This is a genomic window from Streptomyces sp. NPDC039424 (assembly GCF_055639495.1).
The window spans coordinates 1-48,812 of the sequence record NZ_JBVKAI010000035.1 but is presented as its reverse complement, the minus strand read 5'-3'; the positions used below and the strand labels follow the sequence as shown (position 1 = coordinate 48,812).

Here is a 48,812-nt window from a genome sequence, read left to right as displayed (position 1 = left end):
ACAACTCCCACAGGTCTTCCGGCACCATCCGCTCGACAAGCACAGCAGCCATCACCCCAGACTGCCGCAAGATCACGCCAACTGAAATGACGTCTTAGGTGATGTCCCGCATCCGCGTGCCCCCGCGCTGGCTCGGGCAGGCCCCGGACCCGGCCCCGGGCGGTTTTGGCCGACCGCGCGTATTCCTCACGTGCCATCCGCAGCCACCTGCGGCGCCGGGGCATCCGTGCGGTCATCCCGCAGCCATCCGACCAAGTCGGCCACCGTCTGCGGCGAGGCCGGTTCGGTGGCCGTCCGCCCAGTTTCGACAGCGAGGCGTACAAGCAGCGGAATACCGTCGAGCGGTGTATCAACCGCCTCAAGCAGTGGCGCGGCCTGGCCACACGAACCGACAAGCTCGCAATCGCCTACCAGGCCGCACTCCACCTCGCGGGCATCCTCATCTGGACCCGCCGCTGACCAAAGAGACAGAACCTAGGGTCCATTTGGCACCCGGTCAGGACGTGGACGCATGCAGGCTGCCGAATGGGTCGTGAGAGCCGTTGTCGCGCATTGGCAGGGTGGCTGGGCCTGTACTTCGCTGCTGTACCGCGTCACAGCTGCACTTGGGGTTCGTCTCGCGGCGGAAATTGAGGAAAATCGACGTCTACGTACTCCGTGTGCGACTGCCGGATGGTATGAGGCTCTCCGACGTCGTACCACGCCGCCTCCACGCGCATATGGTAGACGTAAGCTGAAGGGGAAACGAGTTTGACGATGAAGGCCATCGTCTCTCCCTTTTCAAAGTTGAGCGGTTTGACATGCGTACTGAATGACCTCCCCCGGATGTCGAAACTTGATTTGTCCACCGAGAGTTCAACCCTGTGCTGATAAACTTCGACCGGGGCGGCCGTTCTCGTTCGGTGGATCGTCTGGCTAGGCGTGGATGACTCCACATGCAGATGCAGAGACACAAGGACGGCCTGACGGTTGCCAGCGTTGGACAGTGCGAACCGCATCTCACGTGCTGTGCTCCACTCGGCGAGATCGCTTACGTGTAGTGCAGTGATCTCCAGACGCCCAACGTCCTCCGAGTCTTTCCTCCGTGATTCGAAGTAGGGTCGCACGAGAGCGATAATCGCACCAAGGAGGCCGACAGCTGCGACGGCCGCCGCGAAGATGCCAGACTCGGCGGTGAAAAATTCGACGACAGAGTTCATCTCGGAGCTCGATTCTCCAAGGCGGGCATTGCCTCCTAGGCGCCTTGGTCTCTGCGGAACAACCGCGTGATCCTTTGCAGCGCGCTGCTCACAGTCATCTTGCCGGGAAGGTCTGGGTGACCGGGCTTCATCCTGTCCGGTTCAGACACGATATTCCGAGAGTTACGCGCCCTTTCCTGCCATGCCAGGTACTCCTGGCCACTTACTTCCTGCATGAAGTTCTTTGTTATGTCAACGACGATCCCAGATTCGGGGCCCGTTTCCACGAGATTCAGCGTGTGGTCCTCCCCAATAATGTCTCCCATGTGCACTGCGTGAACCCACTCGCCCCATCCGTGGGTGATGATTTCGATGGCGGCATCGAATTCCTCGGCTTCTGACTCCGAGAGTTGGTCCCTGTATAGTTCACGCAGACCCTCGATAGCCTCTCGATAGAATTCTGTGGATTCGTCTCGTCGCAGGTTCGACGTCTTGGGTATGCGGTAGTAGATGGCTCTTCGCTCGCGCCAGTAAAGCAGACCGGGGGTTTCCATGTGGGCACTGGTGCCGCAGAACAGACACCGTGCTCGGTTGAGTGATTCTCTGAAATAGACGCATCCGTTAGGTGCGGAGATACTGGGACTGTTCTCGTCGAGCACCAAAAGACTTTGTGAAGCGAAGTTCATGGCACAGTTCCCGCATGGCCCGGATCCCATGGACCATCGCTCTCTTGAATGGGTAGGCATGAAGCCAAGGCGTGATGTCTGTAAGGCGGATGCAATGCTCTCCAACATCTGGCCTCCGCCACCCAGGTCTGCCTCCTTTAGTTTGGCGGCCAAGCCACGCAGATCGTCCACATAGCGTTCGAGGCTCTCGGGAGCATCGAATTGACATGAGGGCATCATCAGCCCGCGTAGATCCCTCCACTTCTCTCCGGATTCAAGTGTGAAAGCAATCATGGGCAGTCGGGTCAACGGGCCGTCGAGGAGAAGGTAGAACAGGTTGTACAGGGATTCGCCAATGGTCGAGCGGAGGTGTTCCATGTCAGCGCAGGACTCCAGTGAAGCCAGGAGGTCCGTTCTCAGCCGGTTGACCCTCTCTTCATTGCCGGGCAGGACAGCTAATGATGCTGAGAGCGCGGCGCGTGCCGCGCGGACGTGGAGTACAAGGGAGTCACCGTTCCCGTCGGACACCAAGCTCATGTACGTGCTGAGGGCACAGTCGACGGCCTGCTGGTTGATCGCGCCACGCGTATCGCGTAGCCGGAGATTCTCACCTAGCGTGAACATGAAGAGGGAGACAGAGATGTGCCCTAGTAGCTCCCCGTCCCCCTCAAAGGGGGCGCTACGCGCGAGATAGTCCGCTTCGGCCAGGAGACTTGGATGAAACCTGGATCTGCAACGCTGGACGGCGGCGAACCACGCTTCATCCGTTGGCGCGTTGAGCACCTCCTGTAGCAGTGAGATGTTCTCGTGGCGCCCACGGTGTACATAAGTGCTTGCAGTGATGGGTGTACCCATGTTGCCCCCGGGGCGCAACCAGCTTTAGCTCGCGTCAGTGTGCTCTGCAGCGTAACTGATCATTTCAGGATTAGTCTGTGGATCTCCCCAAAAAGATGGCGACAGTGTGCTTGGAAAACAGCCTGACTGTCGACTCCTACTGAACGGTGCTTGGCTGTGAGGGACCGAGGGGGCTTGGATGGTTCGCATAGTCGTGGTCAGCCCGGACTGGCACACCGTGCCAGCGATTACTGAGGTTCAAGCTGCCGCAGGGCCATCACTCGATCCGGGGCCCGTCCGTACCTCAGCCGCCCGTAATTGATGACCAGGCGTTAAGGGGTAGTCCTCGGGCCCGTATGCAAGTCGAGGTTCACCTGCCGCCCGACTTGATCCATGGCCATTTCACGATGCAGACCACGACAGGGGCGACGAGCATGGCCAGCAGCCACAGGCCCACGCTCGCTGGAGAGTAGATGTAGTAGCGCCAATGCTCTGGCAGGGGCGACGGCGCAAGCAGGAGCAGGATCAGCGTGGCCCATGTGGCCAGCACGGCTGCTGCCATGCGTGCTGCGGTCATCCCCATCGGCCCCCTCAACGATGTTCGTCTCTATGGATTGGATGATAGGGCGAATGAGATGATCTTGGCGTGGCTGGTGTGATCACGACGTCGGAACCGTCCTGGATAGCCCCGTTCTCCGGGCTGAGCCCGCGGCAGTTCGGGAAGCTGGTGACGGTACTGCGCCGCGCAGGTGCGGACGCGGTACGCAGGGGCCGGCCGTGGAGCCTTCCGCTGGAGGACCGGACGCTGCTGGTCACCGCCTACTGGCGCACCAACCTGACGATGCGGCAGCTCGCCCCGCTGTTCGGGGTGTCGAAGTCGGCGGCGGACCGGATCATCGACCACCTCGGGCCGATGCTCGCGCTCCAGCCCCGCAAGCGGTTCGCCAGGGACACTGTGCTCATCGTGGACGGCACCCTGGTCCCGACCCGGGACCACGCCATCGCCGAGCAGTCGAAGAAATACAGGTACTCCACCAACACCAGGTCGTCATCGACGCCGACACCCGCCTGGTCGTCGTAGTCGGCCGGCCACTCGCAGGGAACCGCAACGACTGCAAGGCATGGGAGGAGTCAGGCGCCAAGGCTGCCGTCGGCAGGACCCTCACGATCGCCGACGGCGGCTACCCAGGCACCGGACTGGTTATCCCGCACCGCCGTGAACGCGGGCAGACCGAGCTCCCGGACTGGAAAGAGGAACACAACAAGTCCCACAAGCGGGTTCGCGCCCGCGTCGAGCACGTCTTCGCCCGCATGAAGGCCTGGAAGATCCTCCGCGACTGCCGCCTCAAAGGCGACGGCGTTCACCACGCCATGCTCGGCATCGCCCGGATGCACAACCTCGCCCTCGCCGGATAGATCAACGGGCCGCGCAACGACCAACCGTGCCCAAGGCCCCCCGAAGATCATTTACGGGACGGCCCTTACGAGCTCGTGCACGGTAGGCAGTGAGGCGTCGAGCTTCTGATCGTCGATCATGGTCGTGTGGTGGGGAACGCGTCTCGTGCAGCGATCATCAGCGACCGGAGGATCACGGGCCTGTCGGCCAACGTGATCGCTGAACTCGTCGCAGAGCTGGGCCCGTTATGGCACGAACGGCACCAGGCCAAGCTTGCGTCCCGGCGGCGGAAGCGTGCTGTGGGCGCGGGCGCGAAGCACCGGTTGGTGTTCGTCGACCGGCTCCTGGCCACGCTCGTGCACCTCCGGCATGCCACCACGCACGACGTGCTCGCCTGCTGGTTCGGTGTCGACCGCTCCACCATCACTCGGGCCATCGGAGAGGTGCGGCACTTGCTCGCCGAGCGAGGGTGCACCGTCAGCCCGGGTGTGCGGCTGCGGACCCTGGCCGAGGTCATCGATCACCTCGGTGCCGACGGGAAGACCGGGATCATCGACGGCACCGAGATCCAGGTCCGCCGGTCGGCAGCCGGGCGCAAGGACCGGGACAGGTTCATCTCCGGCAAGAACAAGCAGAACGCGGTCAAGACCATGGTCGTCACGGACGGGGACGGCCGCGTGCTCTTCTGCAGCCCGACCAAGCCCGGCAACTGCGCGGACATCACCCACGCCCGCCAGCTAGGGCTGGTCAAGCTCCTGGCCGACGGCCCCGCGGTCGAGATCCTCGCCGACGCCGGCTACCAGGGCCTGAGCGCCCAGACCGGCGGCCGGGTAATCACACCACCACACCGCAAGTTCAAGAAGAACGCCCCGGACTGGTACGAGGAGATACACGAACGACAGCGCAAAGCCCACTCCTCACGCCGCATCCGGGTCGAACACGGCATCGCCCACCTGAAAAACTGGCGGGCCCTGGCCCGCCACCTCGGTCACCGCGAGCACATGAGCGACACCGTCCAGACCGTCGCCGGACTGCTGTCCCACCAACAGACCGGGACCTGACATCGGCACGGCAGATGTGAACATCAAGCCCCGGCGACATCCTCGACACCTTCCTGCCTACCGTGCACGAGCTCGTTAGGGCTCGCAGAGAATCAACATGCTGATTTGATCTCCGAGGGGCCGCTGTTCGCGAGGAACGCGGTGACCTCGGCAGGCGTGCGGAACCTGGCGGTCGAGGGTGGAATGGTGTAGCCGCGCTCGGCCAGGAGGGGCTGGACTTGGTGAACGGCCCTGGTGAGTGTGCTGCCATTTACTCCGAAGAGCTGGGCGAGTAGGTCTCGGGTGCCGAGTTTCCGCAGGTAGAGCACGGTGGCCAGGACTCTGTCGGCGGTGGTCAGCCTGTCTTTCGCCCCTGCGCCGCGAGCGCGGATGGGCTCGCCTCCCCGTTGCTCGAGCCGCGCCTGCTCACGTAACTCATAGAGTTTTGCGGTCAGTTGGTCGACGAGTTCGTCCAGTGCCGGTTCGGGCATGCCGGTCAGCTCCGGGTTGCGCAGAAACCCAGTGCCGGGCGGCGGGGATGGGCCGGCTGATCGCCGGCTCTTGGCTTCACCGACCGCGCTGGTGGTGTCGCGAGGCTGAGGGTGGAGGGTGTAGTTCCAATCACCGTGGAAGCGGTGCCGGTCCATCGGCAGGGCATCGATGTCGCTGTCGGTGACCTTGATGCCAGTGTCGTAGGTGCCCGGGTCGAGTTCGGCATGCACTTTCAGCCCAGCGCGGGTGGTCGTCGCCGCGATGCTGTTCACAATGACATCGTGGCTGGTCAGCGCGCGGCCTCGCCAGTTCATGGAGATGTGGGAGAACAGCCGGTGCTCGATCTTGTTCCATTTCGAAGTGCCCGGCGGCATGTGGCAGACCGTGATGTCCAGGCCCGTCTCGGCGGCCAGTGCTGCGAGTTCAGTCTTCCAGGCGCGGGTGCGGTAGCCGTTGGAGCCGCCCGCGTCCGCAGTGATCAGCAGACGGGTGGCGGCCGGGTAGTCGTGCCTGCCGCGGGCTTGCCACCATCGGCGGATGGAGGCGACAGCGAACGCGGCGGTGTCGTGATCCGTGCCGACACTGACCCAGCCGGTACGGCGCTTCCACCGCCCTCGCAGCTACCTCCACCCGCAGACCAGCAGCCTGGACCACTATTACCGTCTCTTGGCCGCGCTCTTACGCCGCCGCAGAGCGATCACCAGCACCCTCATGGCCCAGCTGCTGGGCGTTACCCGCACCAACCTATCCAACCAGTTCCAAGACGGCCACCGACTCCTGGACCTGCACCGCATCACCGTCACACCGCTGCCCGGGCCGCCTGCCCGGACCCTCGAACAGCTCCGAGTCCGCCTGCCCGACGAGGACCACCAGGGGGACCAACCCTGACAGTTATTCAGAAACAAGCCCCGGAGGTTCCGGTGTACTGCCGGCCGACCCCGGCCGAGGTGGTGCCCTTCTGGATGAACCCGGTGTCGTCGATGATCAGCACTCCGTCCGGCCCGAGCCGTTCGGCGACATAGCCACGGACATCGTCACGCAGGGCGTCTGCCTCCCAGACGCTGCTGTTCAGCAGCCGCTGGAAGCCGTCGGGAGTGCGGTGACCTGCCCATTCCGCGAGCTGCCAGCCGTTCTTGCGTGTCGCCCGCCCCAGCAGACCGCGGACGTAGTCCCGCATCCGCCACCGTAGATCCGCCCGAGCAAACCGGCCCGCCGCCCGGGCGAACACCGACTCCAACTCACCAGTCAGTCAGCGACTTCAGTCATCCCCTCCATACCAGGACAACGACAACCACCAGCTCAGGACACGAACCACTGCTGGAGTATTAGTACTCCAGCCGGACTTCTGTATTTCTGCTGGTCAACGGCCTGGCTGTGGGGAGTGTAGCGCGGGTGCGGTATGCGCGGGACTGTCTTGGACAGGTCGTCCCACCAACGTGTGTCCGCGCCGCATGTAGTGACAGCGTCGGGCGCGTGCCTGGTGGCGACGCCTCCATCGGGACCAGTTCACCGCGTGGTCGCGGCGTGCAGGACGGTTGCGGGGTTGAGTTGCCAGCAGACGACGGATTTCGGCTGGTGTGAGGTCCACGAGGTCGGGTGTGTCGGCCTCGGCACCCCTTTTTCACGTTCCTGCACGGCCATCACCGCGAGGAACGCGTGGGCGAGCATGGCAAGCGTGATGTGCCGGTGCCAGCCCACGTAGCGGCGGACTTCGTACTGGTCGAGGCCGCACTCGTTCTTCGCGCTCTGGAAACACTCCTCGATCTTCCACCGGCAGCCGGCGACGCGGACCAGGTCGACGACGGTTGCGTCCAGTGGAGCGCAGGCGAGGTAGTAGGCGATCTCGTCGGGCCTGCTGATGCTGCGGCGGGCCAGCACCCACTTCTGCCGTGTCGGCTCGTCGGCGCCGGACTGGGTCACGGCGGGCAGCCGGGCGGCGACCCAGTCGTAGAACCGTTCGCCTTTAACTCCCGGCCCTGCTGACAGACGCTGCCATGCCTCGGGCGGAGCCTGAGCGATGAGATGGTCGATGCGCGGGCCGCTGACCTGCTGTGACTTGGGGACGGCGACCACGTAGGAGAGCTCGGCGTCCTCCAGGAAGCGCCGGAAGCGCGAATCTTGCACCTTCGCCACCAAGGGCGAACTGGCCCGCGACATGATCCTGCGCGCTCTGGCCTCCCCGCTCCCCATCGCCTGGGTGACGGCGGCTTGGTGTGATCAGGGTTCATCGAGCTGATCATTGGCAGGCTGGTTGCACGGTCCAGGCGTCGGCCAAGTCAGGCTCGACGAGCCGGAAGTTGCCGAGCGGCCCGATGTCACCTAGTTCGTCGCCGACCCATTCGGTGACCTCGCCGCCTGGCCACGGGACAAAGTCGGCGAAGTCTCCATTGCCTCCCGGATGGCATCGAGGATGTGCTGCAGGATCGCTGCGGGGATTAGGACGTGTCCGACGGGTCACCAGGGCTGGTCGTCCCATCCTCTTGGTAGCTTTTCTCGGCAGGGCTGCTGTCAGCTGAGATAGCTGGTAGTTGCTCTGGGCCGTGCGGCTGGCTCGGCAAGGAGGGTGGGGAAGGGTGTGCAGTGCAGACTGCGATGAGCGTGTTGGCTCTGCTTGTGTCCGCTGGGGCAGTGGCTCTGTCCTTCGCGGCCCATCGAAACCAGAGGCGTCGAACCAGCTTGGAGCTTGCTCGTTCTCTGCACGCCGACCTGACATCGGGTCACGTACAGGCAGCCCGTGACGTTCTGGGTACTCTGGTCCGGTATCGCGAGCAGGCCAGCGATCTCATTGCAGCGCGCTCTGCCTACTTCACCCTGCTGTGGTGCTTTGAACGCATCTGGGCGGGGCGAGAGGTCATTATCCGCGATGAGGGAGAAAAGAGTCCATCATGTCGTTTCTTGGACGAGATGATCCACTGGCACGTTCGTAATTGGGCGCGAGACCTCCCGATGATAAAAGAGGCAATTCAAGAGGCGCTTGGTACCGTCCACGACGAGGATGCGTTGCACGGCTTCCGTCAGTTGCGAGACAAGGTGTTGACCGGCCAAGAGCTCGCTGAGGTGCGGCTGAGCTCTCAGCTGCAGGACGACCGAGCTTGAGGACTGCCCGGCGGATCATCAACGGAGCCACAGTCGAATCGCAGCCAGGGTGACCGTGCCGTGAAAGACGTACGCTCTCTTGTCGTACCTGGTTGCCACGGCCCGGGAGCCCTTGAGCGCATTGATGGTCCGCTCGACTTCGTTCCTGCGGGCATAGCGCGTCCCGTCGAAGCCGGCGGGGCGGCCGCCTCGGCTGCCGCGTCGCCACCGGTTGGCCCGCTGGTCCCGGCGTTCGGGGATCGTGTGCCGGATCTGCCGTCGCCGTAGGTACTGGCGGTTTCGGCGCGAGCTATACGGCCTGAACGGCCCGCAGTGCAGGTGAGCGAACGCGCGCTCGACTGACCCAGCGTTGGGTGCCAGAACTCATCGCTCAGGTCGGTTGTGGCATGAGCGGCACCAGAAGCGGCTTGCTTCCCGGCCGCGGAAGCGAGCCGTGAGCGCTGGAGCCGAACACCGGCTGGTGTTCGTCGACCGGCTCCTTGCCGCGCTTCCGTGCAGGGTCGGGTCAAGCCCGAGATTGGCGATGTTCGTGCCAGGCGTGTGAGGCGTTCTGCATCGGCTTTGCCCAGTTCTCTGGGTCTGCGGCCGCGATGGAGTCCCACATTCGGTGTTGGGCCCGGGCGAGCGCGTCGAGTCCTGCGGGCGGGGCCAGCTTCCATGATGGGTGAGCGGCGGCTGCGCTCTGTGCCTGGTGGGGGGTGTGGCCGTGAGCGATGAGCCAGAGCAGCCACAGCGCCGGGTCGATCCAGGCGGCGCCGGTTGAGGCCCATCCCCAGTCCACGAACATGGCACCGCTGCCCGTCATGAGAACGTTGTGTGGGTTCCATTCGGTGTGCAGGAGGCTGTTTCCAGCGAACCAGGACAGGTCTGCGGGGTCGTCCACGTATGTCCTGAGCCGGTGCGGCATGGTTTTCAGCTTAACTCCCGGCGCTGGCACTTCGGCCAGTCGAATCATGGAGGCCATGACCGCGGGCAGGTCGGGGGAGTCCGGGGTGAAGTCGGCGTGGCGGCCGTCTACGTACGTGAAGCCGAGGAGGCTCCAGCCGTCCTCTTCAACCTGCCAGAGCAGTTCGGGTGCAATGCCTCGGACGTAGGGGCTGATCTGCGCCTCACGTTTCTGGGTCCAGACCCGTGGGTGATCGAGAGGCAGGCCCTTGACGAACAAGGCACGGTCGGTCGTGCGCACGCGGGCGGCGATGGCGCTGTTGAGACCTGCGTTGATGGTTCCGACGTCGACAATGGGGCCGCTGAACTTCTCGATCATCCGCAGCACGGTCTGCGGGAACTCGGTCAGACGCGGGGTGGGCAATGGAGTCTCCTGTGGGGTGTGGCGCTGGGGCCTCGCCGCGGGTACGTGTGGCGAGGCCCCAGCAGGGGGGGGCTAGTTGTAGGGGTTGTCGTCGTTGCAGCCGGGCACGGCGTCCGCGGTGAGTTCCGCGATGTCGCCGACGAGGATGACGTTCTCCGGGGCTTGGACGACATCGGTCTGCGGGGTGCGCGTGAGCTCGACCATCACAGCAGGCATGTCTACCTCTCTGGGTGTTGGCAGTAGGTAACCAGTGGTGCCTTCGCCGCCTGGAAGACCTTCGCCATCGGCCTGCATACCCGACACGTGCCGGACAGCGTGCAGCCGCTGCATCCTCCGGTGCGAAGCATCGGTTAGATTCGCATCCCCGAGCTACCGAGAGGCCCTGCCTTCATGCGCGTACAGCGGGAAGATCACCCCGGCGGGAAACCTGTTCGAACCGCACGTTCCATGATTGGTTGAGATGCGGCATCTAGCGGCAGCGCAAGCCGTTGACCTGCGGCAATGTTGTCGCTGACGGGCTTTGGAAGGCCGCAAAGTCACCGGCAACGCCATGCGGGAGTTGGACGAGACGGGGACCGTGACGCGAGACCGGAACAACAGGACCTCCTGGCACTCCAGTGGTCGCAAACCCGAGCTAGGGGCCCCGTACTCACCACCCGGCCGAGATCGCCCGGCCAAGGACCGTGTTCGATCAGAACCAGCCTCACGATCGGTAGAGGGTTGTTACTCTGCGTTACGAATGGCGCTGTGTTGGCTCGTAGCCCCAGCTGATCGGGAGTGCCGGTGACGCAACCCGATGTCAGCCCGACATGACCTCGGGGTACCGGCTTGGGCTCACCAGGTCTTCGCAGCGGCGAGCAGATGCTCACGGACGAGCGTGACGTGAGGATTGATGGAACTGCCTGGGCGTTGGACGAGGTAGGCAGTGTTGATCGGGGGGTCCTCCGGCTGGTGCAGTAGCCGGAGGGCGCCGGAGGCGAGTTCGGTCCGGCAGAGGTAGCTGGGCACGACGCTCCAGCCGGCGCCGGCCGTGAGGGCGGTGAGGACGCTGCGCAGGTCGGGGATGGTGATCGCGGCCTGGACGCGCAGGCGGCGGTCGAAGACGTGGCGCCAGTAGCGGCGGGCGATGGGCAGGTCCTCGGCGTAGGCGATCATGGGCAGGCTTTCCAGGGCAGTAGGCAGTTCCTGTCCCATGAGCTGTTCGGCCCAGACGGGGGCAGCAACCAGGACGAACTCCTCGTCGGCGAGGAGTTCGGCCTGCAGCGTCCGGCCCCGGGGCCGGCGGGTGGCGACGACGAGGTCGTGGCGTCCGGCCCGCATTTCCTCGAGCAGCGGTTCGGTCAGTCCGATGGCCACCCGCAGCCGGACGCCCTGCGCGACCAGCGGAGCCAGCGTCTGAAGGCCGAGGGTACTCATGAACTCTGCGGGCCCGGCCAGGTGCACCGGTCCCGCGGTGCTGCTCGGCTCCTCGCCGGTGATGTCGGCCAACTGATCCAGGGGGCCTGACAGTCGCGTGGCAAGTTCGTCCGCGTGGGGCAGCGAGGTGACACCGTGCGCCCGGCGTTCGAACAGTTCACGGCCCAGACGGTTCTCCAGCGCCCGGATCTGCGTGGTCACGGTGGACTGCGACAGCCCCAGCCGCCGTGCAGCGGCGGTGAAGGACCCCAGGCGGTGCACGGCAAGGAAGGTGCGCAACAGGTTCAGGTCCAGCGGACCCAATCCATGAGTGTCCTGATCGCTCACGGCGTCGAGCCTACGAGGTACGCACGGCAGCCACCTGCCATTCGTCCCCGTGCAGGGCATCGGTTCGTCGATACCTGGTATCGATGCCTTCATTGGCGCGATTTCTTCGGCGGCTTTAGTTTCAAACGTAGGAGCGCTGACGTTCTGAAGTCGAAACGTCAAAGCGTGAACCCCCAGCTCTCGGAGACCACCACACCATGTCGAAGATCCTTTTTGTGATGACCGGCGCCGACCACTGGACGCTGGCGGACGGCACCAAGCGCCCGACCGGCTTCTGGGCCGAGGAGGCCGTGGCCCCGTACCAGGCGTTCACGGCCGCCGGCCACGAGATCGTCGTCGCCACACCCGGCGGCGTCGTACCGCCTCTGGACCAGGGCAGCCTGGCGCCGCAGTTCAACGGCGGAGAGGTGGGGGCGAAGAAGGTGGCGGACGCCCTCGCCTCGATCGACGAGATTCAGCACCCCATCAGGCTGGAGGACGTCGACCTCGCCGACTACGCCGTCGTCTTCTACCCCGGTGGCCACGGCCCGATGGAGGACCTGGCCGTCGACGCCACCTCCGGCAGGCTCCTCATCGATGCCCTCGCCTCGGGCAAGCCGCTCGGCGTGGTCTGCCACGCACCGGCCGCCCTGCTCGCCGCCACCACGGCCGACGGCGGCAACGCCTTCGCCGGCTATCGGCTCACCGGTTTCAGCAACGCCGAGGAGACCCAGACGGGTCTTGCGGCCAATGCCAAGTGGCTGCTCCAGGACCGTCTGGTCGAGATCGGCGCGGACTACCAGGAGGGCGAGCCGTGGGCCCCGAACGTGGTCGTCGACCGCAACCTGATCACCGGCCAGAACCCCGCCTCCGCCGGACCCGCCGCAGCCGAAATCCTCAAGAAGCTGGCCTGAACCTCGCATATCCGCTTGCGCCTGGGAGGGGCACCAGACGCTGCTTTCGCCAGCCGGCCCCGTACGGGCGCAGTGAGGCACGCGGACGACATCGGCACCTATGACAACGGCGACTGAGGCGGCCGACTCCTCACAAGCCGTCTCACTCTTGGCAGGTCGTGGCCATGAAAAAAGGCTCGTGATCCGGGCAGCCGCCACAGCCCTGCCTCACCGCCGGAGGCACACAGATGAGCAAGATCCTCGCCGTAGTCACCAACCAGTCGACCTACGGAACGAACCCCCACCGGACCGGGCTGTGGATCGCAGAGCTGGTTCACTTCTACGACCGAGTCCGCCAGGCTGGATTCGAGGTCGACATCGTCAGTCCGGAAGGGGGACAGGTACCGCTGGATCCGCGAAGCGTCAGATTGGCCGACAAAGAGGTTCGCAAGTACATGAACGATCGCGCGTTCATGTCGAGCCTGGACCACACCAGGAAGGCGGCCGACGTCGACCCGGCCGAGTATGCAGCGATCTTCTACACGGGCGGGCATGGCGTCATGTGGGACTTCCCCGGCAGTGCCGCGCTTCAGCAGGTCGCGCGGGATATCTATGAGAACGGCGGCGTGGTCTCCTCGGTCTGCCATGGTGCCTGCGGACTGCTGAACATCACGCTCTCCGACGGCTCCCTGCTCGTCGAGGGCCGCACGGTCACCGGGTTCTCCACCGCGGAGGAGCGAGTCGCCATGGTGAAGAGCCGGGTGCCGTTCCTGGTGGAGGACGAGTTCCGCAAGCGGGGCGCGAACTATGTCAAGGCCACCATCCCGATGACCCCCTTCGCCACCGCTGACGGCAGGCTCGTGACGGGACAGAACCCCGTTTCCACCAAGGTCGTCACGGCAAAGATCATCGAGACGCTGCGCCAACTTTGACCTTGATCCGCATCGGCCGGACCGGTCCTGCTCGTGAAGTGTCTCGGGGCGTTCGACGGTTCTGCTCGCGTCTTGTCGGTGACAGGTGGCTTGTTCTTCGAGCTCAGGGCTGTCCGGGTCCTGGGCTCGTCAGTTTCCAGTGCGTGGGCTGGACAGGCAGGCTCGGGCGGAGTTTCTGCGGCGGCCCCGGACCAGCGTAAGCCTGCCGGGCGTGCCCTCTCACTCGCATTTTCACAACGTCGGACCGGCGTATGTGCCGTCCGTCAGGCGGCGCACTCGGAGGAATGTCTTGAAAGCAGTTTCGATCAAGGAACCCGGTGGGCCGGAAGTCCTGCAGTGGATCGATGTGGAGGACCCCGTCCCCGCGAGGGGTGAAGTGGTCATCGACGTCGTTGCCAGCGCCGTCAATCGGGCCGATGTGGCACAGCGGCTGGGGCTGTACCCGGTTCCGGAGGGAGCGTCACCTTACCCGGGCCTGGAGGTCTCCGGACGGATCAGCGCTCTCGGCGAGGGTGTGACGCGTTGGCAGCCCGGCGACGAGGTGTGCGCACTGCTGACCGGAGGCGGATACGCGCAGAAGGTCGCTGTCCCTGAAGGGCAGCTGCTCACGGTGCCCAAGGGCGTCAGCCTGGTCCAGGCGGCAGCGTTGCCGGAAGCCACCGCAACGGTGTGGTCCAACGTCTTCATGACTGGTGGGCTGAAGCCAGGCGAGACCTTCCTCATGCACGGCGGAGCCGGCGGCATCGGCACGACAGCCATTCAGATCGCCAAGGCCCACGGTGCCCGCGTCGTCACCACCGTCGGCGGGCCCGAGCAGGCTGCCAGGGTCCGAGAACTCGGCGCCGACCTCGCGATCAACTACCGCACCGAGGACTTCGCCGAGCACGGCCCCTACGACGTGATCCTCGACGTCATCGGCGGCGACTACCTTCCGCGCAACATCCACTCCCTGGCCCTCGACGGGCGCTTGGTCGTCATCGGGCTGCAGAACGGCCTGACGGCCGAACTCAACCTCGTCGAACTCCTCGCCAGGCGTGCATCCGTGCACGGCACCACCCTGCGCTCCCGCCAAGCTGGACAGAGGGCAGCCATCGTGGCCGAAGTCCAGGAACATGTATGGCCATTGATCGAGAACGGAACGGTGCAGGTCGTCATCGACCGGACCCTGCCCATGGACCAAACCGCAGAAGCCCATCGCATCCTGGACGCCCACCACATCGGCAAAATCGTCCTACTCAACCCCGACGCGGCATGACTCCAAGAGTCGGCCGACCGACCCCGAACCGGTGCACGAGGCGATCGCACCGCGCCAAGCGGGAGGTTTGGACGGAGCGGGGACCGGCACACGGGACTGGAACAACAGGGACTCCACTCGAGTGGCGGCGCGACCCCGAGCTTCCCAGGAGGCTCTGTTCTCGTGCCAGCCACCCGGCCGAGATCACCCGACCTGGGCCGTTGTTCGATCCCAATTGTCCTGATGACCGATAGAGATACGGCTTCTGAGCAACACGACGACCACCTGCACCGGCGTCGCGCACAGCCTGTCCATCGGGGAGCTGTGGCTGCCCGGGTCCCACTGCGACCACCTGCTGATCAGCCCCCCTACTTCCACGGCTCCGGTCTGGAGAAGTGCCCGCTGGCCGACGGACACGCCCGCATTCTCTGGATGTTGCCGGTGACGGCGGCCGTGATGGCGTACCGCCGCACGCACGGTCACGAAGCCCTTGAGCGGTCTTCGACGAGTACGCGATCGTCCCGACCGAGCCGCGGCGGCCGTCCGTCGTCTGAATCTCTCGGGCACGGTCCCGGCACCGGCGACAGGCGGGGCCCGCTGCGCGGTCGACGGCATGGAGGGGGCGTTATCGCGCACGGGCGGTCCGCTGTTCACCCACAGAGCGGCGTCGCGGCGTCACCCGCCGGCTCCTCCAAGAGGCGGAGCAGGAAGAGGACGGGATGGGGATGTCCTCGTACGGGGTAGGCGAGCGGGACGACGCGGGCGGTCCGGCGCGCTGCTTGAAGGAGGGACAACGTATGCAATTCGACGACGATGCTGCTTTGGACACGTCCGAGGTCGCGGACGGGCGGGGAGGTGCGCTGGGCGGGATCCCGGGCGGCGGGAAGACCATCGGCGGGGGACTGGTCGGGCTCGTGGTGCTGGTCGCGTCCGTGCTCTTGGGTGTCGACCCCGGCATGTTCGGCTCGGGCAGCAGCGACACGTCCTCGTCCGGCAAGTCAGCCGCGGCCCTCGCGGCGGACTGCCGGACCGGTGCCGACGCCAACCGCAAGGAGGAGTGCCGGATCGTCGCCGTGGTCGACAGCGTGCAGGTATTCTGGAAGCAGACGGAGACAGCCGCCGGCAAGCCCTACCAGCAGGCCCCTACGTACCTGTTCACCGGCAGTGTGAACACCGGTTGCGGGACCGCGACTTCCGACGTCGGCCCCTTCTACTGCTCAGCCGATGACAAGGTCTACCTCGACCTCAGCTTCTTCAACGACCTGAGCAGCAAGTTCGGCGCCAAAGGCGGCCCGTTCGCCGAGGCCTACGTCATCGCGCACGAATACGGCCACCACTTCCAGGACCTCAGCGGAACGATCTCCCGCGGCAGCGGAAAGGGCCAGAACAGCGGCTCGGTGAAACTCGAGTTGCAGGCGGACTGCTACGCCGGAATGTGGGCCCACCACGCCACCACCACCCCCGACCCCAAGAGCGGTAAGCCACTGATCACCGACTTGACGAAGGACGACATCAACCGCGGGCTGGACGCGGCCGCCGCCGTCGGAGACGACCGTATCCAGCAGCGCTACCAGGGCAAGGTCACACCCGACACCTGGACCCACGGCTCCGCGAGCCAGCGCCAGCAATGGTTCTCCACCGGCTACCGCTCCGGCCGCGTCGCCGACTGCAACACGTTCAGCTGACCACGCTGACAACCACGGCACGACGCCCAGCTGTGGGCCGACGCTGGTGGGCAGATCGCGTCTCATGCCGCGCCGCGGTCAGCGTTAGCGGCCGATACCAAGTGGGAGTGCTGCCTCGACAGGCTGGCTGCTTCCAGCACCGTGCCGTCGCCGCGCAGCTAGAGCAGGAGGAGCAGACAGAGCAGGAGCGCACCGCGCAGTACCTGCTGGTGGCGCGGCTGGAGCAGCTGCGTGAGCGGGCGGCGGCCCGGACCGAGGCGGCCGTGCCCGCGCCGTGGACGGACCGGTTGCCCGAGCTAGCCGCCCGCCCGCTGGACGGCGAGGCTGCCGGGGCGGTGATCGCGTGAGCAGCGAGCTGAGGGGGGTGGACCTCGCGCGCGCCAGGCCCTGTTCGCGGCCCGGGAAGCGGCAAGGAAGAACGGGGGCGCCCGGAAGGACAAGACGAAGCGGCGCACCGGCGCGGTCGTACGCCGCGACGGCCGCGAACCGCTCGGGCTCGGCAGCGCGATCTGAATGATGATGACCGAGCGCGGCATGGTCACCCCGGCCGCCGGCGGCAGCGTCCTCGCGCAGTTCGAGGACATCCTCGCCGCAGCCGCGCCGGAACTCGCCGGGCACGTCCAGGCAGTGGCGTTCGACGCGGACACCGGCCGCCTGGACGTCGCCCCCGACGCCCCCGCGTACGGCACGAAGCTGCGCTGGAGCGCGCCGAAGCCGGTCGCGGCCGCCAACGAGAAGGTGCGCGGCGCGAACGTCCGCACGCTGCACGTCCTGGCGCCCGCACCCGTGGAGGCCGGCGCCGCCACGGCGGCCGCCGACCCGACTACACCGGCCGTACCCGCCGCGCCGGTGCAGCGACGGACCCCGCCAGAGGCCATCCGCCGCATCGGCGCCAAGCGGCTGGAGACCTGGCTGCGTAACCGCCACGTCGTGCACCCCGACTGCCTTGCCGAGATCGCCATCGAGGCCGCCGAACGGCAGCACACCAGCCTGCCCGGCGAGAAGCTGACAGCCCAGCTGGTGCACACGCTGGCGAGGGAGGTGATGGCCTCAACCAGCAGGTCGCCGAACTCGACAAGAACATTGAGGCCCGGTTTCGCGAGCACGACGCCTTCGACGTGATCACCAGCATGCCCGGCCTGGGCGTCATCCTCGGCGCCGAGTTCCTCGCCGCCACCGGCGGCGACATGACGACCTTCGGCACCGCCGACCGCCTCGCCGACTTCGGCGGCGTCGCCCTGGTACCCCGCGATTCGGGGAAAATCAGCGGCAACCTGCGGCGCCCTCAGCGATACAACCGCCGCCTCCAACGCGTCTTCTACACCTTGGCGTTGTTCAGCATCCGGCACTGTGAGGAATCGCGCCGGTTCTACGACCGCAAACGCGCCGAGGGCAAGCGTCACACCCAGGCCGTCCTTGCCCTTGCCCGCCGCCGACAACGTCCTCTGGGCACTCCTACGCGGCGGGCGGCGCTACGAGCTCGCTCCGCCCAAGGCCCTCGCGGCTTGACAGACAGCATTAGGAATCACTGACTGCCAGACGACGATCGGTCCCCGGGAACCACCCCCGGGGACCGCCTACGAGAAGACAGCCACGATGTACCTGGCTGGACTCCATATCGCGGGCATTTTCCTCCGCTCCGCTCGGTGATCCGAACGAACGCCCCTAGTGACCTGAGTCGGAGATTCGTCGTTGGTTGGGTATGAGTCGTCCGGGTCCGAAGATTCCGCCGTTGTTGCTGACTGATGCCCAGCGGGCCGTGTTGGAAGGCTGGGTGCGTCGTCGCACGACGGCTCAGGCGCTGGCCCTGCGGTCGCGGATCGTGCTGGAGTGCGCGGACGGGCACTCGATCATGGAGGTGTCGCGTCGGCTGCGGGTCACTGCGGACACGGTCCGCACGTGGCGGCGGCGTTTCCTCGAACGGGGCCTGGACGGCCTGTCCGACGAGCCGCGGCCCGGTGTCCCGCGGAAGATCACCGACGCTGACGTCGAGCGGGTCATCGTCAAGACGCTGGAGGAGAAGCCGAAGAACGCGACCCACTGGTCGACCAGGTCGATGGCAGCGGCCACGGGCATGTCGCAGTCGGCGGTCTCGCGGATCTGGCGGGCGTTCGCGCTGGCGCCGCACCGGACGCAGACGTTCAAGCTGTCCACGGACCCGCTGTTCATCGACAAGGTCCGCGACGTGGTGGGCCTCTACCTCGATCCGCCGGAGAAGGCTCTGGTCCTCTGCGTGGACGAGAAGTCCCAGATCCAGGCCCTCGACCGGTGCCAGCCCGTCCTGCCGATGGTTCCCGGTGTCCCCGAGCGCCGCAGCCACGACTACGTCCGCGCCGGCACCACCACCCTGTTCGCAGCCCTGGAGGTCGCCACCGGCAAGGTGATCGGCTCCCTCCACCGGCGCCACCGGGCCGTCGAGTTCAAGAAGTTCCTGGTCAAGCTCGACAAGGAAGTTCCCGCTGACCTCGATGTCCATCTGATCCTGGACAACTACGTCACCCACAAGACGCCTGCGGTCAAGCAGTGGCTGCTGGCCCACCCCCGCTTCCACCTGCACTTCACGCCCACGAGTTCGTCCTGGCTGAACCTGGTGGAGCGGTGGTTCGCCGAGCTCACGCAGAAGAAGCTCAAGCGAGGCGTCCACCGCTCCGTCCAAGCCCTAGAACGGGACATCCGCAGCTGGCTCGCCGACTGGAACGACAACCCAAGGCCGTTCATCTGGACGAAGACCGCCGACGAGATCCTCGACAAGGTAGCCGCATACTGCCGACGAATCTCCGACTCAGGTCACTAGTCGAACTCGCCCGCCTTGACGCCTCGGACGAAGTCGCGCCATTCGTCCTCGGTGAACTGGAGGGCCGGACTGTCAGGGGTGCGGGAGCTTCGGACCGCCGCGCCTTGTACGTGCCGGTCGACTTCCACGCACCCAGATCCGTTTGATTGACAGAAGGAGGAGCGCCGGAATCCCTGCGGCGAAGCTCCGTCAGCAGCCACCATAGTCATCCTTCCGTTGTTTCCTGCGTTGCTGTCATCTCAGGACCGTAGCCCCGGGCACTGTTCGTCACCATGAGTGCGCGACGCTCTACGCGTCGAATGCGTCCGACGCAGGAGCCCGGTACCAGACGCATGCCGGATTCAAGAGAGGCAGGGCGAGTGCTGCTCAGGATCAGCTCAGCCGGTCGCCACACCTCCCTCGCGGACGCGATCTCGCGTTGGCCTCGGTGGACCGTGCCGACGCTTCTCGGTGTCGTCGTCGCCAGCGTCGAGTACGGGCTCGGCGGTGAGCCTGTGGGGCGAGTACTCGCCGACGCCTGGACCGTCATGGCCATCGGTGCGCTCGCGGCCGACTCGCTCGCCTCCACGCCGATGCCCGCGGCGCGACGACGGCTACTGCTGGCATCGTTGGCTGCTGCGACCATGCTCAGCCTCTACTTCGCTTCCACCTTCGGCCGTTACGGCTGGGACTGGCAATACTTCTCTGGAATCTTCGTGTTCCTGATCGGAGTGGAACTGAGTGAGCCGCTAGGCGGAGCACTCAATGACACGTTGCGCAGCCTCGTGGACGATGGAACGCTTCGCATGACAAATCGTGAACTGCGCAAGCTTCGGCGAGCATTGCGTCGTAACAGTGATCGCAACGAAAAGATCGCAGGCTCGTTGATTGGCGCGGCGCTGGGCATGAGCTGGTTCTTGTTCATTCTTCTCGGCCCTGCCGACTTGGCGCATGTGCTGGCGCACAGCTTGGGGGCGCCGGTGTTCCAGTCGCTGGCCGGGGTCGTCGCCGGTCAGCGACTAGGCCGCATGGTGGCGTATGGAACGGTGTGGCGGTTGCTGCCTCGCCGTTCGAACATTCTTGACCTGATGCCGGATCATCCGGACGGTGCGACCGGGTTGAGCACGATCGGCAGGTTCTACTTCCGGCTGTCGTTGATAGTCGGTCTGCCAGCGGTGTACCTCGCCGCTTGGTACTTCCTCATTCCACTGTTCCCGGCCGACTACGAGGGGTGGCGCCCCGTTTACTTGGGTCTGCTGGCGCTTGCCATCGGCTTCCAGGTACTCGCCTTCGGGCTGCCCCTGCGCACACTTCACATGATGATGCAGCGGCACTCGCAGCGTTGGGCGGCGCAGGCGAGCCGGCTGGTCCCGCACATCCGATCCACGCAGACAGCGCTAGTCGAGGCAACCAGCGGACATGATGATCTCAGCAGCCGCATTCAGGTCCTCCTCGACCGGCACCGCGCACTGAGTCAGGCTCCCACCTGGCCCGTCGACCCCGCCTTGCGGCGCTGGTTCACCCTCAACAACACGGCGCTATTCATCCCGTACCTCAGCTACGTGGGTGGCAGCTCCGAGTTCTGGACACAGATCGCCACCATCATCGGTGGTCTCAAGCATTGAGCTCTGCCTTACAACGGCTTCACCGACCCCGGGCCCTGCGCGGCCATCGTCGACCGCCTCACTTCAACGGCACCATCATCGAGACCGGCACCGACTCCTATCGCCTCGCCAGCACACGAGCCCGGGCTGAGGAACCCGCCAGGGTCGGCTGAGTGCGAAAGCTGTCGATCTTGACGTGACGACGAGGGGGTTGAGGGACATCGGGACGAAGACCGGTGCTAAAAGATTGTTGTATGTGGGTTCAGCGAGTGATCGAACTGACCGGGTGGGAGCCGCTCGGGATCTCCGTCGACTGGGCGGCGATCGAGGGAGAGCTGGGGGTTCCGCTGCCTGCGGACTACAAGGAGCTCTACGAGGCGTTCACCGGCGGCGTCTTCAGTGATTCCGTCTACTTTCTGGGGCGCGACGAGGGCCGCGGGGCGTTCGACTTCCTGAGACAGTGGCGGGTCGACGTGTCGGTCGACCAGGACGGCAAGCCCGGAAGCGTCTCCGCCGTCGATCCCTATGCGATCTACGCGCCCGGCGGCAAGGGGCTGGTTGAGTGGGGCTCCACCGAATGGGCCGACGAGTACTTCTGGCTGATCGATGCCGAGCGGCCGGGCGAGTACCCCGTCCTTGCGCGGTCCAATGACGTCGGCGACTGGCACCGGTACGACATGTCCACCTCTGAGTTCCTCTACCGCATCCTTGCCGACGCCGATTTCCAGCCGTTCGGGATCGCGCAGTACAACCTCGGCACGACGTTCAAGCCCGGCTCCGGCGGCCCCTCCGACGGCCAGCCGCTCTGACGAGAGGCCGGCTGTCCCACGTTCGTGGCCGCTGCGCAGCACTGCGCAGCCCATGGGATTACCGCTCAGTACAACAAGCCACTCACGCCAGCCCAGATCACTGAGCAGACTGAAGACTTCGAGCGGCGCTGGCTCACGCTCACCCGATATCATGCCCAGGCGCAGCAGTGAGAGCATCGCACCGGACCTCAACCCCGTCGAGGGCATCTGGTTCCTGCTGCGGGGCAGCAGCCAGGTCAACACCGCCTTCACCGACCCCGACCACCTCATCAGCACGCTCCGACACGGTCTCCGCCAGATCCAGTACCGCAGCAACCTCATCAACGGATGCCTCGCCGAAGCCGGTATCACCTTGACGACCTCACGGCACAACGTCAGTAGACGTGCCCAGTTGGAGACCGTCCTCCCCGCCGGCGCGGGGTGCTCCGGTCGAGCCGAACAGGGTCACGGTTCCGTACGAGTCCTCCTCGCCGACGTGGGGGTGCTCCGATGCAGGCGATCGTCTTGGTGAAGACGCTCATCCTGCCGGAGGCGCTAAAAGAACTCTGGCCGGACGGGCCTCCAGGACGACGAAGCTCTACTGCGGAGTTTCCGTGCAAGCCTCATCGTGCCCGTCTCACCGCCGCTCATGTGGCAGTGCGCCCTGTGCACCGAGCTGCTTCAGCGGCGCGAACTCCGTTGTGCGACGTGCGGTGCGGCCAGTGGTGCGCTCCCGCTACGGCTCGGGCAACCAGCAGAGGCAGGTCCGGCATTCGGGGCGAGCGTGGCTGCCCACGGTGTCAGCGGAGCAAGTGACTCCCGTTGCCTGGCCTGTGAGTTCATGACGGCCCGTCACCCCGGCGCCCGTGCGATTTCTTGATCCTCGGAATGAAGCGGCCGCCGCCACAGCCGCGTGGTGAGGCCAGACCGCTTTGTCAGCGGGCGAGGTTGACGGTGATGGGCTGGTTGGGGCAGTTGGCTAGGCGTTCCTCGAGCGCGTTTTGCTCTGCAGAGTCAATGGTGAGCTGGTGCCGCGTTTTGTCGGGGATCCGGTCAGTGACGTATGTGCGCCGGTAGGTGGCGGAGGTAGTCACGTGGATGGGTCCTGGTCGCCCTCGCGACGCCTGGCACCAAGGTGTTGCATTCCGGCCGTTGTTGACGCACCGGTAGCTCACCGGTGAGGTGGGTAGATGCCCAGCTCGACGGACGTTTCGGGTGGAAAGCACCCGTTCGTGTCGCTAGAGGGCGTGAACTTGTTTTTCTGAACTATGGAGTGACTCGTGGGCTGGCCGTTTTACTGGCCTGCTCCGTCTGCGATTGGGTCTTGACCTGTCCTGGGTGGACAGACCCGCAGACCGACGGAGGGTCTATTCGATTGCGGACGTGGCCGATGACTTGGCACGGTTCGGGGCATCGTCCGCATCTGAATCGTGAACTGAGGAGGCACCCTAGTGGCTGTCGTTCCCGCGCATCGTTTGGCTCTCCTTGGAGGCGGCTTCTCCACCGACGACGATGGTCTGCTGGATGACTGGGTACTCAGTCAGGTGCAGGCTCCTCGGCCCAAGGTGTGCTTCGTTCCGACGGCCAGTGGCGACGCCCCCGCCTACGTCGAACAATTTCTCGCGGCGTACCAGTCACGTTCCTGCGAACCCAGCGTCTTGCAGCTGTTTCGGCGGGAGCTCGATGACGACGCCCTGCGAATGTTCCTGCTTTCTCAAGACGTCGTCTATGTGGGTGGGGGCAACACCGCGAACATGCTGGCGGTCTGGCGCGCGCACGGCGTGGACCGACTGCTGCGCGAGGCCTTCGGCCGCGGGACCTTGCTGTGCGGCATCAGCGCTGGTGCCAACTGCTGGGCCGAGGGCTCGCATACCGACTCGTTCGGGCCGCTGACTCACCTCTCTGACGGGTTGGGCCTGCTGCCCGGCTCGGTCTGCCCGCACTACGACAGTGAGTCGGGTCGTCGATCGTCCTATCAGGCAGCCGTGGCAACCCGCGCGCTACCGGCCGGCTGGGCAGTGGAGGACGGCGTCGGTGCCCTCTTCACGGACGGTCTGTTGACGGACGCGGTGACTCGCACGCCTCAGGCCTGTTTGTATCGGGTAGAGCCAGACGGGGGTAGCGGAGTCCAGGAACGAGCTCTGCAGTGTCGCCTGCTCGTCGCAGCACAACAGCCCACTTCGCCGGCGTGAAATGGTGAGAGAGCGGCCCCGCCTGGTCTGGGGCTGGTGGCTGCGGCCGTATCTCGCGTGGTTTTCAAGGTTGTCTGATCTGAGGAATGCCCAGGTCAGTGACCGGGGCCTTGCTCCGGGCCCGGGTCTGGTCCATCGCGGCCAGCTTCTTGCTGGCGGCTTGGAGACTGACCTGGAGCCCTTCTGCTTCACCGAGCCAGCCGTAGAGCTTGGCCTCCTTGATGCGGTCAGTGAGGCTGTGGATGATCTCGATCAGTCGCTTCCGCTGGCCGGGGTCGATCCGCAGCATCGGGCAGCGAACGCAGGCGTGCTCGTGCTTGCAAGGGGTTCCGTATGGGCGCCCGCAGTTGCCCAACTCGACCTTCCGCAGCGCGAAGTGCTGTTGGAACTCGCGCCATTCCTCATCCGTCGGGTCCCGATACTCAGCCTCGGGGCGAAGGCTGCGCCGCTGGTCGAGGAAGGACCGGTAGGAGCGGAGGAGGTCGTCCAGGAAGACAGCAAGGTATGCCTGGGTGGTGGACAGGTTTTCGTGTCCCAGGAGTCGGGCCGCGATGTGGACCGGTAGACCACCGGTGACTGCTTCGGTCGCGAACATCCTGCGGAAGTCGTGTGGCGTGAACCTCAGCGGCTCACCAGATGCGTCCCGGAGCCCTGTCCGGTCGAGAGCACGGTCGAGGATGTCCTGGATGGTTCCGTGGCTGATGACCTCTGTGCGGTGGCCTCGGGCACGGCGCTGGAACAGGTGCGGCAGCCTCGGCCCGAAGACGCGTTCATGGCTGTCGTACTGGCTGACCAGAGGGATCTTGCCGCCGTTGGCATTGCGGACGCGCGTGATGACGGTGGCCAGGACGCTGGCGAGTTCGGGGCTGACCAGCAGTAGGCGTTCCTGGTTGGTCTTCGAGGGCAAGATCTGGAGGAGCGGGACGAGTTCTCCGGTGTCGGCCAGCCGGTAGGACACCAGCGCGAGGTGGGTAATCTCCGTGAGCTCTTCGCGGCGGATGCCGGTATGCCAGAGTGTTTCGATAATCGCCCAGGCCCAGAACGCATCGTCCTCCGTCAGGGACACGTCCGTGATCTCTCCGGTGGTGAGATCCTCGATCAGCACGGCCTCGGTTCGTGAGCGGGCACTTGGTCCTGGTCCGGCCCTGGCTTCGCAGGACCCTGGTCTGCACGGCGACTTCGCAGACGTTGGTGTCCGGGTCCAGGAAGTCGGGGACCAGCAGCGGGCGCTGTCCGTCCCACAGGGGCTGCGGTGAGCCGGGGGAGAACTGTTCCGGTGTCATGCCGGCCGGGCCGTGCATTTCCTCGACCCGGACGACTTCCACGTCACCGAGTGTGATGCTGTTCATGAAGGGGTCTCCTTGCGGCTGTCGGCGGGTCAGCGGCCGTGACTGTGCAGGCGGGCGTGGAGCAGGTTGGGGTCGGCGGCGGTGACGTAGGCGGCGCTGGGCACGTAGACGTCCTTGCCGCGGACCGCCACCGAGGTGGGGTTCTGCAGTCCGTCGGAGGCGTCCAGGACGGTGGTGCTCGTGCCGTCGGCCGCGATGCGCACGACCTTGCCGGGCCCGTTGAGAGCGGCGAGGATCTCGTCGCCGCGGCCGGTGAAGGCGAAGTCGTCGATGCCCTCCAGGCCCCTCGCCCGGACGGTCGGTGTGCCCGCGCCGTGGCCGCGGAGGGGAAGGCTCATCACGGTGCCCTGGTCGAGGTTGGTCACCCACAGGGCGTCCTCGTGCACGCGTGCGCCGTTGGCTCCGAGGAAGCCCTGGGCGGCGAGTTGCGGTGCGGTCGACCAGGCCGTCGCCCGTCCGCCGTTCGCGGGGACGGACCATACGGTGCCGAGGACCGAGTCCGTGATGTAGAAGGCGCGCGAACGGGGGTCGAAGGCCAGGCCGTTGGGCAGGCCGTCGGCCGGGAGGGTGGCGATGCGTTCCGGCGTCGTGTGTCCCGGCTTCAGCCGCCACAGGCCGGTCAGGTCCGCGGTGCCGGTGGCGTAGAGGAAGGAGAGGGTTCCGTCGTCGGCGCGGACCAGGCCGGTGGTCAGGGGGAAGCCGAGCACCGGGGTGTGGACGCCGCCGTCGGAGGGGGCGGGCAGGGTTGCCAGGACGTGCGTCGCGCCGTGCCGGTCGATGCGCGCCACCTGGCGGGCGGCGGCGAAGGTCACGTCCACGGAGCCGTTCGGTTCGATGCGGGCGTTCTCCGGCATCTGGCCCTTGGCCAGGTCGAAGTGGGCGACCACCCGGGCCCGGGACAGGGCTGCGGCGCCGGCCGGCCCGGGAGTCGCCGCGGCGACCGTCGTGAGGGAGAGGCCGGCCACAGCGGCGACGACGGAGCCGATGAGTCTTTTCTTCATGCGTCCTTCTGGTCTTTGGGCATGCCGGTGCGACATGCGGACTGGAGGTGTTTCCGCGCACGCCGATGGAGCGCCGGATCAGAAAGGTGTCCGGCAGCGGGGCAGCGCGCGGGCAGCGGAGGCTAAGGAGCGGGGGTGGGAGGGGGAGGGGGAGGGGGAAGGGAAAAGCGCGCGGACGGCCGGCGTCTCAGCTCTCGCTGTGGACTGCCTGGTGCCACGTCGTGGGCTGGGCGGCCCGAGCGCCGTGCCGACCGGAATGGGCGGTGCGGGCGAGAAGGGCGAGCGCGTGAGCAGAGGCCGAGCCGGGTGGCGCGGTGACCATGACGACCCGCTGGTCCAGTTCGGCTTGGAGGGTCTGCTGGGTCACCTCGATCGAACCCACCAGCGGATGCCGCATGGTGTACACGGCGACGGGACAGGCACGGACCCGGTGGTCGCTCCACAGCGATTCGAACTCCTCGCTTCTCAGCATGAGGCGCCCGATGAGTGAGGCCATTTTGGGATCGTCCGGATGACGTCCGGCCGCGAGGCGCAGGGTACCCACCACGTCACGTGCCTTCTGCTGCCAGTCCGCGTACAGATCCCGGGTATGCCCGTCGCAGAACACCAGCTCCGCCATGTTCGGCCGGTCTGCGGACCGGTCCGGACTTTCGGGGTCGAGATGCCCTGCGAACAACAGGTGTCCCGAACGGTTCCAGGCCAGGACGTCACACCGCTGGCCGAGGACGACAACCGGCACGTCGTCCAGGGCCGACACCAGTTGGCGCACCGACGCCGCCACCTGCTCGGGCGGCACGCGGCGCGGCCTCACCGGTCGGCGCTGCGCCGCGGCGAGATCGTGCAGGTGCAGGCGCTCGGCCTCGTCCAGGTCCAGGGCGCGGGCGATGGCTTCGAGAACCTCCGGGGAGGCGTTCGACGAGCGTCCCTGCTCGAGCCTGGTGTAATACGAGGAGCTGACACCGGCCAGGAGCGCCAACTCCTCGCGACGCAGGCCGGGTACCCGACGCATCTCCCCGTACGTGGCGAGCCCCACCTCCTCCGGCCGCACCTGCGACCGGCGTTTCTGCAGGAACTCCCCAAGGGGCCGCTTTCCGTTCATGACTCACAGTGTGGTGTGCCGCTGCGGGACCAGCCATCCCCTGTCATGGCCAGGCAGCGCGGGGCGTGGCTCGCGGTCGCTCTCGCCTTCGCCCTCGCGGTGTTCCTGCGGACAGACGGTGAGCGGGGCTGCGGTCAGCCGGGCGGCCAGACGGGCAGCCCGCACAGGTCGCGGGCGGGCCCCACGGTGGCACGGCGGCTGACGTCGTCGTTGAGGTAGCCCGTACAGGGTCTCGAAGCTCAGGTCCAGGTACCGACCACGACGGTGAACCCGTCGGCCGCCAGACGGCTCACCGTCCGGCGGCCGGTCCCCCGGAGTCGGACTGCCGCAGCCTGATCCGCGAGAACGGCCGCCAGCGCCTGCTGTGGTCAGCCGCCCGTACCCAGCCGCCCCACCGCACAACGCGATCCGGGTCGCCGGCCGGCGCTTCGCCCTCGCCAGACCCACCCCAGGCGGAAGAACCGTTCCAGCTCACCGACTGTTTCCGCCGTCACGGGCGCTCCGCGATGATCTCGCCAGGCAGGTGCGTACATCTGTTCCTTACGTAGTGTACGTTTGTTCCTATGGACAGGATGGAACCTCCCGGAAGGGACGCCTCCGGCGGCCCGGCCGGAAGCGGAGCGGTCGGCGGTGAGCATGAACACCTGCCTGCCGGCACCACGGCGGACGGGGGGCGGCGGGCGCGTCGGCATGATCCGGAGCGCAGGACGCGCATTCTCGACGCCGCTCTCGATGTGCTCGTGACGGACGGGGCAGCCGGCATCACGCACCGAAAGGTCGCCGCACGCGCGGATGTGCCGCTGGGGTCGGTCACCTACCACTTTTCGAGCCTGGCCGAGCTCCAGGCACAGGCGTTCGCCTGGTACGTGGAACAGCAGACCGCGGAGTTCGAGGGCCTCTTCACAAAGGTGAGGTCGCGCGAGGACCTGGTCGAGGTCCTGGTGGACCTGGTGCAGGGGGGACCCTCCCGGCGGCGCAGCGCGGTCCTGGGCTTCGAGCTGCACCTGGCGGCTCTGCGCGATCCCGCTTTGCGGGCGCTGACACAGCAGTGGACCAGGGACAGCCGGGACGTCCTGGCCCGCTTCACCGGGCCGAAGACAGCCGGCCGTCTGGACGCCCTGCTGGAAGGGCTGATCATGCATGCGCTTCTCACGACGGAGCCGGAGCCGCGGGAGGGGACGCGGGCGGCGATCGAGCAGGCCCTCGCCCCGCTCACCGGATGGGGAGCGTGAACGCGCTTGCGGCTCGTGACCAGCGGCGGCGAGATACCGCAGCCGCGGTGAGGTCGACGCACGCGGTCTTCGCCAACCTGGGACTCGCCGGGTCGACGTGGGCCTCCCGGCTGCCGCAGATACGCACACGGATGGACTTGGACCCGGCATCACTGGGGCTCCTGTTCCTCGTGATCGCCGTGGGCGGTGTCGTGGTGTCGCCGCTGGCCGGGGCGGTCGTCACACGTGTCGGGCCCCGCCGGGCCATCACCGCTGTGGCCCTCCTGGTCGGTGTCGGTCTCGGTGCCGTGGCGCTCGGGTACGCCCTCTGGACGCCGCTGCTGGTGGCCGGGCTCGGGCTGCTGGGCATGTCGACAGGTCTCTGGGACGTCGCGGTGACCGTCCACGCCGCGGCCGTCGAACGACGCCTCGGCCGGTCGGTCATGCCCCGCTTCTTCGCCGGGTTCAGTCTCGGTACGGTCGCCGGTGCCTGTCTGGGTGCGCTGATGAACGCGTGGCGGGTTCCCGTGAGTCTCCACATCGGCGGGATCGCCCTGCTCATCGCCCTCGTGACGCCTGCGGCCGCCCGGCATTTCCTTCCCGAGTCCGCCTCTCGCAGGACCGGTGCGCCGCCGGCGACGGCCAACCGCCGGGGACCTACCCTGTGGCGCGACCCTCGCACGGTCGCCATCGGTAGCCTCGCGCTGGCCTTCACGACGGCGGAGGGGGCGGGGAGCAACTGGATCAGCCTCACCGTCATGGACCGTCACCACACCACGGCTACGGTCGGAACCCTGGCCTATGCCGCGTTCCTCACCGCAGTCACGCTGAGCCGCTGGCTCGGGTCGGCGATCGTCGACCGGCTGGGCAGGCCCGTAGCTCTGCGGGCGGCAGCCGCCGCCACCGCCGGCGGTGGCGCCCTGTTCGCGCTCGGCCCGAAACGTCGACGGTCTTCATCGGTGCACTGCTGTGGGGAGCAGGTGCGGCGCTCGGCTTCCCCGTCACCCTGAGCGCCGGTGCCGACGAACCCGTCGGTGCCGCCCACCGGGTCGGTGTCATCACCTCGATCGGATACTGCGGCTTCGTCGGCGGCCCTCCCCTGATCGGGTTCCTCGCCGACCAGACCGGACTCGCGCACGCCCTGCTCGTCGTCACGGTCCTCATGGCCGCGGCCGTGCCCCTCGCGGGCGCCGCCCGCCCCCGCCCCCGCCCGCCGGCTTCACACGCGCCGGACCCCACTGCCACTCCCGCCATGCCGAGACCCTGAGCACACCAAGGAGCACTCATGCCGAGCAGTCCGCCCATGATCACGGTCAGTGACGCCGAACTGGCCGAACTCCGCGCCCGGTTGGAGCGCACCCGGTGGGCCGAGCCCTGGCCGGTCGACGGCTGGGAGGCCGGCGTCGACACGGCGGAACTCCGGCGCCTCGCCGCGTACTGGGCCGGCGATTACGACTGGCGAGCCCACGAGGCAGCCATCAACGCCCTCCCCTCACACCTGGCCGACCTCGGCGGAACACCGGTCCACTACCTCCGCTTCGACGGCGAACACCCAAACGCGCTGCCCATCGTCGTCACCCACGGCTGGCCCAGCTCCTTCCTCGAACTGACCGCCCTCGCCGACCGGTTGGCCGCCCCGTCCCGGTACGGAGGAGCCGCCGAGGACGCCTTCACCGTGATCGTGCCCTCACTGCCCGGCTTCGCGTTCTCACCCCAGCGGCCCGAGCTCACCGACGCGGAGCAGACCCACCACCTCTGGCACCGGCTCATGCACGACGAACTAGGCTTCGAGCGGTACGCGGCGCACGGCGGAGACCTGGGCGCCGGCGTCACCTCGCGGCTCGCCGAGGCCCACCCCGAGGCGCTCGTCGGCATCCACCTGCTGGCTGTGGCCGCCCCGGCCGCCTACGACCCGGCCACCCTCACCCCGCAGGAGCAGGCCCACCTCGAATCCGTGGCGGTCTGGCAGGCCCAGGAGGGCGCCTACCTGCAGCAGCAGAGCACCCGCCCCCTCACCCTGAGCCAGGGCCTGGCCGACTCCCCCGCCGGCCTGCTCTCCTGGCTCGTCGAGAAGTACCGTGCGTGGAGCGACTGCGGCGGCGACCTGTCCTCGCGCTTCAGCGACGACTTCCTCCTCACCCAAGCATCCCTCTACTGGTTCACCGGAACGATCTCCACCTCCTTCCGCCCCTACTACGAGTACGCCCACGGCCTGACCCGACGTGTGGAGCGGGTGAGCGTTCCCACGGCCGTCGCGCTGTTCCCAGCCGACCTGAGCCGGCCGCCACGCAGCTGGGCCGAGCGCACCTACGACATCACGCGCTACACGCACATGCCCCGCGGCGGACACTTCGCCGCCCACGAAGAACCCGCCCTGCTGGCCCACGACATCACCGAGTTCTTCCGCGCCCACCGCCGCTCCCCTCTGCCGTCAGCCTCCTGATCGAGGTGGCCGACCCCATCAGACGGCCGGCCACTGGACGACGCGTTCAGCCCTGCGAGGGACTGTCCCAGCCGGGTACGGGGTCACCGACATCGTGCGTGGCGAAGAAGTCCGCGACTTCGGCAACTACACCTGCCAAAACTGGTTGCCGCCGACACCTGCGTCGACGCTACGACGGAAAAGCCGGCAACGGCCGTCGCCGGCACCGCACACCATGCCTTGCGTTCGGGTGTGTCCATCACCGCCGCCGAGGCCGACCTCGCCTCCGCGCCCGGAGCCGGTTTCCCCGCCTGGACTGGCGGGGTAGCTCAGCACCTCTCCGCCATCACGGCGACCGAACGGACACGATCCGGGGACGGTGTCTGCGGCCGCCCTCGGAGACGATGCGCAGCGCGTCCACGTCCAGGCCGGAGTCGGTCTCGTCGAGGATGGCGAGTCGGTCGCGGTGAAGGCGGCGACGGGGCTGATGCGCCGTCCGGACGTCGCGTTCAAGGCGATGAGCGACGACACGGCCCGCTTCCGGGTCAATCATGCCCAGACGAGCGGACCCGACAAGCCCGCGAGAACTTCGAACGCAGCAGTCCGGTCGCGCCGGCGGTCAGGAACATCGACCGCACGGACGAGTTCCTCGACTTGGTCACGGCCTGCCACGCGTTTCCTGATTCCGCCATCGCGTCCAGCGCGGCCTTGTCCCTGGCCGAGCTGGAGAAGCTGTTCAGTCGGGATCGTGGCGGGTGGCAAGCGCGGTCGGCTCGGCCAGGGTGGGAACCCCAAGCATGGCGCTGGCACCTGGCACAACATATTCGTGACGTCCTCGAACGAGTCCCTTTTGCGTCAGGGCCAGGCCCGAATCCCTGGCCTCCCGCCTCCTTCAGATGGAAGGACCGTTCTTCGCCTCGGCCGCCGCGACCGCTGAGGCGTGGGACCTGGCCGCGCGGTTCCACGGCTGGCCGCTGGTGTGAGCCGATCTACCACGTCCGCTACTGATGCTGGGATAGAAAACCCCAGATGAAGGCCCTATCATGACGTCACGACGCCATGATGTCACAGATGGGTGCAGAAGTTTTTCCGTGTGCGGCGGCGTCGCCCGTCTCCAGGTCGACCCCTGCCCTGTGGCGGCGACCCGTTCCCGGTCTGGCTGTTCTGGGACCAGATCACCGGCGCTGCCGACCGGCCCACCACGGCCTGACCACAGGCCCGGCTCCCGAGCCCACCCTGCCCCGACGCGCCGTCAGGCAATCACGCACCCAACAACGTGACAACGCCGTGGTGGCGATCGCCGGCAGGGCCAGGCTGCCGGACGGGCGGCGGGCGTTCTTCAGCTTGGCGAGCCAGCGGTCGCGTACGTCCTTGGGGGATGACCTTGAACCAGTGATCCTGCCACCAGACACTGACAACCCCTGACCGCCTCAACCAGCTTCATTGGCATCGGCGTTCAGCTGTTCAAGTCCAACGCATGCAGCCTCGGCCACGGCGACAGCAAGCCTGCCTGTGTGACAACAAACGAGGGTTCACCTTGTGTCGTCCAGACTTCCCGGTTAGGGAAGCACGTTGGCGGCTCCGGCACACCGGACTTACGTGCACATCTGCGGGCCGTGGCCCGTCGCTCCGGCGGCCGGACTGGGCGACGGGGCTTGTCGGGCTCCCGGTCGAGCGGGTGTACGACCCGCTGGGACCGCCGGGTCGTACGGCTCAGTCGAGCCTGCCGACGAGACCCACGTGGAAGGGGTTGAGCTCGTCGTGGCGCCCGGAGAGGACCTTCGCCAGCCACTCGGGGTCGCCCAGGAGGGCCCGGCCCACCGCCACCAGGTCGAACTCGTCGCGCTCCATGCGGTCGAGCAGCTTCTCGATGTCCGTGACGCGGGCCTGCTCACCCTGGAACATCTGGAGGAACTCGTTGCTCAGTCCGACCGAGCCGACGCTGATGGCGGGCTTGCCGGAGACCTTCTTCGCCCAGCCGGCGAGGTTGAGGTCGGAGCCCTCGAACTCGGGAAGGTGGAAGCGGCGGGTGGAGCAGTGGAAGACATCGGCGCCCGCCTCCGCCAGCAGGCCGAGGAGAGTCTCCAGTTCCTGCGGGGTCTCGGCGATCCGGGCCTGGTAGTGGTTCACCTTCCACTGGGAGAACCGGAAGGAGATCGGGAACTCGTCGGACACGGCTGCCCGGCAGGCGGCGACGATCTCGGCGGCGAAGCGGGTACGGCCGGCGACGTCACCGCCGTAGCCGTCGGTGCGCCGGTTGGTGTGGGACCACAGGAACTGGTCGATGAGGTAGCCGTGTCCGCCGTGGATCTCGACGCCGTCGAAGCCCAGGGCCTCCGCCGCGGCCGCAGCGGAGGCATAGGCGGCGACCACGTTGTCGATGTCGGCCTGGGGCATCGCGTGGCCCGACTGCGTGCCGTCCAGCGCGATGCCGGAGGGGCCGATCCGCGGGGCGTCGGGCACCGGCGGGTTGCCGACAGTGCGGTCCATGCCGACGTGCCACAGCTGCGGCATGATCCTGCCGCCCTCCCGGTGGACCGCGTCGGCCACCGCGGACCAGCTGGCCAGCGCGTCGTCGCCGTAGAAGTGCGGGACCCGGGCACTGTTGCCCGCCGAGTCGTGGCCGACGTACGTGCCCTCCGTGATGATCAGGCCGACGCCGCCGGCCGCCCGCCGGGCGTAGTAGCGCGCCACGTTGTCGCCCGGGACGCCGCCGGGGGAGAACTCGCGCGTCATCGGCGCCATGACGACACGGTTGGGCAGGCTGAGGCCTCCCAGGGAGAAGGGACGGACCAGGATGTCCTTGGCACGCTCGACCGGATTCGTGGGCATCAGTGTCTGCCTTCGGTAGGGAGCCGACCGCACGGTGTCGGGGGATTGGAATTCACGCCCGTGCGGTCGGCAGCTCGGATGGTTGGTGCGGCATGGGTGCGGGTGGGGCCGCCCGGAGCCGGGGCGCCCGGGCGTGGCCCGGCCCGCGCTCAGTCCGCGGGCGGAGTGCGGACGGAGTCCGTCTCCGGGGCGCTTGCGGTGACGGCCGCCGCCGTCGCCGGGTCGGCGGCCGGTGTCGCTCGGATGAACCACGCGGTGGCGAACGTGATCACGGACAGCACGGCCGCGCCGGCCACGACACCGTGCAGTCCGCTGCTGAAGGCGTCCTCGACGGTGTTGCGCACACGGGCGGACATGTCCTTCAGCAGGGCGGGGGTCAGCTCGCCGCCGGCGGTCAGCCGCTCCTGGCGGCTGAGCCGAGCCGCCCGGCCAGGACGTCGGCCATGCGGCTGCTGTGCACGGCTCCGAGGACGGCGACACCGAGGGACCCGCCGATCGTACGCACCAGGGTGACGGTGCCGGTCGCGGCGCCCATGTCGCGCGGGGCGGCGTTGTTCATCGTGGTGAGCAGGGTGCTCTGCATGACGATCCCGACACCGACTCCGACGACGAGGGTCAGTGCCGAGGCCGCGGCGAGCGGGGTGTGCGTGCCGAGCAGGAGCAGCAGCAGCGCGCCGACGATGGTGAGGGCGCCGCCGGTGAGCGGCACGGCACGCTCCAGGCCCCCGCGGTCCATCAGCTGCCCGGTGGTCAGCTGAGCCGTCAGCATGCCGAGCATCAGCGGCAGGATCAGCATGCCGCTGACCGTGGGCGAGGCACCCTGGACGAACTGCGTGTACTGCGGCAGGTAGTTGATGACGGACACCACGATCGCGCCGACCAGGAAGCTGAGGACTTGGGCGAGTGTGAACTCCCGGCTGGTGAACAGCCGCGGCGGCGTGATGGGTTCGGCGGCGCGCTGTTCCACGCGGACGAACCAGGCGAGGCTCAGCACGACCACGACCGCGAGCGTCGCGATCTGCCAGGACGTCCACGCGTAGGTGGTGCCGGCCCAGCCGGCGAGGAGGGTGAGGGCCAGGATGCCGGTGGTCAGCAGGCTCGCGCCGAGGTAGTCGACCCGTCCCGTGACGCGGTGTGTCGACAGTCGTACACCCTTGGCGACAGCCAGCAGGGCGACGCCGCCGATGGGGACGTTGACGTAGAACGTCCAGCGCCAGTCCATGTAGTCGGTGATGAATCCGCCGAGCAGGGGGCCGCCGACGAACGACACCGGCAGCATGACGCCCACCATCGACTGGATGCGACCGCGCTCCTGCGGGGGCACCAGCACACCGATGACCGTGAGCGCCCCGACCATCAGGCCGCCCGCGCCGAGGCCCTGGACGGCCCGGAAGGCGATGAGCTGCCCCATGGTCTGCGCCATGCTGCACAGCACCGTCCCGGTCAGGAAGAGCAGCACGGAGTTGGTGTAGGCGCCCTCACGGCCGTAGAGGTCGCCGAGCTTGCCCCACAGGGGGGTGGCGGCGGCCATGGTGAGCAGGTACGCCGTCACCGACCAGGAGAAGTGGTCCAGGCCGCCGAGATCGCCCACGATCGTGGGCAGGGCGGTGCTGACGATCTGTCCGTCGAGCGTCGCCAGGAAGATGCCGAGCATCAGTCCGAAGACGCCGAGCCGGGGTAAGGCAGGCCGGTCGGGTGCGGGAGTGGGTGTCGGGCGGTCGTTCATCGCTGCCCCCAGGTCGCGAGTGGCGGGCCGTCAGACGGCGTACGGGCGGACACGCCGGGCGTCCCGCAGGGCGTGCGCCCACCAGGTGAGCTGGTCGAGCAGGGCCTTGGCAGCGGCGTCGCAGCCAGGGTCGGCCGGTTTGCCGTCCGCGCCGAAGATCTCGCCGTAGTTGTGGAAGCTGACGGTGTTGCGGATGGTGACCGCGTGCAGTTCCGCGAGGACCACGCGGAGCTGCTCGACGGCGCGCAGGCCGCCGGCGAGGCCGCCGTAGGAGACGAAGCCGACCGGCTTGGCGTGCCACTGCTCGTTGTGCCAGTCGATGGCGTTCTTCAGCGGCGCCGGGAAGCTGTGGTTGTACTCCGGGGTGACGATCACGAAGGCTTCGGCCTCGGCGAGTCGCGGTGACACCGCGCCGAGTTGGGCCGCGACCTCGTCGGAGGGGGGGCCGACCGTAGGCGGGGAAGACGGTCGGCAGCGGCGTCTCGACCAGGTCGACCAAGTCGGCCGTCATGTCCTCGCGCTGGGCGATGTGGGCGGTGATCCAGTCGGCGACGACCGGACCGAACCGCCCGTCCCGCGTACTGCCGATGATCACCGCGGTCCGCAGCGGGCCGCCGGTCATGTCAGCCATGGAAAGCACCTCCGGATGTGCACGTCGCGCGTGTGTACGCCGTATCTGATGCGTACAACGTACACATCTGTGTGTACGTTGTCTACTGTTGATACGCTGTACGCAGCACACCGTCCGGCGGGAAGGAACCCAGGCGATGGCCGCCCAGCAGAGACAGCCACAGACCGAGGAACGGGACCACGTCTGCGTGTGGGAACGCCTCGAGCGCCCGGCACCGGCCCCCCGCAACACGCTCACCCCGCAGCGGATCGCCAAGGCCGCGGTGGATGTCGCCGACGCCGAGGGACTGGACGCCGTCACCATGCGACGCCTGGCTACCGAGCTCGGCGTGGCACCCATGGCCGCGTACCGCTACGTCACCGGCAAGGACGAGCTCCTGGAGCTGATGGTTGACTTCGTCTACGGCGAACTGGACCTGCCGGACGGAACGCAGGGCTGGCGCACGACCATGCGCACGCTGGCCTTGCGGATCCGGGAGGTGCTGCTGCGACACTCGTGGGTGACCCGGGCGACCTCGTGCGCGCCAACCCCGAACCAGCTGGCCGTACCGGAGGCCGCGCTGGCCGCGCTCGACGGTCTCGGGCTCGACGCGGACACGGCGATGGCGGTCTACAGCACCGTCACCGCGTATGTGCACGGCGCCGTCGACTCGGAGGTCGGCCTGACGCAGCTGCTGCGCGTGCGCGGCTGGGCCAGCCGCGAGGAGGCCCGCTCGGGACTCGCCTCCCAGATGGCCTGGCTCATGAGCACCGGCCGCTTCCCGATGTACGCGCGCTACATCGGCGAGGCCCACCGCAAGGACGATCTGCTGTGGCAGTTCGAGACCGGCCTGGACTGTGTCCTCGACGGCATCGCGGCCCGTCTGCCGGTCTGACCACATCTCTCGAACAGCACACTGAGAAAAAACGAAAGCCCGCTACAGAAAAATTACATGTAGCGGGCTTTCGCTTGTCCGTACCGGAATCCGCAAAATGGGTTCACCGTACTTTGAGGCGGTGGGGGAAATGACATTCTGAGTTGACATCGCAGTACATCAGCTGGGGTGGATGTGGGCGATGACGGTGTGCACCGGCTGCTGGCCGAGCCAGGCGACGAGTTCCCGGGCTGCTTCGATGGCGATGCCTTTGCCTTGCCATGGAGTCCCCCCCACCCAGGCGATCTCGGCCATGGCCGGAGGGGCTGACCGTCGCCTGAACGGTGCCCGTCAGGCAGGACTCGTCACGAAGCTGGATCACCCAGTTCAGCCAGGACACGGTCGGATCGGGAGAGCCCGCGATCATGCGCAGGTGCAGGGCCGGATCGGACAGCACCGCGGCCATCCCCTCGGTGTGCTCGAGGTGCAGTGGCAGCAGGTCCAGCCTGCTGGTGCTGATGGCCTGGGCCGCGAGGGTGCTCACGCCGCGACCGCCTCGGGGCGTTCGACGAGCTGGCCGCGTTCGAAGCGGGCACCTGCCTGGCCGAGGGCGACAAGGTGGGGAGCGTTCACGGCCCGTCACCGCTGCTGGGCGGACTCGACGAGTTTGAAGCACACAGCGACCAGGAAGCCGATCACGGTGAGCAGGATGGTGTGATGGCCGTAACGGGCATTCGCGCTTCGGGGACGCGGTAGGTGAACGGCACGCGACGAGGTCACCGGCTGGCACACCCTGGACACCTATACCGGTGCGCAGGACGACCTCGCCGACGACGTCATCGAAGGCGACCCTTCTTGGTCGGCATCCTCGCCGCGTACCTCCAGTGCCAGGACCTCGACGCCGACCTGCTGTGCCGCGTGAGGCCGTGCAGCACCTCGACGGGCTCACCGGGGTGTCGTGCCGCGGCCGCGCGCGGCGCACGTGGGTGGACACCACCGCGTTCATCGGTCAGAAGTTCGACGCGTTGGCCGCGCACGCCAGTCAGGGCGAGAACATCTTCTTCCTCAAGATGGGCAAGGAGCGGTTCGGCGAGTTGATGGGCGTGGAGACCTTCGTACGTGTCCAGGACGCCACCGGCGCGGCCGTACCTGAGAACGATCTCTTCGCCGGACTGCGCTGATCCGCCCGTCCGACGGGCCGGAAAGCTCATCGACCACACGGCGCGATCGAGCGGGTCACGCACCCGAAGGCTTGTCCACGCACCCGCAGCCGGGCCGAGCCGTGCTCGCCGCGGGTGCCGGCTCGCCACCGACACGGCGCTGGGCCTATGGCTGGCGGGACCGCCCGGACGATCGCTCTGTGACTGCAGGACACTGGCCGGTGTCAGGGCGCGGCGAGGGTCGGACCCGGGACCCTGGCCCCGTTCATGCCGTACGACGGGCCGGGCCGCCCCTGCGTGGGCCGGACCCGGCGCAGCGGACACAGGTGGTCGCCGCCGGACGGACCTCCAGGCGTTCGGGCGGAATCGTCCCGCCACAGCCTTCGCACTCCCCGTACTGTCCCCGTTCGAGTCGTTGCAGTGCCCGGTCCAGTTCTTCCAGGTGCTCGCGCGTCTGCGCCATCAGGGCAGCAACGTGGGCCCGCTCGAAAGCGGTGGTGCCCCCTTCGGGGTCGTGCTCATCGTCTATCGCGATCAGGGCGTTCGCCGCGACGATCCCGTCGAAGTCGCGGCTCAGCGCGGCCGCCCGAGCAAGGGTGTCGGCGCGGTCGACCGCAAGGCGTGCGCGGGCGGCCGAGAAGGCGGACGAGCCGGGCCCGTCCTGGCCGTACCGGGGTGCGTCTCCCATGCTGCGGCAACGCTGATTCACGGTTCCCGATTCCCCCTGGAGAGGAGGCGTCAGCGCTTTCCCAGCCAGGCGATCACGCATGGCCGAGTTGCCCGGAGAGAGTACGGACTCGGATCTCACGTGACCGCCTCCTGTATTTCATGCCGCGTACAGGTCCCGTCGCTCCCGGGTGAAGCGGCGTAGGGCCTCCGGGAGGGGCTCGATGCCGATTCCGGGGGTGGTCGGGACCGGGAGGTGGCCATCGTGCAGGACGAAGGGCTCGGTGATGTCCTCGGCGAAGTAGCGGGACGAGGCGGAGGTGTCGCCGGGGAGGGTGAAGCCGGGGAGGGCTGCGAGGGCGAGGTTGGGGGCGCGGCCGATGCCCGTCTCCAGCATGCCGCCGCACCACACCGGGACCCCGTGCGCGTGCGCCACGTCGTGGACGCGGCGGGCCTCCAGATAGCCGCCGACCCGGGCGGGCTTGACGTTCACCACCCGGCAGGCGTCCATCGCGATGGCGGCGGCGGTGTCGCGGGCGTGGTGCAGGGACTCGTCCAGGCAGACGGGGGTGCGCAGCCGTTGCTGCAGCTGGGCGTGGGCGTGCAGGTTGTTCTCCTCCAGCGGCTCCTCGATCAGCAGCAGCCCGAAGTCATCGAGGCGTCGCAGATGCTCGGCGTCCGCGAGGGTGTACGCGGTGTTGGCGTCGACCTGGAGCGGGAGGCCGGCACCGAAGCGCTCGCGAACCGCGCGGACCGGCTCGACGTCCCAGCCGGGCTCGATCTTCAGCTTGATGCGGACATAGCCCTCGGCGAGGTAGCGCTCGACGTCGTCCAGCAGCTCGGGCACCGAGTTCTTGATGCCGACCGACACCCCGGCGGGCACCCGGTCCCGTACCGCGCCGAGATACACGGCGAGCGGCATGCCGTATGAGCGCAGCTCGGCGTCCAGCAGGGCGGTCTCCAGGGCCGCCTTCGCCAGCTCGTGGCCCTTGATCTTCGCCAGGGCCGGGGCGAGGGCGGCGGCCGTGACTTCTCCCAGCGCCGCCACGCGGGGGATCAGGAAGTCGTGCAGCACGATCTCGGCGCCGGCGACGAACTCCGAGCAGTACAGCGGCTCGGGGTCGGCGGCGAACTCCGACCAGCCCTCGGCGCAGTCGGTGACGACGTGCAGGAGGAAGGAGTCCTTCGTCGTCATGGTCCCGAAGGACGTACGGAACGGGGTGACCAGCGGGATCGCGACGTGCACGATCTCGACGCGTTCGAGCTTCACGCGGGTCCCTCCGTCCGGGTGAGCGTGTACCAGCCGTCGCGGGACATCCCGGTGGCCCGGAAGCCGCGCATGAAGGCCGTCAGCAGCACCTCGCGCACCGCGTGCCGCCAGCGCAGCGCCAGCGCCGGGTCGGCGGCGCGCAGCTTGACGATGTCCTCGGGCACCCGGCACCACAGGTGCCGTTCGTCGCGGCGGGCGAGGGGGTCGCCGTCGGGTGCGGTGTGGGTGACGGGGGCGCCGGCGTGGGGCACGGACTCCTCCCCGCTCCGCGCGGTGTCCAGGTCCCACGTCACCGTCAGCCGGTCGCTCTCGTCGCCGTCGTTCATGCCGTCGGTCATGGGGCCGTAGAAGTCGACCAGGTACTCCGTGCCGGCGGCGCCCAGCTTGACCAGGTTGAAGCGGGCGTTGCGGCCGACCAGCGGGTCGAAGGTCCAGCGCATGGTGCGGGCGCCGAGCCCGGCCGCCCAGTCCCGCTGGGCCAGTTTCACGGCGTGCCCGAGCCCCCGGTCGGCGGCGGCCACCAGTGAGTACGTGCTGCGCTCGGCGCCGAGGACGGCGACGGACGCGCCGGCGAGCCGCTGCCCGTCGTACGCGGCGTGGACCGCGCCGCCGGCGTGCACCAGGCTGCGCAGGACCTCGGCCGGGTAGGGCGGGGCGGTGCGGGGGGTCTGCCAGACGTCGCTGAAGTAGTCGGCCACGGCCCCGAGCCCGGAGACGTCGTGGACGGTACGGATGGTGACTCCTGCTCTCATGGCACGAGTCTCGAAGGAGCCGATCCCCCGCGTGTTGTGCAAGCGGCCAAGGCATGCGAACGTTCGTTTCACCATCCGCCAACAGCCCGTCGGGAACCCCTCATGGACGTCTGCACCCTCGGTGATCTCCTGGACGTGGTCGGCGGCCCCGCCCTGCGCCTGCACACGGCCCCCGCCGGGCAGGCCGTACCGGTCACCGAGGTGGTGCTCTACGACGGCCGCACCCCGCTCCCCCCGCTGCCCGGCGCGCTGCTGCTGGCGGTCGGCGTGCCGGCGGCGGAATCCGGGCCGCTGCTGCGGTCGGCGATTCAGGCCGGGCTGACCGGGGTGGTGGTGCGCGGCGCCGACGGACCGGTCGAGCAGGCGGAGGCGCACGGCGTGGCGCTGCTGTCCGTCGCGGAGGACGCAGCCTGGCACCAGGTGCATCTGCTGCTGGCCTCGGCCATCGCCGCACGGCCCACCGCAGCGGCCTCCGACAGCGGGCTCGGCGACCTGTTCGCGCTGGCCGACGCGATCGCGACGGCCACCGGCGGGGCCACCGCCGTCGAGGATCCCCGGCAGCGGATCCTCGCCTACTCCACCGTCCCCGGCCAGCCGGTGGACGAGGACCGCCGGCAGAGCATCCTCGGCCGCCAGGTGCCGGCCAGCGCGGAGAACACCGGGCAGTACCGCCGGCTGTTCGCCGCCGACCGCCCGCTCCGCCTGCCCGCGCTGTGCGACGGGGACCTGCCCCGGCTGGCGATGCCGGTCAGGGCCGGCGGGGAGACGCTCGGCTCGGTGTGGGTGATCGACGCCGGCTCGCTCGCCCCGGACGCCGAGGACACCCTCGCCCAGGGCGCCTCCACGGCCGCCCTGCTCCTGCTGCGGGCCCGCGCGGCCCGAGAACTGGCTCGGCACCGGGGCAACGAGCTGCTGCGCCGCCTGCTGGACGGCACGGCGGCGGATGCGCAGACAGCGGGCGAACGCCTGGGCCTGGCCTGGCCGGCCCGGGTGGTGGCCTTCGTGCTGGACTCCGCCGCGAGCGTCCCGGACGCCGAGCGCACGACGCTGCGCCTGCTGGACGTCGTACGGCTGCAGTGCGAGGCGCGCTACGGCCGGCACGCGGGGGTGCTGGTGGACGGGGTGGTGTACGCGGTACTGCCCGGGCCGGGCGAGCGGCACGGAAAACTCGCAGAGGACATCGTGGCGCGGGCCGGGCAGGCGCTGCGGGCGCCGGTGCGGGCGGCGCTCGGCGAGGTCGTGCCAGACGCGGCGGCGCTGGCGGACTCGCGGGCGGACGCGGACCTGGTGCTGCGGGTGCTGGACGCCGACCTGCCGGTGGCCACCGTGGACGAGGTGCGGCACCGGGTGACACTGCTGCGGCTGGCCGAAGTGATGGGCGCACGGCGGGAGTTGAGCGCGGGAGTGTGGCGGCGGGTGCTGGCGTACGACGCCGCGCACGGCACGGAGTACGCGCGCACACTGGTCTGCTGGTTCGACGCGAGCTGTGACATGGCGGGTGCGGCGAAACTCCTCGCCGTGCACCCCAACACCTGCCGCTACCGTCTCAAGCAGCTCCAGCAGCACGTCGGGGTGGACCTGGACGACCCCGACAAGCGGCTGGTGCTGTGGCTGCAGTTGAGGGTGCTGGCGGGTCTCAGCTCAGCCACGCCCTGAGCCTGCTCTCGCAGTGCTCAAGGTGCTCCACGGGGACGTACTCCCCGGCGGTGTGGGCGAGGGACGGGTCCCCGGGACCGTAGTTGAGCGCGGGCACGCCCAGGGCGGCGAACCGGGCGACGTCCGTCCAGCCGAGCTTGGGCCGCGGCTGGGCACCGAGCGCGGCGACGAGCCCGCCGACCCGGTCCAGGTGAGGCAGGGCGCCCGCGACGACTTCCGTGACACGAACCTCGTACTCCGGGAAGAGGGAGCGCACGTACGCCTCCGCATCCTCGGGTGAACGGCTCGGTGCAAAGCGGCAGTTGACGGTGACGACGCACTCGTCGGGTACGACGTTCCCGGCGACCCCGGCCCGTACGACGACGGCGCTGAGCCCCTCCCGGTACTCCAGCCCGTCGACGACGACCCGCTCCGGCTGGTGCTCGTCGAGCCGCCGCAGGACCCGGGCGGCCTTGTGGGCGGCGTTGACGCCCTGCCAGGCGCGGGCGGTGTGGGCGCGGGCGCCTTTGACCACGATGTCGGCGGTGAGGATGCCCTGGCAGCCGGCCTCCACGCCGGCGTCGGAGGGCTCCATGAGGACGGCGAGTGAGGCGTCCGCGAGCAGGTCGGGCCGCTCGGTGCTGATGCGGGCGAGCCCGTTCCTGTCCCCTTCCACCTCCTCGCACTCGTAGAAGACGTACGTGAGATCACGGACGGGCGCGGACACGGTGGCCGCCAATCGCAGGGCGACGGCCACCCCGCCCTTCATGTCGCAGGCGCCGAGCCCGTGCACACGGCCGTCGGCGAGCCGCGAGGGTAGGTTCCCGGCGGCCGGGACGGTGTCCAGGTGCCCGGCGATCAGGGAGCGTTCGGGACGGCCGAGGTGGGTGCGGGCGACGACGGAGTTGCCGACCCGGTCGACGGTGAGGTGGGGCAGGGTGTGCAGGGCGGTGTGGACGACGTCCGCGATGACGGCCTCCCGCCCGCTCTCGGAGGGGAGGTCGACAAGGGCGCGGGTGAGGGTGACGACGTCGGCGGTGAGGTCGAGGGTGCTCATGCGGGGTCTTCCCGGGGCTGGTCGAGCTTGGAGTGCCGGATGCCGTAGAGGCCGTAGATCACCAGCCCGGCGGCCATCCACGCGCCGAAGGCGATCCAGGTGCCGGCGCCCAGACTGCCCAGCATGTAGACGCAGAACCCGACGCCGAGCAGGGGCGTGACGGGCGAGAGCGGCACCCGGAAGGAACGCGGGGTGTCGGGATTGCGCCGACGCAGTAGTACGACCGCCAGGTTGACCAGCATGAACGCGAAGAGAGTGCCGATGCTGGTGGCGTCGGCGAGGCTGCCGAGCGGGACGAGGGCGGCGAGGACGGCGATGAACGCCGAAACGATCACGGTGTTGGCGCGGGGCACGCCGGTGCGGGGATGCACCTTGGCGAACAGCGGGGGCACGAGCCCGTCCCGGGCCATCGCGAACAGGATGCGGATCTGCCCGTACTGCACGGTGAGCACCACGCTGGTGGTGGCGACGACCGCGCCGACGGACAACAGGATCGGCCACAGGTTCCCGCCCCCTACGGACCGTACGAGCACCTCGCTGAGCGTGGCCTCGGTCCCCGCAAACTGCTTCCACGGCATGGCACCGAGCGCGGCGACGGCGACGAGCACGTACAGGGCGGTGACCAGGACGAGGGACACGATGATGGCGCGCGGCAGGTCTCTTTGGGGGTTGCGTGCCTCTTCACCTGCGGTGGAGGCGGCGTCGAACCCGATGTAGGAGAAGAAGAGCGAGGCCGCTCCGGCGCTCATGCCGGCGGCGCCGAGAGGGAAGAGAGGGCGGAAGTTCCCGGCGTGGAAGGCGGTGAAGGCGACGGCGCAGAACAGGATGAGGGCCGCGATCTTGACGGCGACCATGACGGTGTTGGCGACCGCGCTCTCCTTGGCCCCGCGCAGCAGGACGACCATGGCGAGTACGACGATGAGGGCGGCCGGGACGTTCAGGGTGCCGCCGGCACCGGGCGGCGCGCTGAGCGAGTCGGGAAGGGTGACCCCGAAGTTGAGCTGGAGTAACTCGTTGACGTACTGGCCCCAGCCGACGGCGACGGCGGCCACGGACACCCCGTACTCCAGGATCAGGCACCACCCGCACACCCAGGCGACCAGCTCGCCGAGGGTGGCGTAGGCGTAGCTGTACGAGGAGCCGGAGCCAGGGATCATGCCGGCCAGCTCGGCGTACGAAAGCGCCGAGAACAGGGCGGTGACGCCGGCCAGCACGAAGGAGACGACGATGGCCGGTCCCGCCTGCGGCACCGCCTGGCCGAGCACCACGAAGATGCCCGTGCCGAGAGTGGCCCCCACGCTGAGCAGCGTCAGCTGGGCCACGCCCATGGTCCGCCTGAGCGGACTGCCGGCGGCCTCACCGACGAGGCGCTGCACCGGCTGCCGCCGGGTGAGCCGACGTGTCCGTGTTCCCTGTGGTCTGGCCTCCGGCCGGATCCCAACGTTCCCCATCCCACCGCTCCCTCCGCCTTCGGGCGTTGTCTTCGGGCGTTGTCTGGCCCTCGATGATGCGGAGGGGGGTGGGGTGGTCGGGTGTACGGATCGGCCAAAGGTGCGGGTGGTCGATTGGCCGAGTGAGCAAAGGGGTGGTGGCCGGGGGTGTGCCGGGTGCGGTGCCTGGGGGCTAGGGCCCGGGTGATGCCGTACGGGCCTTCCCGGCCAGGACGGTCACGCCCGGGTCGCGGCCCAGGGCCATCGCGCTACGAACTGGATGCGGGCCATGTACGCGGTATGTACGCCATGCATACGCTCCGGGGGCGCCGCGGGTACTGCGTACGTCTGGGTTACGTCCAGCGCATGCCGATGGCGGAGAGCTGTTCGACGCGCTCGGGCGTGAGCGTCGCGGCTCTGGATCTCTGGTTGCTGATCCATGCCCCCAGCTTCACCTCCCGGACCTCTTGGTCGCCTTCTCCGGCGCCACCGCCGCTGATCTGTTCGATGTGCTTCCTCGGCACGCGGAGGTGTCCTTCGCGTTGGTAGTACTGGGTGGCGGCGGCGAGGTTGAGCGCCCATTTGTCGGCCTGGCTGCGCCGCGGCGCCGGTTTCTCGTCCTCAGCTGCGGGCTCGATCCCGAGGATGTGCTCGCACAGCCACTGCTGGGCGCCTGTGAGGACGCTCCAGCCGAGGCGGACGGAGCGTACCCATCGTCCGAGGTCTTCGCCCTGGTGCACGACCATGCCCGGCGACGTGGGCAGCGTGCCGCCGGCTTGCAGGTGCTGCCGGGTGAGGTGGAAGCAGCGTTGCCAGTCCACCGGCCAGGCGGGGCACCAGGCGGGGTCGATGTCGTCCAGCTGCTCGCGCCGTTCCTCCGGCAGTGCGCCAGCCGCGGATTGAACGGGCAGGCCTTCGGCTCGCCGCTGCTCGTTCACGGCCGCTCGCCGGGCGGCCGCCCGCGCGTTCTTCAGAAACAGCCCTACGCGGTAACCCTTGTAGGTGGCGTCCGTGGGGGCTAGGAGGTGGTCCGCTTCGGCGGCCCATCCGCGGGCTGCGGCGAGGCCTTCTTCCCAGGCGACGTCGTAGTGTGACCAGACCATGCCCAGCTTCTCCAGCTGCGCGATGCGGTCGGTGTCCATGTCGCCGCGGGCGTAGAACCTTCTGGCGTCGGCGATCCATTGCCCTAGTGGGAACCTGGCGAGCGTGGCCGGCCACCCCTCGGCCTCCACCGCCTTGTCGTCGCGGCCGGGCACGCGGTACGTGAACGGCACCCGCGGATCACCAGCGACACGTGCGCGGACCTTGCCGTGGGCCGCGTTGTCCTCTTCCTCGCCCTTCAGCAGCGCTCGTCCGGGGCGTTTGCGATGCGGGACGATCAGACCGGTGTTGATATAGGCACCGTCGCCGAGCACGGTCACACCGTGGCAATGCTCGGCCAGACCTGAGTCCCGCCATGCCCTCGCGTCCGCGGTGTTGCCAGGCACAGGCCGGGCGGCCGCCACCACGAGACGGGTCTCCGCCTCCACAATGACCTGCACGTTCGCTGAGAACCGGTAGTTACGCGAAGAGGCGCCCACGCCACGGTCACGGACCGGGACCAGGGTGCCGTCCACGATCCATACCCGGTCCGGAGCGTCGACGGAGCGGGAGACGGGCTCGAGGGGCGAGCAGCGGTCCCAGCCGCTGGATCACACGGCATACGGTGGACGAGGAGAGTCCGAACAACGGGCCATCTGCCGCATCGTGAGGTTCGTTCGGTAATACACCGCCACCATCAGGACTCGCTCGGCAAGCGGCAAAGATCACGGTCGGCCGCGCAATGTGCCATCGCCGCCCCGCTTCCGCGCCACCCTCAACAGACCGGAAAACTGCGTCATCCGCAGCCCCGTGAACGCCTCCACCCACACCCGCTCAGCACGTAACACCGCGGCCATACCTAGAAGATGCCCAGCTCACAGCCTTGTGCAACACCCTTTATGCTGCGGGGATGATTAAGCCCATCGAACTCGTCATATTCGACTGCGACGGCGTGCTGGTCGACAGCGAGCGCATCGCCGCACGCGTGCAGGTCGCCCTGGGAGCTGAGTTGGGTTGGCCGCTGACTGAGGACGAGGTCGTGGACAGGTTCATCGGGCGCTCACACGCGGCCATCCGTGAACAGGTCGCGGCTCAGCTCGGCAAAGACGTAGCCGCCACCTGGTCGTACAGGTTCGAGCAGCTTCATCGCGAGGCCGTGGACGCCGAGCTCGCCCCAGTCGAGGGCCTGCCGGAAGCCCTCGACGCACTGACCCTGCCGACCTGTGTCGCCTCCAGCGGCTCCCACGACAAGATGCGGCATACCCTTGGCCGCACCGGACTCTACGAACGCTTCGCGGGCCGCATCTTCAGCGCCACTGACGTTTCCCGCGGCAAGCCCGCCCCGGACCTGTTCCTGCACGCCGCCCGACAGATGGGCGTCGATCCCGACGCCTGCGTGGTGGTCGAAGACAGCCAGCCGGGCGTCCTCGCCGCCCGCGCCGCCGGCATGCGATCTTTCGGCTATGCTGGCGGGCTCACCCCGGCTGAACGGCTTGAAGGTCCCAACACCACCGTCTTCCACGACATGCGCAAACTGCCGACACTCGTTGCGGAGTGGTAGTCACCTGCAACGCCGGCCGGAACGATAATGGAGGACCTGCAGCCAGCTGCGCGTGTAGAGGCCGACCCATGTCGGCTGAGTACGCGCGGCCAGGACATGTTGACCCTGCGATGGTGGACGAGATCGCGACCTGGCTTGCGCGGCTATAGCGGAGGGCATGCTCGTGCCCTATGGGCCAGCGGGAGGAGTCGCTTGTAGCAGCACAGAGCTGCGGCGAGGCCGAGAAACGCCAGGTGGTTGCGGGGATTGCGTTCGTAGCGGGGGCTGAGTCTGCGGTAGCTGGACAGCCACGAGATCGTGCGCTCGATCACCCAACGGTGGCCCAACCGTTCGCTGGGCTCGATGCCCTTGCGGGCGATGCACGCCGATGCGTTTGCCTTGTAGCCATTTCCGCAGGTGGGGGATGTCGTAGGCCTTGTCCGTATGGAGGCGTTGGGGCTTGAGGTAGCGGCCGTTGTGGGGGTCGTGTCTCGTTTGGTGACCGGCCACCATCGGCTTCAGGCCTTCGCTGTCGTGGACGTTGGCGGCGGAGACGCCGACGACCAGGGGCAGTCCGTTCGCGTCCGACAGGATGTGCATCTTGGAACCCGGCTTGCCCCGGTCCACGGGGCTCAGACCTGTGTGTTCGCCCCCTTTTTAGCGCGCACGTGGGCGGAGTCGAGGACGACGCGGGAGACATCAATGAGGCCGGCGTCGTCGAGCCGGTGCAGGACGGCTTCGTGCAGGCGACCCCTGACCCCGGCCCGTGACCAGATCAGGAACCGGCGGTGGGCCGTTGACTTCGATATCCCAAAACACGGCGGCAGAGCCCGCCAGGCACAGCCGCTCACCAGCACGTAGATGATCGCCGCGAACAGCGTCTCATCAGGTGTGTCCTGCGTTCCGCCGCCCTGCGGCCGCACCTTCGACGGTGGGATGAGCGGCTTCGAGATCTCCCACAGCCCGTCCGGAACAATCCAACTCCACGTACCCCGCCCCACGGACCAACGAGCGATCACCACATAGGACACGGTCTTACACCGTGTCCTACATGGTCAGTTGGTCGTTGGTCGGGTCATGGGGAGTGGGCGGTGGAGATGGATCGTGCCGGACGGCTTGTGGGAGATCGCGAGGTCCTTGCTGCCGCCGGCGCGGGTGCGTCCGCAGGGCGGGGGGTGGCCAACATCGATGATGAGGCGGTGTTCGCGGCGATCATCTACGTCCTTGTCAGGGGCTGTGCCTGGCGGGCTCTGCCGCCGTGTTTC

37 protein-coding genes and 19 pseudogenes are annotated in these 48,812 nt (G+C 68.0%); 26 read left to right on the top strand and 30 right to left on the bottom strand.

Annotated features, from left to right (window positions below):
- Positions 1-120: 120 nt before the first annotated feature.
- Positions 121-459 (top strand): annotated as a pseudogene (locus ACZ7L0_RS42665) (transposase); the annotation flags it as partial.
- Between the two features lie 134 nt (positions 460-593).
- Here ACZ7L0_RS42665 and ACZ7L0_RS42660 read toward each other — a convergent pair.
- From ACZ7L0_RS42660 to ACZ7L0_RS42650, 3 genes are all read right to left on the bottom strand, one after another.
- Positions 594-1,199 (bottom strand): hypothetical protein, encoded by a 606-nt coding sequence (locus tag ACZ7L0_RS42660; RefSeq protein WP_471247981.1) that lies wholly within the window; start codon positions 1,197-1,199, stop codon positions 594-596.
- Between the two features lie 35 nt (positions 1,200-1,234).
- A complete protein-coding gene (locus ACZ7L0_RS42655) occupies positions 1,235-2,698 on the bottom strand; it encodes a hypothetical protein (RefSeq protein WP_471247980.1) in 1,464 nt (487 codons plus the stop codon).
- A 349-nt stretch (positions 2,699-3,047) separates the two neighbouring features.
- Positions 3,048-3,254 (bottom strand): hypothetical protein, encoded by a 207-nt coding sequence (locus ACZ7L0_RS42650; RefSeq protein ID WP_085574018.1) that lies wholly within the window; start codon positions 3,252-3,254, stop codon positions 3,048-3,050.
- A gap of 69 nt (positions 3,255-3,323) precedes the next feature.
- Here ACZ7L0_RS42650 and ACZ7L0_RS42645 point away from each other — a divergent pair.
- Positions 3,324-4,093, top strand: a pseudogene (locus tag ACZ7L0_RS42645) (transposase).
- 129 nt (positions 4,094-4,222) lie between these two features.
- Positions 4,223-5,134: a transposase family protein gene (locus ACZ7L0_RS42640; RefSeq protein WP_471247979.1), complete on the top strand. Its 912-nt coding sequence runs from the start codon at positions 4,223-4,225 to the stop codon at positions 5,132-5,134.
- A gap of 92 nt (positions 5,135-5,226) precedes the next feature.
- Here ACZ7L0_RS42640 and ACZ7L0_RS42635 read toward each other — a convergent pair.
- A pseudogene (locus tag ACZ7L0_RS42635) lies at positions 5,227-6,201 on the bottom strand (ISAzo13 family transposase); the annotation flags it as partial.
- Between ACZ7L0_RS42635 and ACZ7L0_RS42630 the strand changes: the two are divergent.
- Positions 6,179-6,493 (top strand): hypothetical protein, encoded by a 315-nt coding sequence (locus ACZ7L0_RS42630; protein WP_471247978.1) that lies wholly within the window; start codon positions 6,179-6,181, stop codon positions 6,491-6,493. The pseudogene ACZ7L0_RS42635 and the gene ACZ7L0_RS42630 sit on opposite strands and share 23 nt — an antisense overlap.
- A gap of 19 nt (positions 6,494-6,512) precedes the next feature.
- Here ACZ7L0_RS42630 and ACZ7L0_RS42625 read toward each other — a convergent pair.
- Both ACZ7L0_RS42625 and ACZ7L0_RS42620 read right to left on the bottom strand, forming a co-directional pair.
- A pseudogene (locus ACZ7L0_RS42625) lies at positions 6,513-6,854 on the bottom strand (transposase); the annotation flags it as partial.
- 257 nt (positions 6,855-7,111) lie between these two features.
- Positions 7,112-7,756 (bottom strand): annotated as a pseudogene (locus ACZ7L0_RS42620) (IS701 family transposase); the annotation flags it as partial.
- 477 nt (positions 7,757-8,233) lie between these two features.
- Here ACZ7L0_RS42620 and ACZ7L0_RS42615 point away from each other — a divergent pair.
- Positions 8,234-8,701, top strand: a complete 468-nt coding sequence (locus tag ACZ7L0_RS42615; protein ID WP_471247977.1) for a hypothetical protein — start codon at positions 8,234-8,236, stop codon at positions 8,699-8,701.
- 18 nt (positions 8,702-8,719) lie between these two features.
- Here ACZ7L0_RS42615 and ACZ7L0_RS42610 read toward each other — a convergent pair.
- The 5 genes and pseudogenes from ACZ7L0_RS42610 to ACZ7L0_RS42590 all read right to left on the bottom strand — a co-directional run.
- Positions 8,720-8,998: pseudogene (locus ACZ7L0_RS42610) on the bottom strand (IS5/IS1182 family transposase); the annotation flags it as partial.
- A gap of 208 nt (positions 8,999-9,206) precedes the next feature.
- Positions 9,207-10,010: a protein kinase family protein gene (locus ACZ7L0_RS42605; RefSeq protein ID WP_471247976.1), complete on the bottom strand. Its 804-nt coding sequence runs from the start codon at positions 10,008-10,010 to the stop codon at positions 9,207-9,209.
- A 72-nt stretch (positions 10,011-10,082) separates the two neighbouring features.
- Positions 10,083-10,226 carry a hypothetical protein gene (locus tag ACZ7L0_RS42600; protein ID WP_471247975.1) on the bottom strand — a complete coding sequence of 48 codons (144 nt, stop codon included), beginning with the start codon at positions 10,224-10,226 and terminating at the stop codon, positions 10,083-10,085.
- A gap of 2 nt (positions 10,227-10,228) precedes the next feature.
- A pseudogene (locus ACZ7L0_RS42595) lies at positions 10,229-10,357 on the bottom strand (radical SAM protein); the annotation flags it as partial.
- Between the two features lie 487 nt (positions 10,358-10,844).
- Positions 10,845-11,753, bottom strand: coding sequence for a LysR family transcriptional regulator (locus ACZ7L0_RS42590; protein ID WP_260326308.1), 909 nt, complete (start codon positions 11,751-11,753; stop codon positions 10,845-10,847).
- A gap of 197 nt (positions 11,754-11,950) precedes the next feature.
- Here ACZ7L0_RS42590 and ACZ7L0_RS42585 point away from each other — a divergent pair, with 197 nt between their 5' ends.
- From ACZ7L0_RS42585 to ACZ7L0_RS42555, 7 genes and pseudogenes are all read left to right on the top strand, one after another.
- Positions 11,951-12,646 carry a type 1 glutamine amidotransferase domain-containing protein gene (locus ACZ7L0_RS42585; protein ID WP_095849785.1) on the top strand — a complete coding sequence of 232 codons (696 nt, stop codon included), beginning with the start codon at positions 11,951-11,953 and terminating at the stop codon, positions 12,644-12,646.
- A 227-nt stretch (positions 12,647-12,873) separates the two neighbouring features.
- The gene (locus tag ACZ7L0_RS42580) at positions 12,874-13,557 is read left to right on the top strand and encodes a type 1 glutamine amidotransferase domain-containing protein (RefSeq protein WP_093868131.1); all 684 of its coding nucleotides are present in this window, start codon (positions 12,874-12,876) and stop codon (positions 13,555-13,557) included.
- A gap of 289 nt (positions 13,558-13,846) precedes the next feature.
- On the top strand, positions 13,847-14,812 hold the full coding sequence (locus ACZ7L0_RS42575) for an NAD(P)H-quinone oxidoreductase (protein ID WP_095849784.1): 966 nt from the start codon (positions 13,847-13,849) through the stop codon (positions 14,810-14,812).
- Between the two features lie 776 nt (positions 14,813-15,588).
- Entirely contained in the window at positions 15,589-16,476 is an 888-nt protein-coding gene (ypfJ, locus tag ACZ7L0_RS42570) for a KPN_02809 family neutral zinc metallopeptidase (protein ID WP_471247974.1), read from the top strand.
- A gap of 107 nt (positions 16,477-16,583) precedes the next feature.
- On the top strand, positions 16,584-16,823 hold the full coding sequence (locus ACZ7L0_RS42565; protein ID WP_471247973.1) for a hypothetical protein: 240 nt from the start codon (positions 16,584-16,586) through the stop codon (positions 16,821-16,823).
- A 520-nt stretch (positions 16,824-17,343) separates the two neighbouring features.
- A pseudogene (locus ACZ7L0_RS42560) lies at positions 17,344-17,985 on the top strand (transposase); the annotation flags it as partial.
- Between the two features lie 193 nt (positions 17,986-18,178).
- Positions 18,179-19,270, top strand: a complete 1,092-nt coding sequence (locus ACZ7L0_RS42555) for an IS630 family transposase (RefSeq protein ID WP_471247972.1) — start codon at positions 18,179-18,181, stop codon at positions 19,268-19,270.
- Here the strand turns inward: ACZ7L0_RS42555 and ACZ7L0_RS42550 are convergent.
- Complete coding sequence (locus ACZ7L0_RS42550; RefSeq protein ID WP_471247971.1) at positions 19,267-19,473, bottom strand: DUF397 domain-containing protein; 207 nt, start codon at positions 19,471-19,473, stop codon at positions 19,267-19,269. The genes ACZ7L0_RS42555 and ACZ7L0_RS42550 overlap by 4 nt on opposite strands.
- 231 nt (positions 19,474-19,704) lie before the next feature.
- Between ACZ7L0_RS42550 and ACZ7L0_RS42545 the strand changes: the two genes are divergently transcribed.
- From ACZ7L0_RS42545 to ACZ7L0_RS42525, 5 genes and pseudogenes are all read left to right on the top strand, one after another.
- Complete coding sequence (locus ACZ7L0_RS42545; protein WP_471247970.1) at positions 19,705-20,874, top strand: hypothetical protein; 1,170 nt, start codon at positions 19,705-19,707, stop codon at positions 20,872-20,874.
- An 18-nt stretch (positions 20,875-20,892) separates the two neighbouring features.
- A pseudogene (locus ACZ7L0_RS42540) lies at positions 20,893-21,026 on the top strand (IS21-like element helper ATPase IstB); the annotation flags it as partial.
- A 96-nt stretch (positions 21,027-21,122) separates the two neighbouring features.
- On the top strand, positions 21,123-21,662 hold the full coding sequence (locus tag ACZ7L0_RS42535; RefSeq protein WP_471247969.1) for an SMI1/KNR4 family protein: 540 nt from the start codon (positions 21,123-21,125) through the stop codon (positions 21,660-21,662).
- A gap of 178 nt (positions 21,663-21,840) precedes the next feature.
- Positions 21,841-22,026, top strand: a pseudogene (locus ACZ7L0_RS42530) (IS630 family transposase); the annotation flags it as partial.
- A gap of 1,066 nt (positions 22,027-23,092) precedes the next feature.
- Positions 23,093-23,833 (top strand): Type 1 glutamine amidotransferase-like domain-containing protein, encoded by a 741-nt coding sequence (locus ACZ7L0_RS42525; RefSeq protein ID WP_471247968.1) that lies wholly within the window; start codon positions 23,093-23,095, stop codon positions 23,831-23,833.
- Between the two features lie 64 nt (positions 23,834-23,897).
- Here the strand turns inward: ACZ7L0_RS42525 and ACZ7L0_RS42520 are convergent, their stop codons facing one another.
- From ACZ7L0_RS42520 to ACZ7L0_RS42510, 3 genes are all read right to left on the bottom strand, one after another.
- Positions 23,898-24,938 carry a tyrosine-type recombinase/integrase gene (locus ACZ7L0_RS42520; RefSeq protein ID WP_471247967.1) on the bottom strand — a complete coding sequence of 347 codons (1,041 nt, stop codon included), beginning with the start codon at positions 24,936-24,938 and terminating at the stop codon, positions 23,898-23,900.
- Between the two features lie 273 nt (positions 24,939-25,211).
- The gene (locus ACZ7L0_RS42515; protein WP_471247966.1) at positions 25,212-26,183 is read right to left on the bottom strand and encodes an SMP-30/gluconolactonase/LRE family protein; all 972 of its coding nucleotides are present in this window, start codon (positions 26,181-26,183) and stop codon (positions 25,212-25,214) included.
- Positions 26,184-26,370: 187 nt separating this feature from the next.
- A complete protein-coding gene (locus tag ACZ7L0_RS42510; protein WP_471247965.1) occupies positions 26,371-27,282 on the bottom strand; it encodes a helix-turn-helix domain-containing protein in 912 nt (303 codons plus the stop codon).
- A 644-nt stretch (positions 27,283-27,926) separates the two neighbouring features.
- Here ACZ7L0_RS42510 and ACZ7L0_RS42505 point away from each other — a divergent pair.
- The 3 genes from ACZ7L0_RS42505 (at position 27,927) to ACZ7L0_RS42495 (ending at position 30,936) form a co-directional block, all read left to right on the top strand.
- Positions 27,927-28,514 (top strand): TetR/AcrR family transcriptional regulator, encoded by a 588-nt coding sequence (locus tag ACZ7L0_RS42505; RefSeq protein WP_471247983.1) that lies wholly within the window; start codon positions 27,927-27,929, stop codon positions 28,512-28,514.
- A gap of 47 nt (positions 28,515-28,561) precedes the next feature.
- Positions 28,562-29,503 carry an MFS transporter gene (locus ACZ7L0_RS42500; protein ID WP_471247964.1) on the top strand — a complete coding sequence of 314 codons (942 nt, stop codon included), beginning with the start codon at positions 28,562-28,564 and terminating at the stop codon, positions 29,501-29,503.
- A 275-nt stretch (positions 29,504-29,778) separates the two neighbouring features.
- Positions 29,779-30,936, top strand: coding sequence for an epoxide hydrolase family protein (locus tag ACZ7L0_RS42495; RefSeq protein WP_471247963.1), 1,158 nt, complete (start codon positions 29,779-29,781; stop codon positions 30,934-30,936).
- A gap of 355 nt (positions 30,937-31,291) precedes the next feature.
- On the opposite strand, the pseudogene sufC reads toward ACZ7L0_RS42495, so the two are convergent.
- Positions 31,292-31,372 (bottom strand): annotated as a pseudogene (gene sufC / locus ACZ7L0_RS42490) (Fe-S cluster assembly ATPase SufC); the annotation flags it as partial.
- Here sufC and ACZ7L0_RS42485 point away from each other — a divergent pair.
- Positions 31,370-31,605 (top strand): annotated as a pseudogene (locus ACZ7L0_RS42485) (DUF6192 family protein); the annotation flags it as partial. The pseudogenes sufC and ACZ7L0_RS42485 overlap by 3 nt on opposite strands.
- Positions 31,606-32,628: 1,023 nt before the next feature.
- On the opposite strand, the gene ACZ7L0_RS42480 reads toward ACZ7L0_RS42485, so the two are convergent.
- The 4 genes and pseudogenes from ACZ7L0_RS42480 to ACZ7L0_RS42465 form a co-directional block, all read right to left on the bottom strand.
- The gene (locus ACZ7L0_RS42480; RefSeq protein WP_471247962.1) at positions 32,629-33,747 is read right to left on the bottom strand and encodes an NADH:flavin oxidoreductase; all 1,119 of its coding nucleotides are present in this window, start codon (positions 33,745-33,747) and stop codon (positions 32,629-32,631) included.
- 149 nt (positions 33,748-33,896) lie between these two features.
- Entirely contained in the window at positions 33,897-34,103 is a 207-nt protein-coding gene (locus ACZ7L0_RS42475) for a hypothetical protein (protein WP_471247961.1), read from the bottom strand.
- Between the two features lie 38 nt (positions 34,104-34,141).
- Complete coding sequence (locus tag ACZ7L0_RS42470) at positions 34,142-35,473, bottom strand: MDR family MFS transporter (protein ID WP_471247960.1); 1,332 nt, start codon at positions 35,471-35,473, stop codon at positions 34,142-34,144.
- Positions 35,474-35,503: 30 nt separating this feature from the next.
- Positions 35,504-36,104: pseudogene (locus ACZ7L0_RS42465) on the bottom strand (NADPH-dependent FMN reductase).
- Positions 36,105-36,240: 136 nt separating this feature from the next.
- On the opposite strand from ACZ7L0_RS42465, the gene ACZ7L0_RS42460 reads away from it, so the two are divergent.
- Positions 36,241-36,978 (top strand): TetR/AcrR family transcriptional regulator, encoded by a 738-nt coding sequence (locus ACZ7L0_RS42460; protein WP_471247959.1) that lies wholly within the window; start codon positions 36,241-36,243, stop codon positions 36,976-36,978.
- 165 nt (positions 36,979-37,143) lie between these two features.
- On the opposite strand, the pseudogene ACZ7L0_RS42455 reads toward ACZ7L0_RS42460, so the two are convergent.
- Positions 37,144-37,501 (bottom strand): annotated as a pseudogene (locus ACZ7L0_RS42455) (GNAT family N-acetyltransferase); the annotation flags it as partial.
- Positions 37,498-37,641 (bottom strand): annotated as a pseudogene (locus tag ACZ7L0_RS42450) (IS256 family transposase); the annotation flags it as partial. The pseudogenes ACZ7L0_RS42450 and ACZ7L0_RS42455, both read right to left, overlap by 4 nt.
- Before the next feature lie 296 nt (positions 37,642-37,937).
- Between ACZ7L0_RS42450 and ACZ7L0_RS42445 the strand changes: the two are divergent.
- Positions 37,938-38,138, top strand: a pseudogene (locus tag ACZ7L0_RS42445) (PIG-L family deacetylase); the annotation flags it as partial.
- Positions 38,139-38,382: 244 nt separating this feature from the next.
- On the opposite strand, the gene ACZ7L0_RS42440 reads toward ACZ7L0_RS42445, so the two are convergent.
- The 3 genes from ACZ7L0_RS42440 to ACZ7L0_RS42430 form a co-directional block, all read right to left on the bottom strand.
- Positions 38,383-38,805, bottom strand: a complete 423-nt coding sequence (locus tag ACZ7L0_RS42440; protein WP_471247958.1) for a TraR/DksA family transcriptional regulator — start codon at positions 38,803-38,805, stop codon at positions 38,383-38,385.
- 138 nt (positions 38,806-38,943) lie between these two features.
- The gene (menC, locus tag ACZ7L0_RS42435; RefSeq protein ID WP_471247957.1) at positions 38,944-40,053 is read right to left on the bottom strand and encodes an o-succinylbenzoate synthase; all 1,110 of its coding nucleotides are present in this window, start codon (positions 40,051-40,053) and stop codon (positions 38,944-38,946) included.
- A complete protein-coding gene (locus ACZ7L0_RS42430; protein ID WP_471247956.1) occupies positions 40,050-40,805 on the bottom strand; it encodes a chorismate synthase in 756 nt (251 codons plus the stop codon). The genes menC and ACZ7L0_RS42430 overlap by 4 nt, the downstream gene beginning before the upstream one ends.
- Before the next feature lie 102 nt (positions 40,806-40,907).
- Between ACZ7L0_RS42430 and ACZ7L0_RS42425 the strand changes: the two genes are divergently transcribed.
- Positions 40,908-42,461, top strand: coding sequence for a PucR family transcriptional regulator (locus ACZ7L0_RS42425; RefSeq protein ID WP_471247955.1), 1,554 nt, complete (start codon positions 40,908-40,910; stop codon positions 42,459-42,461).
- Here the strand turns inward: ACZ7L0_RS42425 and dapE are convergent.
- The 4 genes and pseudogenes from dapE to ACZ7L0_RS42405 form a co-directional block, all read right to left on the bottom strand.
- Positions 42,442-43,497, bottom strand: coding sequence for a succinyl-diaminopimelate desuccinylase (gene dapE / locus ACZ7L0_RS42420; RefSeq protein ID WP_471247954.1), 1,056 nt, complete (start codon positions 43,495-43,497; stop codon positions 42,442-42,444). The genes ACZ7L0_RS42425 and dapE overlap by 20 nt on opposite strands.
- The gene (locus ACZ7L0_RS42415; RefSeq protein ID WP_471247953.1) at positions 43,494-44,948 is read right to left on the bottom strand and encodes an amino acid permease; all 1,455 of its coding nucleotides are present in this window, start codon (positions 44,946-44,948) and stop codon (positions 43,494-43,496) included. Before ACZ7L0_RS42415 ends, dapE begins: the two co-directional genes overlap by 4 nt.
- Before the next feature lie 332 nt (positions 44,949-45,280).
- Entirely contained in the window at positions 45,281-46,183 is a 903-nt protein-coding gene (locus ACZ7L0_RS42410; protein WP_471247982.1) for a helicase associated domain-containing protein, read from the bottom strand.
- A 33-nt stretch (positions 46,184-46,216) separates the two neighbouring features.
- Positions 46,217-46,864: pseudogene (locus tag ACZ7L0_RS42405) on the bottom strand (transposase family protein); the annotation flags it as partial.
- A gap of 53 nt (positions 46,865-46,917) precedes the next feature.
- Here ACZ7L0_RS42405 and ACZ7L0_RS42400 point away from each other — a divergent pair.
- Positions 46,918-47,568: an HAD family hydrolase gene (locus ACZ7L0_RS42400; protein ID WP_471247952.1), complete on the top strand. Its 651-nt coding sequence runs from the start codon at positions 46,918-46,920 to the stop codon at positions 47,566-47,568.
- A 143-nt stretch (positions 47,569-47,711) separates the two neighbouring features.
- On the opposite strand, the pseudogene ACZ7L0_RS42395 reads toward ACZ7L0_RS42400, so the two are convergent.
- Positions 47,712-48,548: pseudogene (locus ACZ7L0_RS42395) on the bottom strand (IS5 family transposase).
- Positions 48,549-48,624: 76 nt separating this feature from the next.
- On the opposite strand from ACZ7L0_RS42395, the pseudogene ACZ7L0_RS42390 reads away from it, so the two are divergent.
- Positions 48,625-48,812, top strand: a pseudogene (locus tag ACZ7L0_RS42390) (transposase); the annotation flags it as partial.

Coding starts and splice junctions, on each gene's coding strand:
- ACZ7L0_RS42430 (WP_471247956.1), bottom strand. CDS start 40,805: ATGAGAGCAGGAGTCACCATCCGTACCGTCCACGACGTCTCCGGGCTC.
- ACZ7L0_RS42480 (WP_471247962.1), bottom strand. CDS start 33,747: ATGCCCACGAATCCGGTCGAGCGTGCCAAGGACATCCTGGTCCGTCCC.
- dapE (WP_471247954.1), bottom strand. CDS start 43,497: ATGAGCACCCTCGACCTCACCGCCGACGTCGTCACCCTCACCCGCGCC.
- ACZ7L0_RS42585 (WP_095849785.1), top strand. CDS start 11,951: ATGTCGAAGATCCTTTTTGTGATGACCGGCGCCGACCACTGGACGCTG.
- ACZ7L0_RS42550 (WP_471247971.1), bottom strand. CDS start 19,473: ATGGTGGCTGCTGACGGAGCTTCGCCGCAGGGATTCCGGCGCTCCTCC.
- ypfJ (WP_471247974.1), top strand. CDS start 15,589: ATGCAATTCGACGACGATGCTGCTTTGGACACGTCCGAGGTCGCGGAC.
- ACZ7L0_RS42400 (WP_471247952.1), top strand. CDS start 46,918: ATGATTAAGCCCATCGAACTCGTCATATTCGACTGCGACGGCGTGCTG.
- ACZ7L0_RS42660 (WP_471247981.1), bottom strand. CDS start 1,199: ATGAACTCTGTCGTCGAATTTTTCACCGCCGAGTCTGGCATCTTCGCG.
- ACZ7L0_RS42495 (WP_471247963.1), top strand. CDS start 29,779: ATGCCGAGCAGTCCGCCCATGATCACGGTCAGTGACGCCGAACTGGCC.
- ACZ7L0_RS42650 (WP_085574018.1), bottom strand. CDS start 3,254: ATGACCGCAGCACGCATGGCAGCAGCCGTGCTGGCCACATGGGCCACG.
- ACZ7L0_RS42515 (WP_471247966.1), bottom strand. CDS start 26,183: ATGAAGAAAAGACTCATCGGCTCCGTCGTCGCCGCTGTGGCCGGCCTC.
- ACZ7L0_RS42475 (WP_471247961.1), bottom strand. CDS start 34,103: ATGTCCGCCCGTGTGCGCAACACCGTCGAGGACGCCTTCAGCAGCGGA.
- ACZ7L0_RS42510 (WP_471247965.1), bottom strand. CDS start 27,282: ATGAACGGAAAGCGGCCCCTTGGGGAGTTCCTGCAGAAACGCCGGTCG.
- ACZ7L0_RS42555 (WP_471247972.1), top strand. CDS start 18,179: ATGAGTCGTCCGGGTCCGAAGATTCCGCCGTTGTTGCTGACTGATGCC.
- ACZ7L0_RS42600 (WP_471247975.1), bottom strand. CDS start 10,226: ATGCCTGCTGTGATGGTCGAGCTCACGCGCACCCCGCAGACCGATGTC.
- ACZ7L0_RS42415 (WP_471247953.1), bottom strand. CDS start 44,948: ATGGGGAACGTTGGGATCCGGCCGGAGGCCAGACCACAGGGAACACGG.
- ACZ7L0_RS42655 (WP_471247980.1), bottom strand. CDS start 2,698: ATGGGTACACCCATCACTGCAAGCACTTATGTACACCGTGGGCGCCAC.
- ACZ7L0_RS42440 (WP_471247958.1), bottom strand. CDS start 38,805: ATGGGAGACGCACCCCGGTACGGCCAGGACGGGCCCGGCTCGTCCGCC.
- ACZ7L0_RS42460 (WP_471247959.1), top strand. CDS start 36,241: ATGGCCGCCCAGCAGAGACAGCCACAGACCGAGGAACGGGACCACGTC.
- ACZ7L0_RS42470 (WP_471247960.1), bottom strand. CDS start 35,473: ATGAACGACCGCCCGACACCCACTCCCGCACCCGACCGGCCTGCCTTA.
- ACZ7L0_RS42425 (WP_471247955.1), top strand. CDS start 40,908: ATGGACGTCTGCACCCTCGGTGATCTCCTGGACGTGGTCGGCGGCCCC.
- ACZ7L0_RS42580 (WP_093868131.1), top strand. CDS start 12,874: ATGAGCAAGATCCTCGCCGTAGTCACCAACCAGTCGACCTACGGAACG.